The organism is Marinomonas pontica (assembly GCF_026191375.1).
Taxonomy (GTDB): Bacteria; Pseudomonadota; Gammaproteobacteria; order Pseudomonadales; family Marinomonadaceae; genus Marinomonas; species Marinomonas pontica.
In genome coordinates, this window is the sequence record NZ_JAODTL010000019.1 from 1 (window position 1) to 57671 (window position 57671).

54 protein-coding genes and 4 pseudogenes (1 of these 58 running past the window's edge) are annotated in these 57671 nt (G+C 46.9%); 29 read left to right on the forward strand and 29 right to left on the reverse strand.

Annotated features, from left to right (window positions below; genetic code table 11):
• Both N5P32_RS02680 and N5P32_RS02685 read left to right on the forward strand, forming a co-directional pair.
• The coding region (locus tag N5P32_RS02680) for a type II toxin-antitoxin system MqsA family antitoxin (protein ID WP_265727648.1) at window positions 1–307 on the forward strand (307 nt) is incomplete at its 5' end.
• Window positions 297–755 carry a hypothetical protein gene (locus tag N5P32_RS02685; protein WP_265727649.1) on the forward strand — a complete coding sequence of 153 codons (459 nt, stop codon included), beginning with the start codon at window positions 297–299 and terminating at the stop codon, window positions 753–755. The genes N5P32_RS02680 and N5P32_RS02685, both read left to right, overlap by 11 nt.
• 270 nt (window positions 756–1025) lie before the next feature.
• Here the strand turns inward: N5P32_RS02685 and N5P32_RS02690 are convergent, their stop codons facing one another.
• From N5P32_RS02690 to N5P32_RS02725, 8 genes and pseudogenes are all read right to left on the reverse strand, one after another.
• Complete coding sequence (locus N5P32_RS02690; RefSeq protein WP_265727650.1) at window positions 1026–1676, reverse strand: MFS transporter; 651 nt, start codon at window positions 1674–1676, stop codon at window positions 1026–1028.
• Window positions 1618–2166 (reverse strand): MFS transporter, encoded by a 549-nt coding sequence (locus N5P32_RS02695; protein WP_265727651.1) that lies wholly within the window; start codon window positions 2164–2166, stop codon window positions 1618–1620. Before N5P32_RS02695 ends, N5P32_RS02690 begins: the two co-directional genes overlap by 59 nt.
• 305 nt (window positions 2167–2471) lie before the next feature.
• Window positions 2472–3176 (reverse strand): glutamine amidotransferase-related protein, encoded by a 705-nt coding sequence (locus N5P32_RS02700; protein WP_265727652.1) that lies wholly within the window; start codon window positions 3174–3176, stop codon window positions 2472–2474.
• Between the two features lie 28 nt (window positions 3177–3204).
• On the reverse strand, window positions 3205–4014 hold the full coding sequence (locus N5P32_RS02705; RefSeq protein WP_265727653.1) for an ABC transporter permease subunit: 810 nt from the start codon (window positions 4012–4014) through the stop codon (window positions 3205–3207).
• Window positions 4014–4945 (reverse strand): annotated as a pseudogene (locus N5P32_RS02710) (ABC transporter permease subunit). Before N5P32_RS02710 ends, N5P32_RS02705 begins: the two are co-directional and overlap by 1 nt.
• Window positions 4945–6100, reverse strand: a pseudogene (locus N5P32_RS18145) (ABC transporter ATP-binding protein). The pseudogenes N5P32_RS02710 and N5P32_RS18145 overlap by 1 nt, the downstream one beginning before the upstream one ends.
• 75 nt (window positions 6101–6175) lie before the next feature.
• On the reverse strand, window positions 6176–7267 hold the full coding sequence (locus N5P32_RS02720; RefSeq protein WP_265727654.1) for a polyamine ABC transporter substrate-binding protein: 1092 nt from the start codon (window positions 7265–7267) through the stop codon (window positions 6176–6178).
• A gap of 213 nt (window positions 7268–7480) precedes the next feature.
• The gene (locus N5P32_RS02725) at window positions 7481–8815 is read right to left on the reverse strand and encodes a glutamine synthetase family protein (protein ID WP_265727655.1); all 1335 of its coding nucleotides are present in this window, start codon (window positions 8813–8815) and stop codon (window positions 7481–7483) included.
• A gap of 569 nt (window positions 8816–9384) precedes the next feature.
• Here N5P32_RS02725 and N5P32_RS02730 point away from each other — a divergent pair.
• Complete coding sequence (locus N5P32_RS02730; protein WP_265727656.1) at window positions 9385–10203, forward strand: helix-turn-helix transcriptional regulator; 819 nt, start codon at window positions 9385–9387, stop codon at window positions 10201–10203.
• 27 nt (window positions 10204–10230) lie between these two features.
• On the opposite strand, the gene N5P32_RS02735 is transcribed toward N5P32_RS02730, so the two are convergent.
• Window positions 10231–10884, reverse strand: coding sequence for a TetR/AcrR family transcriptional regulator (locus tag N5P32_RS02735; RefSeq protein WP_265727657.1), 654 nt, complete (start codon window positions 10882–10884; stop codon window positions 10231–10233).
• A gap of 104 nt (window positions 10885–10988) precedes the next feature.
• Window positions 10989–12266, reverse strand: coding sequence for an NAD(P)/FAD-dependent oxidoreductase (locus N5P32_RS02740; protein ID WP_265727658.1), 1278 nt, complete (start codon window positions 12264–12266; stop codon window positions 10989–10991).
• A gap of 238 nt (window positions 12267–12504) precedes the next feature.
• Between N5P32_RS02740 and N5P32_RS02745 the strand changes: the two are divergent.
• Together N5P32_RS02745 and N5P32_RS02750 are read left to right on the forward strand one after the other, a co-directional pair.
• Window positions 12505–13846 (forward strand): annotated as a pseudogene (locus N5P32_RS02745) (glutamine synthetase family protein).
• Between the two features lie 84 nt (window positions 13847–13930).
• Entirely contained in the window at window positions 13931–15052 is a 1122-nt protein-coding gene (locus N5P32_RS02750) for an extracellular solute-binding protein (RefSeq protein WP_322783814.1), read from the forward strand.
• An 83-nt stretch (window positions 15053–15135) separates the two neighbouring features.
• On the opposite strand, the gene aguA is transcribed toward N5P32_RS02750, so the two are convergent.
• Both aguA and aguB read right to left on the reverse strand, forming a co-directional pair.
• On the reverse strand, window positions 15136–16212 hold the full coding sequence (aguA, locus tag N5P32_RS02755) for an agmatine deiminase (protein ID WP_265727659.1): 1077 nt from the start codon (window positions 16210–16212) through the stop codon (window positions 15136–15138).
• Window positions 16213–16220: 8 nt separating this feature from the next.
• Window positions 16221–17099, reverse strand: coding sequence for an N-carbamoylputrescine amidase (gene aguB, locus N5P32_RS02760; protein ID WP_265727660.1), 879 nt, complete (start codon window positions 17097–17099; stop codon window positions 16221–16223).
• A 214-nt stretch (window positions 17100–17313) separates the two neighbouring features.
• Here aguB and N5P32_RS02765 point away from each other — a divergent pair, with 214 nt between their 5' ends.
• Window positions 17314–18804 (forward strand): aldehyde dehydrogenase, encoded by a 1491-nt coding sequence (locus tag N5P32_RS02765; RefSeq protein WP_265727661.1) that lies wholly within the window; start codon window positions 17314–17316, stop codon window positions 18802–18804.
• Window positions 18805–18922: 118 nt separating this feature from the next.
• Window positions 18923–20206 (forward strand): NAD(P)/FAD-dependent oxidoreductase, encoded by a 1284-nt coding sequence (locus N5P32_RS02770; RefSeq protein ID WP_265727662.1) that lies wholly within the window; start codon window positions 18923–18925, stop codon window positions 20204–20206.
• A gap of 177 nt (window positions 20207–20383) precedes the next feature.
• Here the strand turns inward: N5P32_RS02770 and N5P32_RS02775 are convergent, their stop codons facing one another.
• Window positions 20384–20797 (reverse strand): winged helix-turn-helix transcriptional regulator, encoded by a 414-nt coding sequence (locus N5P32_RS02775; protein ID WP_265727663.1) that lies wholly within the window; start codon window positions 20795–20797, stop codon window positions 20384–20386.
• Between the two features lie 83 nt (window positions 20798–20880).
• Between N5P32_RS02775 and N5P32_RS17925 the strand changes: the two genes are divergently transcribed.
• Both N5P32_RS17925 and N5P32_RS17930 read left to right on the forward strand, forming a co-directional pair.
• Complete coding sequence (locus tag N5P32_RS17925; protein WP_322783815.1) at window positions 20881–21324, forward strand: NAD(P)H-binding protein; 444 nt, start codon at window positions 20881–20883, stop codon at window positions 21322–21324.
• Window positions 21315–21725, forward strand: coding sequence for a Rossmann-fold NAD(P)-binding domain-containing protein (locus tag N5P32_RS17930; protein WP_322783816.1), 411 nt, complete (start codon window positions 21315–21317; stop codon window positions 21723–21725). The genes N5P32_RS17925 and N5P32_RS17930 overlap by 10 nt, the downstream gene beginning before the upstream one ends.
• A gap of 52 nt (window positions 21726–21777) precedes the next feature.
• Here N5P32_RS17930 and N5P32_RS02785 read toward each other — a convergent pair whose 3' ends face one another.
• From N5P32_RS02785 to N5P32_RS02800, 4 genes are all read right to left on the reverse strand, one after another.
• A complete protein-coding gene (locus tag N5P32_RS02785; protein ID WP_265727664.1) occupies window positions 21778–22662 on the reverse strand; it encodes a LysR substrate-binding domain-containing protein in 885 nt (294 codons plus the stop codon).
• A 36-nt stretch (window positions 22663–22698) separates the two neighbouring features.
• A complete protein-coding gene (locus N5P32_RS02790) occupies window positions 22699–23427 on the reverse strand; it encodes an amino acid ABC transporter ATP-binding protein (protein ID WP_265727696.1) in 729 nt (242 codons plus the stop codon).
• 25 nt (window positions 23428–23452) lie between these two features.
• The gene (locus N5P32_RS02795; RefSeq protein ID WP_265727665.1) at window positions 23453–24400 is read right to left on the reverse strand and encodes an amino acid ABC transporter permease; all 948 of its coding nucleotides are present in this window, start codon (window positions 24398–24400) and stop codon (window positions 23453–23455) included.
• Between the two features lie 69 nt (window positions 24401–24469).
• Window positions 24470–25276 carry a transporter substrate-binding domain-containing protein gene (locus N5P32_RS02800; RefSeq protein WP_265727666.1) on the reverse strand — a complete coding sequence of 269 codons (807 nt, stop codon included), beginning with the start codon at window positions 25274–25276 and terminating at the stop codon, window positions 24470–24472.
• 280 nt (window positions 25277–25556) lie between these two features.
• Between N5P32_RS02800 and N5P32_RS02805 the strand changes: the two genes are divergently transcribed.
• Window positions 25557–26459: a homocysteine S-methyltransferase family protein gene (locus N5P32_RS02805; RefSeq protein WP_265727667.1), complete on the forward strand. Its 903-nt coding sequence runs from the start codon at window positions 25557–25559 to the stop codon at window positions 26457–26459.
• Between the two features lie 87 nt (window positions 26460–26546).
• Here the strand turns inward: N5P32_RS02805 and gyrB are convergent, their stop codons facing one another.
• The 4 genes from gyrB to dnaA form a co-directional block, all read right to left on the reverse strand.
• Window positions 26547–28970 (reverse strand): DNA topoisomerase (ATP-hydrolyzing) subunit B, encoded by a 2424-nt coding sequence (gyrB, locus tag N5P32_RS02810; protein ID WP_265727668.1) that lies wholly within the window; start codon window positions 28968–28970, stop codon window positions 26547–26549.
• Entirely contained in the window at window positions 28971–30077 is a 1107-nt protein-coding gene (gene recF, locus N5P32_RS02815) for a DNA replication/repair protein RecF (protein ID WP_265727669.1), read from the reverse strand.
• A 94-nt stretch (window positions 30078–30171) separates the two neighbouring features.
• Window positions 30172–31269: a DNA polymerase III subunit beta gene (gene dnaN / locus N5P32_RS02820; RefSeq protein WP_265727670.1), complete on the reverse strand. Its 1098-nt coding sequence runs from the start codon at window positions 31267–31269 to the stop codon at window positions 30172–30174.
• A gap of 32 nt (window positions 31270–31301) precedes the next feature.
• Window positions 31302–32852, reverse strand: a complete 1551-nt coding sequence (gene dnaA, locus N5P32_RS02825) for a chromosomal replication initiator protein DnaA (protein ID WP_265727671.1) — start codon at window positions 32850–32852, stop codon at window positions 31302–31304.
• 512 nt (window positions 32853–33364) lie between these two features.
• Between dnaA and rpmH the strand changes: the two genes are divergently transcribed.
• The 4 genes from rpmH to mnmE all read left to right on the forward strand — a co-directional run bounded on the left by rpmH (window position 33365) and on the right by mnmE (window position 37170).
• Window positions 33365–33499, forward strand: a complete 135-nt coding sequence (gene rpmH, locus N5P32_RS02830) for a 50S ribosomal protein L34 (RefSeq protein WP_012072147.1) — start codon at window positions 33365–33367, stop codon at window positions 33497–33499.
• Between the two features lie 8 nt (window positions 33500–33507).
• Window positions 33508–33906 carry a ribonuclease P protein component gene (gene rnpA, locus N5P32_RS02835; RefSeq protein ID WP_265727672.1) on the forward strand — a complete coding sequence of 133 codons (399 nt, stop codon included), beginning with the start codon at window positions 33508–33510 and terminating at the stop codon, window positions 33904–33906.
• A 94-nt stretch (window positions 33907–34000) separates the two neighbouring features.
• A complete protein-coding gene (gene yidC, locus N5P32_RS02840; RefSeq protein WP_265727673.1) occupies window positions 34001–35656 on the forward strand; it encodes a membrane protein insertase YidC in 1656 nt (551 codons plus the stop codon).
• A 134-nt stretch (window positions 35657–35790) separates the two neighbouring features.
• Window positions 35791–37170 carry a tRNA uridine-5-carboxymethylaminomethyl(34) synthesis GTPase MnmE gene (gene mnmE, locus N5P32_RS02845; protein ID WP_265727674.1) on the forward strand — a complete coding sequence of 460 codons (1380 nt, stop codon included), beginning with the start codon at window positions 35791–35793 and terminating at the stop codon, window positions 37168–37170.
• A 21-nt stretch (window positions 37171–37191) separates the two neighbouring features.
• Here mnmE and N5P32_RS02850 read toward each other — a convergent pair whose 3' ends face one another.
• The 4 genes from N5P32_RS02850 to N5P32_RS02865 form a co-directional block, all read right to left on the reverse strand.
• The gene (locus N5P32_RS02850; protein WP_265727675.1) at window positions 37192–38349 is read right to left on the reverse strand and encodes a glycerate kinase; all 1158 of its coding nucleotides are present in this window, start codon (window positions 38347–38349) and stop codon (window positions 37192–37194) included.
• Between the two features lie 54 nt (window positions 38350–38403).
• Window positions 38404–39390 (reverse strand): acrylyl-CoA reductase (NADPH), encoded by a 987-nt coding sequence (acuI, locus tag N5P32_RS02855; RefSeq protein WP_265727676.1) that lies wholly within the window; start codon window positions 39388–39390, stop codon window positions 38404–38406.
• Window positions 39391–39460: 70 nt separating this feature from the next.
• Entirely contained in the window at window positions 39461–40129 is a 669-nt protein-coding gene (gene acuR / locus N5P32_RS02860) for an acrylate utilization transcriptional regulator AcuR (protein ID WP_265727677.1), read from the reverse strand.
• Window positions 40130–40213: 84 nt separating this feature from the next.
• Window positions 40214–41092 (reverse strand): AraC family transcriptional regulator, encoded by an 879-nt coding sequence (locus tag N5P32_RS02865; RefSeq protein WP_265727678.1) that lies wholly within the window; start codon window positions 41090–41092, stop codon window positions 40214–40216.
• A 185-nt stretch (window positions 41093–41277) separates the two neighbouring features.
• Here N5P32_RS02865 and N5P32_RS02870 point away from each other — a divergent pair, with 185 nt between their 5' ends.
• The 14 genes and pseudogenes from N5P32_RS02870 to N5P32_RS02935 all read left to right on the forward strand — a co-directional run bounded on the left by N5P32_RS02870 (window position 41278) and on the right by N5P32_RS02935 (window position 54617).
• Window positions 41278–42333, forward strand: coding sequence for an NAD(P)-dependent alcohol dehydrogenase (locus tag N5P32_RS02870; RefSeq protein ID WP_265727679.1), 1056 nt, complete (start codon window positions 41278–41280; stop codon window positions 42331–42333).
• 766 nt (window positions 42334–43099) lie between these two features.
• Window positions 43100–44989 carry a tRNA uridine-5-carboxymethylaminomethyl(34) synthesis enzyme MnmG gene (gene mnmG / locus N5P32_RS02875; protein ID WP_265727680.1) on the forward strand — a complete coding sequence of 630 codons (1890 nt, stop codon included), beginning with the start codon at window positions 43100–43102 and terminating at the stop codon, window positions 44987–44989.
• 51 nt (window positions 44990–45040) lie between these two features.
• Window positions 45041–45667 (forward strand): 16S rRNA (guanine(527)-N(7))-methyltransferase RsmG, encoded by a 627-nt coding sequence (gene rsmG, locus N5P32_RS02880; protein ID WP_265727681.1) that lies wholly within the window; start codon window positions 45041–45043, stop codon window positions 45665–45667.
• A 3-nt stretch (window positions 45668–45670) separates the two neighbouring features.
• Window positions 45671–46474, forward strand: a complete 804-nt coding sequence (locus N5P32_RS02885) for a ParA family protein (RefSeq protein ID WP_265727682.1) — start codon at window positions 45671–45673, stop codon at window positions 46472–46474.
• 10 nt (window positions 46475–46484) lie between these two features.
• A pseudogene (locus N5P32_RS02890) lies at window positions 46485–47368 on the forward strand (ParB/RepB/Spo0J family partition protein).
• Window positions 47369–47588: 220 nt separating this feature from the next.
• Window positions 47589–47936 carry an ATP synthase subunit I gene (locus N5P32_RS02895; protein WP_265727683.1) on the forward strand — a complete coding sequence of 116 codons (348 nt, stop codon included), beginning with the start codon at window positions 47589–47591 and terminating at the stop codon, window positions 47934–47936.
• A 51-nt stretch (window positions 47937–47987) separates the two neighbouring features.
• Window positions 47988–48809 carry a F0F1 ATP synthase subunit A gene (atpB, locus tag N5P32_RS02900; RefSeq protein ID WP_265727684.1) on the forward strand — a complete coding sequence of 274 codons (822 nt, stop codon included), beginning with the start codon at window positions 47988–47990 and terminating at the stop codon, window positions 48807–48809.
• A gap of 65 nt (window positions 48810–48874) precedes the next feature.
• Window positions 48875–49132, forward strand: coding sequence for a F0F1 ATP synthase subunit C (gene atpE / locus N5P32_RS02905; RefSeq protein ID WP_265219636.1), 258 nt, complete (start codon window positions 48875–48877; stop codon window positions 49130–49132).
• Window positions 49133–49187: 55 nt separating this feature from the next.
• Entirely contained in the window at window positions 49188–49658 is a 471-nt protein-coding gene (locus N5P32_RS02910) for a F0F1 ATP synthase subunit B (protein ID WP_265727685.1), read from the forward strand.
• An 11-nt stretch (window positions 49659–49669) separates the two neighbouring features.
• Window positions 49670–50206 carry a F0F1 ATP synthase subunit delta gene (locus N5P32_RS02915; RefSeq protein ID WP_265727686.1) on the forward strand — a complete coding sequence of 179 codons (537 nt, stop codon included), beginning with the start codon at window positions 49670–49672 and terminating at the stop codon, window positions 50204–50206.
• Window positions 50207–50244: 38 nt separating this feature from the next.
• Window positions 50245–51789 (forward strand): F0F1 ATP synthase subunit alpha, encoded by a 1545-nt coding sequence (gene atpA / locus N5P32_RS02920; protein ID WP_265727687.1) that lies wholly within the window; start codon window positions 50245–50247, stop codon window positions 51787–51789.
• Window positions 51790–51868: 79 nt separating this feature from the next.
• The gene (atpG, locus tag N5P32_RS02925) at window positions 51869–52729 is read left to right on the forward strand and encodes a F0F1 ATP synthase subunit gamma (protein WP_265727688.1); all 861 of its coding nucleotides are present in this window, start codon (window positions 51869–51871) and stop codon (window positions 52727–52729) included.
• 29 nt (window positions 52730–52758) lie between these two features.
• Window positions 52759–54147, forward strand: a complete 1389-nt coding sequence (atpD, locus tag N5P32_RS02930) for a F0F1 ATP synthase subunit beta (protein WP_265727689.1) — start codon at window positions 52759–52761, stop codon at window positions 54145–54147.
• Window positions 54148–54197: 50 nt separating this feature from the next.
• A complete protein-coding gene (locus N5P32_RS02935; protein WP_265727690.1) occupies window positions 54198–54617 on the forward strand; it encodes a F0F1 ATP synthase subunit epsilon in 420 nt (139 codons plus the stop codon).
• 80 nt (window positions 54618–54697) lie between these two features.
• Here the strand turns inward: N5P32_RS02935 and N5P32_RS02940 are convergent, their stop codons facing one another.
• Window positions 54698–55438, reverse strand: a complete 741-nt coding sequence (locus tag N5P32_RS02940; RefSeq protein WP_265727691.1) for a TrmB family transcriptional regulator — start codon at window positions 55436–55438, stop codon at window positions 54698–54700.
• 114 nt (window positions 55439–55552) lie between these two features.
• On the opposite strand from N5P32_RS02940, the gene tcdA reads away from it, so the two are divergent.
• Window positions 55553–56335: a tRNA cyclic N6-threonylcarbamoyladenosine(37) synthase TcdA gene (gene tcdA, locus N5P32_RS02945; protein ID WP_265727692.1), complete on the forward strand. Its 783-nt coding sequence runs from the start codon at window positions 55553–55555 to the stop codon at window positions 56333–56335.
• Between the two features lies 1 nt (window position 56336).
• Here the strand turns inward: tcdA and N5P32_RS02950 are convergent, their stop codons facing one another.
• The 3 genes in view from N5P32_RS02950 to N5P32_RS17940 are tightly spaced (at most 6 nt apart) and all read right to left on the reverse strand, a layout consistent with a single transcriptional unit that may run on beyond the window.
• Window positions 56337–56726 carry a SufE family protein gene (locus N5P32_RS02950; RefSeq protein WP_265727693.1) on the reverse strand — a complete coding sequence of 130 codons (390 nt, stop codon included), beginning with the start codon at window positions 56724–56726 and terminating at the stop codon, window positions 56337–56339.
• A gap of 6 nt (window positions 56727–56732) precedes the next feature.
• Complete coding sequence (locus N5P32_RS17935) at window positions 56733–57434, reverse strand: aminotransferase class V-fold PLP-dependent enzyme (protein WP_322783817.1); 702 nt, start codon at window positions 57432–57434, stop codon at window positions 56733–56735.
• Window positions 57325–57671, reverse strand: partial view of an aminotransferase class V-fold PLP-dependent enzyme gene (locus N5P32_RS17940; protein WP_322783818.1) — the 3' portion only. The gene runs 280 nt beyond the window's last position; only the last 347 of its 627 coding nucleotides appear in the window; its start codon lies beyond the right edge, outside the window — the gene reads right to left on this strand; its stop codon occupies window positions 57325–57327. Before N5P32_RS17940 ends, N5P32_RS17935 begins: the two co-directional genes overlap by 110 nt.

Genomic DNA, 57671 nt, shown 5'->3' on the forward strand with positions numbered 1-57671 from the left:
CGTTTTACGCAAAACATGGGGACTGAGCCAAGAGCAAGCCGCGAAAGTTTTTGGTGGTGGTCCAGTTGCTTTCTCAAAGTATGAAAAGGATGACGTAATGCAATCGGATTCTATGGATAGGTTGCTGCGTATGGCGGAAGCGTTTCCGATGATGCTAGAGAAGCTAATACAAGACGCAGGTGTTACCTCCAATAAAGAGCCTGTATGGGAATCTGTGCAGTTTGTTGATTTCTCCGTAACCACTAAACAAAGTCTGACAGTCGTGAGTTCTCATATCTTAAGTGAAGAGGTGGCCTATGGCTGCTAAAAATAGTGTGAGCTTGCAAAAAGCCATTGATAGTCTGTCTATTCAAGATGTCTATTTAAAGTCTTCTCAAGCAGAATGCTGCGAGGATTTTGACCCTAAACGTACGGAACATAACGAGTTGCTTGTTCAGCAAATGCACTCAGTGCGCAGAAGTGAAGTGCTTCAGGCAAGTGAAGATGAGCTGATTTTAAAAGTGTATGTCCGTTTGGGGACTCGCTGGGTTCTTCCTGTAGAGGGGCAGGACCCTGAAATAAAAGCCTTTGTAGAAGCGGACTTTATTGCAGAATATGCCATGGCTGAGTTGTTGAAAACCGAAGCGGTTGATGAATTTTCGTTAAAAAACGCTAGTTTCCATGTTTGGCCTTACTGGCGTGAGTTCTTAAGTTCACAGTGTGAGCGTTTACGTCTTCCTAGACTGATATTGCCAGCCGTTCAATTTAACCGTTGAATCAAGACTGCTAGATTTTATCTGCTCAGTGACTGGCCTCGCCCCCAGAAGGGGACGGTGCCGTAACTCCTTCTACACATGGTAGATGAGATGTATGAACAATAAGTACACAAAGCAAATATATCAATCTCCTAATTAACAACATACTTCTGTGTATTGAAAAACCACTCAATTAAACCTTATCGATGGCCTCGTGGTGAGGCTGATGTGGCATCTTAACCATGAGCAACTTACAGCAAGCCGCAAAAAATTTATTTGCGAGGAGGCTGATTACGAATCGACTCTCGCTCGCGTCATGGTGTCCAGTCGATACCAGCTGAATGCCATACACATCGCCAGCATCAACAACAAATACGGGAAGGCGTTCGCACTCATGGCTTCGATGATGGGCCCGGTTAACGAGGGGGCGACTAGAGCACCAAGCCCACAGCACACAAAAACGTATCCTGTGCGTTTGCCGTCCAGCGCCATGATGCTGTTTGCATAGGAAAACAGCATGGGGAAAAACGCCGAACATCCTAGCCCCAGCCACAGCGCGGCCAACACCAGCGAAGCGTCTGATACCACCATGAGCAGGCTGCCGGTCACGCTGATGGCCAGCAGGCCATAAATGCCTTGGCGAGGCGTTATCCAGCGCAGTAAAAACACCGAAAGTAAACGCCCAATCGATAAGCTAACAAAAAACCATGTGACTAAAATGGCGGCGGCATTGTGATTAATGCCCAATAAAATCGCGTAGGTACTGATCCAGCCTGCGATGGTGATTTCAAACCCGACGTACAAAAAGATGACCAACAAAAACGCCAAAAAGGTGGTCTTTTGTTTGGTCTCAGGCACCGTTTCAGTGCTTCTGGCTTCGAACCTAGGGCTGGGTTGTTTCCACAAAAACAGCGGCAATATAAGCGCGTACAGAGCGACCATCCAATATCCCCGCGCCGTAGCCGTGACCGGTCCATTCTGCAAAGATTAAAATCAGTGGCGCGAGCATGCAGCCTGAGCTGTAACACAGATGCAAGATCGTCACATACGAGCCCACTTTGTCTTTATGCAACCACAGCATCATCATATTGCCGCCAGCGTTGACCGACACTTCGGCCGCGCCGAGCAAGAAAAACAGCGCCACCAGCATGGTCAAGCTGGTTGAAAAAGGCACCAGAAACAATCCAACAATCACGCACAGCAGCATAACGATCAAATAATGATGACCTTGCCAACGATCAAACATGCGACCCGCCAACAACGCGCCCAGAATATTTCCTATGGCTCTGGCGCTGAATACAATCGATATTTCCGCCACAGAAGCGTCGATCAGGTCAGACAGGTAAATCAAACTCGGTCCCAACAGACCCGATACCGCGCCCGCGGCAATAAACATGGCGCAATAAAGCCCCGTACGCGTTAATTCCTGCATAGTGTTTTCCATTTTTTTATTATTTGCCACGCTCGAACCAGAGTTCGAATCCACACATTGACATTGGATTTAATCACGCAACTTGATTAATTAATAGAGAGCATAGAAAGACCGGAAAAAGAAAACACCCACAGTGTTGTTCACAGAAGCTGAAACAGCAAAACAAGAAAAAGAAAAAGAAAAACAAGAAAAAGAGGAGAAGTTAAGAGAGCAAGCACCAACTCATCTTTTTGTGCCGCCACATTGAGCGGCACAAAAAGACCATTAGGCAAAGGGAAAAGACAAGGCGCGTTAACCTTTCCAAATTAGCCTTTTAAAAATTGTCCAACCCAAACCATGAGCTGCTGATTGTCTATTGCGTCCTGTGCGACCGTCTGACGCGCTTTAGCAGCGACTTCTGGCGTTAGCGTGACACCATCGTACAAATCGATCAATTCGTTCTCATACGCCTTCGAGAATTCAGGATGGCCTTGGAACGTCAAAATACGATCTTGATAAATCAGCCCCGCGTACTGACAAAAATCACTGCTCAAAAAGCTCGACATTTTTTCCGGTTTTTCCAACACTTGGTCTTGGTGGAAAGCACAAAACGCGATGTCTTTCTGAGTCAACGGGGTTTCAACCTCGTTAGACACTTGGTAATGGTGAATCCCTACCCCCCAGCCGCCGTCAAATTTACCAACGCGACCACCCAATGCTCGCGCAATGACTTGGTGACCGAAGCAAATCCCCACCAGCACTTGTCCCTTGGCGTCTATCTCTCGGATAAACTCACACAAACGAATGATCCATGGATCATCGCCATAAGCGTCCGATTTAGAACCGGTAATCAGCCAAGCATCACAACAGTCGATGCTGTCTGGGAACTCATCCAAGCGCACATCAAAAATTTCGAACGACAATTCTGGCTCTAACACAGCAATCTGTTGAGCAAACATCTCCGCGTATGTTGGGTACTTAGAGCGCAATACGTCGGGCGTAATGCCCGCGGCGAGAATTCCTATCTTCATGAATTATTTACCTCAAAAAACACAGCGGTTAAGGATTTTGGAAACGATTTTGACGGCGCATAATGAAAATGGCCGCGATGACCGCAATCGAGACAACCAATATCATCAGCGTCGCTAACGCATTGATTTCTGGTGTAACACCAAGTCGAACTTTGGAGAAAATCACCATCGGCAAGGTCGAATTCCCCGGCCCTGACACAAAGCTCGCAATCACCAAATCATCCAATGACAAGGTGAAAGACAGCAACCAACCCGACAAGATGGCAGGAGCAATCAACGGCAAGGTAATTAAGAAAAACAACGACACAGGCTTAGCGCCCAAATCCATCGCCGCTTCTTCTAAGGTCTCGTCCATGGACGACAAACGCGATTGAACCACCACCGCCACGTACGCCAAACAAAACGTCGTATGCGCGATGACAATCGTGGTCGTGCCTCGACCTGCAGGCCAACCGAACATGCTTTCCATCGCTACAAACAACAGCAACAGTGACAAACCGGTGATGACTTCTGGCATCACCAATGGCGCCGTCACCCAGCCTGCCATCATGGTTTTACCACGAAACTTGCCCATTCGGCTCAACACAAAGCCCGCTAACGTGCCTAATATGGATGCCAACGTCGCGCTAATAAAGGCGATTTTTAAGCTCACCCACGCGGCGTCCATGATCTGATCATTTTGAAACAGCTCCACGTACCATTTCAGCGACCAACCACCCCAAACGGTCACCAATTTGGACTCGTTAAAGCCGTAGATGATCAAAGCCACAATGGGCGCGTACAAAAACAAAAAGCCGAAGCCAGCACTAAGCTTTAGCGCTAAAGAATGATTTTTCATTACATCGCCTCCTTGTTGCCATTACGCATGAACATAATTGGACCCACCAAAACAATCAGCATAATGATCGCAACCGCTGAGGCCAGAGGCCAATCTCGGTTCGAGGAAGAACTCATCCCACAACACACGACCAATCATCAGCGTATCTGAACCGCCTAACAAGGCAGGAATAACAAACTCGCCGACCGCCGGGATAAACACCAATAAACAGCCCGCAATGATGCCCGGCTTCGCCAGAGGCAACGTCACCAGACAAAACGCTCTGCCACGGTTTTGCACCGAGGTCTTTCGCGGCTTCAATTAGGCTCATGTCCATTTTTTCTAGCGTGGTGTACAGCGGCAGAATCATAAACGGCAAATAGGTATACACAATGCCAATGTACACAGCGACGTCCGTTTGTAGAATTTGCAATGGCTGATCAATTAACCCCAGTGACATCAAGGTATCGTTGACCAAACCGTTCTTTTTCAACAATGACATCCACGCGTAAACGCGCAATAAAAACGACGTCCAGAAAGGCAAAATAACCAATGACAACAATATCGTACGAGAGGTCGGACCACTGCGGGCGATAAGATAAGCAATCGGAAAACCAATCAATAACGTAAAGAACGTCGACACCGCGGCAATGCGTAAAGAACTCAAATAAGCGTCTAAGTAAAAGCGCGATTCAAACAAAAATAAATAGTTGCCAAAGGTCACTTTGAGGGTCGCGTACGCGTTGCTAGGGTCCCATTCCAACAAAGGCGAGTAGGGCGGCACCGCAATCATCGCCTCAGACAGGGATATTTTAAACACCACCAAAAATGGAATGAAGAAGAATGCCGCCAACCAAAGCATTGGCATCAGGATCACACACCAGCGACCCAGACGAATAGTTTGCAAACGCTGCAATAGGTTCGGTCGAGTTGTATTGCTGGAAGTGGTCATCATGATGTGAGTACCACGCTGCTATCGGCATCCCAAGACAGATACACATGATCGTCCCACGTTAGGCGCTCGCCCGTATCCCGTTGGGTATTGGGTTGGGTAATGCGCACTTCTTTACCTGACAACAAACGAACTTTGTAAATCGACTGACTGCCCATGTACGCGACTTCGGTAATCACCCCTTCAGCGGAATTATTTGGCGTATTGGAGGCGTTACGCGCAATGCGCATCTTTTCAGGGCGAATCGCCACGCTGACGACTTGGTTCGGCGCACAGCTGATGCCGTGATCCAAATAAATAAGGCCATTGGTGTCATCGCATTGGATCGCCGCGCTGTCGCGCTCATCCGACACCACGCTGCCGCTAAACAAATTCACGTTACCAATGAATTCCGCAACAAAACGGTTGTTTGGGTATTCGTATACTTCGTGAGGCTCGGCGGTTTGGACGATCACACCGTTGTTCATTACACCAATGCGCGTGGCTAATGTCATCGCTTCTTCTTGGTCATGAGTAACTACCACAAAAGTGATGCCTAGCTCGTCTTGTAATCGCATCAATTCGAACTGTGTTTCTTCACGCAATTTTTTGTCCAACGCGCCCAATGGCTCATCCAACAACAGCAGTTTAGGGCGTTTCACCCAAGGAGCGCGCCAACGCCACACGCTGACGCTGACCACCTGACAACATATGCGGTTTACGACGAGCAAGATGCCCCATTTGTACCATTTCCAAGATATCAGCGACGCGTTTTTTGACTTCGTGGCTTGGCAAACCTTCACGTTTTAAACCAAACGCGACGTTGGCTTCGACGGTCAAATGCGGGAACAAAGCATAAGACTGGAACATCATATTAACAGGGCGCTCCCATGGCGGAACATTCGACATGTCCACGCCATCGATGATGATGCGACCCGATGTAGGCGACTCAAAACCCGCCAACATACGCAATGGGGTACTTTTACCGGAACCCGACCCGCCCAACAGACAGAAGAGTTCATTCTTATAAATATCCAGAGAGACGTTATTCACCGCCGTGAAGTCGCCGAACGTTTTATTGATTTGTTCAATGCGAACGAAAGGCTCAGCGTCTTTTTGACGCCAAGTTGGCATCGTTTGAGAGGTAACGATGGGGGAAACAGAAGACACAGACATAAAACACACCTGTCAGCATGGTAAGTATTCAAGAAGGGCGACACCTAATGGTGTCACCCACGTACAGAAGGCTGCTTAGCGACCGGTTTTAATGTTCGTCCAAGCACGTGTCAATTGGCGATCAAAACGCGCCGTGTGAGCCACTTGCACAAACAGTTTTTCTTTTACTTCCTGAGTTGGGTACACACCTTTGTTAGTGGCCACTTCTTCGTCTAGAAGAGGAACCGCCGCGGTGTTTGGCACAGCGTAGAACACATAGTTCGAAATGGCCGCCGCGATGTCTTTTTTCAGGATGAAATCGATAAATTTGTGTGCGGCTTCTGGGTGAGGCGCGTCCGCAGGAATCGCCATCAAATCAAACCACACCAAGGTGCCTTCTTTTGGAATCACAAACTTGATATCAACGCCTTGACCGGCTTCTTCGGCGCGGCTTTGCGATTGCAAAATGTCACCGTTATAACCAATCGCCACACACACATCGCCATTGGCTAAGTCAGAGATGTATTTACTGGAGTGGAAATAACGCACATTGTCTTCGGCAACCGACATCAATTTGGCCGATTCCGCTAGGTCATCTTTGTCTTCTGAGTTTGGATCAACGCCACGATAATTATTCACAACCGACATCACTTCCGCAGGAGAATCCAACACCGCAATACCACAATCGTTCAGTTTAGCCGCAATGCTTGGGTTAAATAAAATATCCCAAGAATCGATATCCGCTGTACCCAAACGCTCTTCGATCATCTTGGTGTTGTAACCAATGCCGATCGTACCCCAGGCGTAAGGAATGTTGTGCACATTGCCCGCATCGTGTTTTTCGATTTGCTTCGCCAATGTTTGATCTAAGTTGCCATAATTGCTCAGCTTGCTCTTATCGATGGCTTGGTAAACACCCGCTTTTACTTGACGCTCAAAGAAGGAGTTAGATGGCATAACCACGTCGTAGCCAGAGCCACCCGCCATCAGTTTTGCTTCCAACACTTCGTTGCTGTCGTAAACGTCGTAGTTTACTTTGATGCCCGTTTCTTTAGAGAACTGCTCCAAAGCACCTGGCGCCATGTAATCCGACCAGTTGTATACGTTTAGAACGTCTTCGGCGTAACTGCTCACAGCAAAAGTCGATGCCGCACCCGCGATCAATACACTCAATACATTGCGTTTCATGTGAAATTCTCCAATTTACAGCCAAGGTTACATTGGCTGGTTCCAGTTGTGATGTCGTTTTGCTTTTCAGCAAAGCCTCTAACGGACTCTATTTTTTAAAGTAACTCTTTTTAAGCTGACTCTTTCTAAAGTGGTTTCGTATAAAGTGACTGTTTTTGCAGTCACTCTTCTAAAAGCCACCAAGTCTAAAAGCCACCAAGGTTCGCAACGCACTTACAAATACGCTTCGTATTCCACATTGGAAATACGGCCGTGTATTTTTTGCTGTTCTTGTTCTTTTGCCGCACCATACACTCGGACAAATTCTTCACCCAAGTATTCACTCAAGAAGGCACTGTCTGCAAACGATTCCGTCGCCAATTCCCAACGATTGGGTAGCGGTTCGAAACGTTCTGACATCGCGTACGCATCGCCTTCAATCGGCTGTGGTGGCGACATTTTTGTTTCAATACCATGCAAAGCAGCCCCTAACACGGCTGCCAATACTAAATAAGGATTCGCATCCGCGCCAGCCACACGATGTTCTATACGACGCGCGACATTATCACTTTCGGGAATGCGTACCGCGACAGTGCGGTTTTCATAGCCCCAGCTCGCAAACGTCGGCGCATGCGCTCCGGTTTGGAAACGGCGATAAGAATTCATATGCGGCGCAAACACAAGCATAGAATCAGACATATGGTTCAATAATCCCGCCACCGCTTGCTGCAATAAGCCTGAGCCTTCTTCGGTGCCGTTGTTAAACACGTTATTGCCTTGCTCGTCCAACAAACTAAAGTGAACGTGGAAGCCGTTACCGCTTTTATCTGCGTACGGTTTCGCCATGAAAGTCGCACCAAAATCATGCTGACGTGCAACCCCTTTGATCAGGCGCTTAAACATAATCGCATGGTCGGCGGCGAGAACAGCGTCGTTGCAATGCTTCATGTTGATTTCGAATTGACCGGGGCCTAGTTCAGAAATAATGGTGTCCGCAGGAATGCCTTGAATCTCACACGCGCGGCGAACTTCGGCGAAAAAGCCTTCTAAGCCGTCCATTTCTTCAATGGAATAGCAGTCGGTTTTGTTCAAACGCACACCGTTGCCTTCTACGATAATAGGAGGAGAAGGTCGACGCTGAGCTTCGGACTGGCCGTCTAACAGGTAAAACTCCAACTCCGTCGCCACCACAGGTGTGTAGCCTAAATCTTTGAAGCGCTTAACAATGCGCGTCAATATTTGGCGAGGGTCTGGGTAAAATGGAGTGCCATCGGCGTTGTACATCATCGCCAAAATTTGGTCGCGAGCCGATTCCGCCCACGGCACAGAAATAGGTTCAGGGTGAACGGCAAAACACACGCCGTCACTGTCTCCCGTTTCGAAAACCATACCATTGTCGAGAACATCGTCACCCCAGTGGTCAAAACCAATCACTGAGTGAGGAAGTTTTACCCCTTGCGTCATGACGCTTTTTAAACCGCTGGAGGGCATGCGTTTACCACGCAAGTTGCCGTTTAAATCTGTGATGAACAGATCAAATTCGTTGTTCCCTTCGTACATATCCGACATAAAATGTTCTCTTATGAAATTAGTCTTACTGCGGAAGACGTTGTGCTTACTCGTCTGATAATCGAACTTTACTTCGATTTTCATATTGCTTGCACAGGATTAAAGCCACATTCTTCCGATATAAATCACCTTAACCCGAGCAAATGATGTGAGTAACTATCCCCGAGTGGGTATATGCAAAGATGGAACCACTTGTATATAAATCACACTCTAAAAGATGACTGCTTTTCTTCACTTTCAGCTATTTTGCTGATATGTATTAATAAAGAATCGCCTTAATGTGTTTGAGGACAGCGCTTTCGAGCGATATAAGCCGAAAAATCATTCAGGTTATGCATTCATTTTTACTACAGAAAGAATAAAAAAGTCGATGGAAATTTTGCGCCAGCGGAGCAATTTTAGGGATGAAGACAAAACCGAGTAAAAAGTCGACTTGAACTCAACCCAATCGACACATTAAAAATAGCCAGCAGTGTGCGTTTTATCCGTTTCTCGTTTGAAGCCGTACACTCAGAGCAAGTTCATGACGCTGGATAACACGGCGATACATGACAAAGGATTTCAGAACAATGCAGAAAAACACCCTAAGAGGGCAATTGTCTTTACCCGACTTAATGAAAGACCTCGGCGCGCTTACCAATCACATTCGGGTACCCAGCTTTCCTATTGCGTTAGAAGGGGTGCTCAGCAACCTGTGCTATTTCGATACCATCATTATCGTGACCTACAAAAAAGCGCTAAAGCCACTGCTGATCCATCCGAGTGACCCAAGTGAGCAAAGTCACACCCTGCGTATGTATTTAAACAAGGCCTACTTGCTAGATCCCTTGTTTAACGCCATACAACACGGGATCGCACCGGGCGTTTATCGTTTGGTCGACATGTCACCCGATTCATTCGAAGAAACCGAATACTACCAAACCTGTTACCGCAACTTTGACTTAGTCGATGAAATCAACATCTTGGTGGAATTAGACGCGGCCACTACCTGCGCCGTGTCATTAGGCCGACAAAAAGCCGTCGGCTCGATTCGCCGAACAGAACTGAACAATTTGAAAAGCGTTTTCCCCATGTTAGAAGCCTTGATCCGCCAATTTTGGCTCACGCAAGCGGGGGAGTTCGTCGAGAGGGAATCCAGTACAGGGCCGTTAAAATACGCACTGAAAACCTTTGCGCATGGCGTATTGACCACCCGCGAGCAGGAAATTTTGGGCTTGTTATTGAAAGGACACTCGTCAAAATCCATTGCGAACGAATTAGGCATCAGTGCCGGAACCGTCAAAGTACACCGCAAAAACATTCACGCGCGATTAGACACATCCACGCAGTCAGAAATTTTTACTTTGTTCCTCAGTCACTTAGATGCCTTAGACAGAGAAAAAAGCTAATCAACCTAGAAGATGCCCAAAGAACGACTATTCTGGTTCATTCAGATGTCGTTCTAGCACGCACGTCAGCATCAATTTTAAATCGTCGAGGGTACGCGCAGCGCGGCGTTCATTTTGGTTCACAACAACCAGATAGGTACTGTGTGTTACTTCTAGGTACAGACGCGCAATACGTTCCCGCTCGCGAATGTGCTTTTTAAAGCCTAAGCGTTTGAACACCTTAGCCATTTGAGAAATCACCATGTCATCATGGCGTTCGTCTAATTCACGCAATTCCTGCACCGAAAACATGGCTTGCACCAAACGTAATACCGCGCGCTGTTGGCGATAAGTACGCAAATTAATGTCGACAACTTGATCAATAAAGTTGGGCAGCGTCATGTCTTCTAAACGCCACTCCTGAATGTCTTTTAAAACGTCTTCGATGCTGTCCAGCCAAGACTTGCCCATGGCATACAAAATGGCGTGTTTATTGGGAAAGTAATGGTACAAAGACCCCACGGAAATACCGACTTCTTTCGCGATAATCGCCGTATTCAGATCGTTCAAACCAACGGTTTCTAACAATTCGCTGGTCACGTCTAAAATTTGTTGCGCGCGTTTAATCGAACGAGACTGCACAGGCTCGCTACGAGGCGAAACAGATTGCATGGTTTTCATTGTCGTAGGGGGGTTGGCCATGATCGGGATTGGCTTCCTTATAAACAGAGAACATCAAATAAAGTGTTTAAATTATACACATACCCATGAACACTAAACACACCCATCGCACAGCGTTCGTCGCATTACGGCAACCGGTCTAACATCGAGTAATACAACATGCCAGCGACCAAACCTGGCCAGCGAAGTAGGGTACCACCGGGGAAGTCTCGCATCGGCAGCTTTTCGAAGGCATCCACTTCTTCTAACGAACCTTGCACCGCTTTAGCGAAGATCGCACCGGCGTAGGTTGCCATCGCCACGCCATGACCAGAATAACCTTGCGCCACAAAAATATTTTCCTGCTGTCGCGCAATGTGCGGCATTCTGTTTAACGTAATCGCCAAGGTGCCACCCCACGCATAGTCGATACGATAATCACCTAACTCTGGGTAAGTAGCTAGCATGTGTTTTTTAACAAACCCAGCAATGTCTTTCGGAAAACGCTGACTGTAATTTTCACCGCCACCCCAGAGCATTCTTCTGTCTTTGGACAGACGATAGTAATTCACCACAAATTTCGAATCCGCCACCGCGATACGGTCTGGGTTGATCCGATCCGCAACGCGTTCAGGAAGCGGCTCTGTGGCAATAATAAAGTTATTGATCGGCATGATTTTTCGCGCCGCCGGACCGTTCAAGTGACCAAGATAGCCATTGCACGCAAACAACAAATAACGACAACGCACGCGCCCTTTGGCGGTTATGACTTCAGGTTGCTGGCCATCCGTGTATTCCAATACCGCAGAATTATCGTACAACTTCGCCCCATGGGCTTCTGCCGCTTTCGCCAACCCAAGCGCAAAGTTAAGCGGATGAATGTGCGCGCCTTCTTTGTACCATTCACCGCCGTAGTAACGATCTGTACCTAATTTATCAGCGACGGTTTTTGCATCTAGGAACTCAACACCCTCGTATTTAAGCTGTTGACGCTTGTATTCAACGGCGTCTTTTATGTCCGTTGCGTGGCTTAGTTTAGACGCCACATGCAGCACGCCAGCCGTTAAATCACAATCGATTTGGTATTTTTCGACCAAGTCCTTGACCAATTCCACCGAGTCCAGCGAGGTTTGCCACAACACATCCGCCGTCTCTTTACCGACTTTATTGACCATCTCTGCGTGGCCCATGTTATGGCCTTGGCAAATTTGTCCGCCGTTGCGCCCAGAAGCGCCCCAGCCAATGTCATTGGCCTCCAATAACGTCACTTGAAACCCCGCTTCCGCAAGATGCAACGCCGCAGAGGTTCCCGTAAATCCGCCGCCTATAATGCAAATATCGGCACTGTGATCACCCACTAGCTGAGGACGACTTTTGTACTCTTTTGCGGTTGCCTCATAGTAAGACGGTTCGTGTTTGCTCAAGGGGCACTCCTGTCATAATCCAAAACTCAATAACCGAATGATTGATCGATTTTATAGGCAGTGTCAATTGTAATATGAACTTATTTTTTGACAAGGTGTTGATTTAATGATCAAAGTAAAATAATGTTTAAACCGAAGTATTATTCGGGTTGTGAAATCATAAACCCAACCAAAAGAGCCAGTAAAAAACACATTACGGCGTAGGAACATTCGTTAAGCAGCCAACTTAAGGTGAGTTATGACAGAGTTTGAAGCTTTTTTAAAAGAGCATGCAATTACTGAAGTCGAGTCAACACTAGCAGACATGACAGGGAACGCGCGGGGTAAGTTTTACCCGACGTTCAAGTTCCTTGCAGAAAAGACAGGGCGCATCCCTGAAACAGTTCTAGTGCAAAGTGTGACCGGAGACTGGGCCGACAATCATTACGATATTGTCGACGCCAGCGACCGTGACATGGTGTTGAAACCCGACCCAAATACTCTGCGCATGGTGCCATGGGCCGACGAACCTACGGCTCAAGTAATCAACGACTGCTACACCACCGATGGCAACCTGCATCCGTTGGCCAGCCGAACGATTTTGCGTCATATTTTATCGCTTTATGAAGCGGAAGGCTTAAAACCCGTCATCGCACCAGAAGTCGAATTTTATCTGATTCAACCCAATACCGACCCAGATTATGAGCTAAAACCGGCAGCAGGGCGCTCCGGCAAACGCGAAACCTCACGCCGCTCATACAGCATTGATGCGGTCAACGAGTTCAACACCATCATTGATACGCTTTACAGCTATTGCGAAGCTCAGGGATTGGACGTAGACACCTTGATCCACGAATCTGGTGCCGCGCAAATGGAGATCAACTTCATTCATGGCGACCCATTGGATTTGGCAGATCAAGTGTTTGTGTTCAAACGCACGCTTCGAGAAGCCGCACTCAAACACGGTGTGTACGCCACCTTCATGGCAAAACCGATGAAAGACGAACCCGGCAGCTCGATGCACATTCACCAAAGTTTGGTGGACGCCAAAACCGGTAAAAACGTCTTTGACGACAACGGTAAACCGAGCGAATTGTTCTACCATTATTTAGGGGTTGCAGACGTACACACCCAACGCGATCTCTTTCTTCGCGCCAAACGTCAACTCGTATCGCCGTTTTTCACCAGAAATGGCCGCGCCTATTAACATGAACTGGGGATTTGATAACCGTACAGCAGGGCTGCGTATTCCATTTGCACCGCCACAAGGCACGCGCATCGAAAACCGTTTCCCCGGTGCCGACTCCAACCCGTATCTCGCCATCGCGGCGACGTTGGCGTGTGGTTATTTAGGCATGAAGCAAAAGCTACAACCCACCGATCCGATTAAAACGAATCAGCCACCGTCCGATTACCCAGAAGTGGAAATCGCTCGAACGCTAGAAGAAGGCCTACGTTTGTTAGAAGAATGTGAGCCATTATGTGACATCTTAGGCAATGACTTTGTCACTGCTTATATGGGTGTAAAACGCAGTGAGTTCGAAACCTTTAACCGGGTAATCAGCTCATGGGAACGCGAGCATCTATTGTTGAATGTGTAATTATTTTTAATCCACAGAGCATCACGACAAGGATAAAAAAGCCTTGCGTGGTGCATGTAGCGTTATCACTAAAGGAAGCAAATCATGACACAGAAAAACCGTAAAATGCGTCAACTGTTACCCATTGCGGGTATGGTCTGTGCGTTAGGCACAACGGCAACGTCCGTTTCTGCCGAAACGCTAAAATTCTTCAACTGGTCGGATTACATTGCCGAAGACACCGTTGAACGATTTGAAGCCGAGACGGGCATTCAAGTCATCCAAGACGTTTTTGACAGCAACGAAGTGCTGGAAGCAAAACTGCTGGCGGGCAATTCGGGTTATGATTTGGTGGTGCCGACGGCGTCTTTCATGGGGCGTCAGATTCAAGCGGGCGTGTTTGGCAAATTGGACAAGGCCAAGTTACCGAATCTAAAACACCTCGACCCAGAACTATTGTCCTTCCTTGAAGCGGTCGATCCGGGCAACCAATACGGCGTACCGTATTTGTGGGGCACAACGGGCATTGGCTACAACGTCGACAAAGTCAAAGAAGTTCTAGGCGACGATGCTCCCGTAAACAGCTGGGATTTGGTGTTTAAACCAGAAAACATGGCCAAGCTGCAAGAATGCGGTGTTATGTTTTTGGACTCACCTGACGAACTGTACCCACTGACATTGAATTATTTGGGCAAAAACCCCAACAGCCGCAACCCACAAGATTATGCGTTGGACAGCGAAGCAGTCAAACTGCTGAAAGACGTGCGTCCTTATGTGACACAATTCCATTCTTCTCAATACATCAGCGCGCTTGCTAACGGCGACATCTGCGTGGCCATTGGTTGGTCTGGCGATGTGATTCAAGCCCAAGACCGCGCGATCGAAGCCGATAATGGCGTGAACATCGAATACAGCATTCCAAAAGAAGGCACGCAAATCTGGTTTGACATGCTTGCCGTGCCAAAAGAAGCCGAAAACAAAGACGCTGCGTATCAGTTCATCAATTTCTTATTGCGTCCAGACGTCATTGCCGATGTCTCAAACTACGTGGCGTACGCGAACCCTAACCTCGACGCGATGGCGCTGCAAGACCCTGATATTTCGAGCAATGAAGGCATTTACCCAAGCAGCGAGGTGAAAAAGAAACTTTTCGCACAAAAAGTTCGCGGCCTAAAAATCGAGCGTTTGATGGTGCGTCTATGGACGGACATTAAAACCGGACGCTAAGAAGCGGTAACCCTAGCGTAAAACAAAAATAGCCTAGCGATGCGTCGCTAGGCTATTTTTATGGGTGCAACACCCGCAAAACATTACGCAGGAATCTGTTGCGTAATGCAGTGCAAGTTGCCTCCACCCAACAAAATATCGCGCGCTGGGATGCCGATAAGCTCATGGTGTGGGAACGCTTTCTGCAGCACATCGTGAGCAACGCGGTCTTTCGCTTCGTCCAATAACGGGTAAAACACGGCACCATTACAGATTAAGCAGTTCGCGTAAGAGCCTGCCAAGCGATCTTCTGCCGCACGCGCCATGCGATCTGGTTGTACCAACCCGGCCGCTTCGTCTTCGCGAATATAAAGCGGCCCCGGCATAGGCAATCTATGGACTAGGATCTGACGTCCACGCGCATCTCGCGTTTCCGCCAATAAGTTCAATGCCTGCTGGCTGATGGCGTATTGCGGATCATTTTCGTCATCACACACCGTCAATAACACTTCACCGGGGCGAACCACATGCAAAATATTATCGATGTGGCCGTTGGTTTCATCGTTGAATAATCCCAACGGCAACCAGATGACCTTTTCAATCGATAAGTAGGCTTTCAGCTGCGCTTCGATGCCTTCTCGGCTTAGCTCGGGATTTCGGCTTGGGTGCAGCAAACACTCTTCCGTTGTGTAAAGTGTGCCTTCGCCATCGCAATGAATCGAGCCGCCTTCAAGCACAAAAGGCGCGTCATAACGTTCTACGCCTTCTTGCTGAGCAATCTGCGTGGCGACGTTTTCATCGTCAGACCAATCGTCATAAAGTCCATCCAATTCGCCCCCCCACGCATTAAATTGCCAATTCACCGCACGCTTAACACCGGCGTCATTGACGACCATCGTCGGGCCAATGTCTCGCATCCATGCGTCATTGTAAGTCATGGGAAAGAGCTGAGTAGAGCTGGGCAGCATGCTTCTGGCTTGCGCTTCGTACTCTGGCAACACCGCCAATTTTACCGTGACATAGCCACTTAAACGTTCAATAAAATGCGCGAAAGCCGCCTGCGCAGGCAAGCCATTATCACGCCAGTTATCGGGACGAGTCGGCCATGCCAGCCACACCGTGCTCTGAGGGCTGTGTTCACCCGGCATCCAAAAATCATCCGCTTTGGGAGTGGTTAACATGCAGCCTCCTATTTGACCTGACCATCGAGGGTTTTGATGACGTCGTAATGCTCTGGTCGACGATCACGGAAAAGCCCCCACGCCTTACGCTGAGTACGCACTTTTTCCAAATCAAACGTGTGCACCAGAATCGCTTCGCTCTCGCGGTCAGCTTGCTCGATTAATTCACCACGTTCATCGCAAATAAACGACGAACCATAGAAGGTCAGTGCCAAATCACGGTGTTCCGCTTGTTCCGTGCCAATTCGGTTGGACGCAATCACTGGCGTCTGGTTGGCGGCAGCATGACCGCGCATGGTGTTTGTCCAGTGAGGCATGCTGTCGAGATCGGATTGGCTCGGCTCGGAACCAATGGCCGTTGGGAAAAGCAACAAATCGGCTCCCATCAGCGCCATAGATCGCGCGGTTTCTGGGAACCACTGATCCCAACAAATACCCACACCAATGCAACCGAATTTTGTGTTCCACACTTTGAAGCCAGTATCGCCAGGGCTGAAGTAGTATTTTTCCAAATAACCATCGCTGTCAGGGATGTGCGTTTTACGATACACACCCAACAACTCGCCACCCGCATCGATCATTGCCAAGGAGTTAAAACGGACTTGTCCGGCTTTTTCAAACCAACTAAACGGCAAGACTACATTCAATTCGGCCGCCAACGCTTGGAAGCGCTTAAAGGCCGCATTTTCGGACAATGTGGTCGCCAAATCATGATAGGGTTCGTGGATCTCTATGCAAAAATACGGCGTTTCAAACAACTCCTGAATCAGGATAACTTGAGCGCCTTTGGCAGCCGCCGAACGTATTAGCTTTTCCGCACGATCAAGGTTATCTTGCTGGTTCCACGTGCAATGCATTTGCGTGGCGGCAACGGTTATCTTTGACATAAGCTGAGTACTCCAAATGACAGTTTGTTAGAAGTTTTTTCATTATTTTGTCTGACTAAACGATGTTCTAAAGCCAATTTCGCCATCTTAGAGAATTCGGAAAATTACGATATACCCCCACGGGGATATGGTGTGAAAGGACGCTGCTCAGTTAGTTTAGATTCATAGCAACCCATTTAGCGTTTTTGTTGGACGCCAAAGAAAGGAATTACGTATGAAAACTTACCAAGAATGGCAAGCCCTTCGAAACACGATTAGCCTGCATTCCGACGCCTACATTAATGGTGTTTTCACGCCAGCACAAAGCGGTGACACGTTTGATTGTATCAATCCTACGGACGAATCCTTGTTGGCAAAAGTCGCCAGCTGTGACGAAGCCGATGTGAATCTGGCGACCGCGGCGGCCAAAGCTGCGTTTAAAAGCGGCGTATGGTCGAACATGGCACCCAATAAACGCAAACGCATCTTACAAAAATGGGCGGATTTACTAGAAGAGCACCAAGACGAATTGGCCTTAATAGACACCTTGGACATGGGTAAGTCGATTTCGGAAATGGTTGGTATCGACGTACCTGATTCCATCGACAGTTTACGTTGGTCGGCCGAATGCATCGACAAATTGTATGGTGAAATCGCACCAACCAACCCAGACAATTTGGCACTGATCAGCCGCGAACCATTGGGTGTTGTCGCCATTATTACGCCTTGGAATTACCCATTAATGATGGTGATGTGGAAAATTGCACCGGCTTTGGCTGCGGGCAACAGCATCATTCTAAAACCGTCTGAGAAATCGCCATTGAGCGCTCTCAGAATTGCCGAGTTGGCAACGCAAGCGGGGATTCCAGACGGCGTATTCAACGTCCTCCCAGGTTTTGGTCACACCGCTGGAAAAGCCCTTGCGCTGCACCATGATATTGGCACCTTAGCATTCACTGGTTCTAGCCGCGTGGCAGGACTACTGATGCAATACGCGGGTCAATCCAACATGAAGCGGGTTTGGCTAGAAGCGGGCGGTAAATCGCCTTGCATCGTCTTTGAAGATTGCAAAGACATTGAAGCGGCTGCCAAAGGCGCAGCAACGGCCATTTTCACCAACCAAGGGGAAGTGTGCATTGCCTGTTCCCGTTTGTACGTTCACAGCAGCATCAAGGACGCCTTTATGGTCGCCTTGCTTGAGGCAGCAAAAACCTACGTACCCGGCGACCCATTAGACCCAGCAACAAAAATGGGGCCAATGGTCGACAAAGCTCAGCTGGATACCGTAACAGGATTTATTGAGAGTGCGATTGCTGAAGGCGCCACGTTGGCGTTAGGCGGCGTTCCCGATTATCAAGAAGGGCAGGGGTTCTACGCTAAACCAACCATTTTTACCGACGCAAGCCACGCAATGACCTTCGTGCAAGAAGAGATTTTTGGCCCTGTGTTGGCGGTGATGACGTTTGACACCGAAGCCGAAGCCATTGAATTGGCGAACGACTCGAAATACGGCTTAGGTGCATCAATTTGGACCAATGACTTGGGCCGTGCGCACCGTGTCAGCCGTCTACTAGAGTCTGGCATGGTGTGGGTAAACACCTGGGGCGATGGCGATACAACGGTGCCTTTTGGTGGCGTTAAAGCGTCTGGAAACGGACGAGATAAATCGTGGCATGCGCTGGAAAAATACACTGAAATTAAAAACACCTGGATCAGTCTGAAATAAACCAAATCTAAGACTCGCAAGCCATCGTTGGATTAATAGGGGCGTTAATAGCCCCGCTTTTTTACACTACTGTAGACGCACGGATTAACGCGTCTACACGCTATAGGAGAGGTTCTCTATGTCATCCCCTACTCATGCAAATTCATACTACGCGGCCTACGCAAATGATAAAGCCATTCGTCCACAGCTAACGGGTGAGCATCGTTGTGATGTCTGTGTCGTTGGTGCTGGGTTTACTGGCATATCGACCGCCCTTAGCTTAGCGGAAAAGGGCAAGCGAGTTATCGTTGTCGAAGGCTCGCGTATTGGCTTTGGCGCATCAGGCCGTAATGGCGGCCAAATCGTCAACAGCTTTAACCGCGACATCGACTACATCTACAAAAATTACGGCGATGACATTGGTCAGAAAATGGCCAAAATGGCGTTTGCTGGCTCTGAATTGATTCGTCATCGCATCGAAAAATACAACATCGATTGTGACCTCAAGCACGGTAACGTCTTTGCAGCGTGCAACAAAAAGCAATTTGAAGAATTAAAAGCCAAAAAAGCCTTGTGGGAGTCCCATGGCCACAATGAGCTGGAATTGCTGACGGCGTCGTCTATTCAAGATCACATCGGATCAGACCGATACGCAGGCGGTTTGTTGGACAAAAAGGGCGGTCACATTCAGCCACTGAATCTGGTTCTTGGCCAAGCCAACGCCTTTGAAGCACTCGGCGGGCAGATCTTTGAAGATTCCGAAGTCATTCGTTTAGAGCAGGGCAAACCGGGCAAAGTCGTTACCAAGCAAGGCACCGTGGTTGCAGACACCATTGTGGTCGCAGGCAATGCGTACATATTTGGCTTGCTGCCTGAAGTTGAAAAGAAAGCCATGCCTTGTGGCACTCAGGTGATTGCGACTGAGCCGCTGCCAGAAGACATTCAAAAACAACTGTTACCAACAGACCGTTGCGTGGAAGATTGTAACTATTTATTGGATTACTATCGTTTGTCCGGCGATGGACGACTCATTTACGGAGGCGGAACCACTTATGGCGCTCGTGATCCGGGGAAGATCGAATCCATTATCGTGCCCAAAATGCTGAAAACGTATCCGATCTTGAAAGACACTAAAATCGATTTTGCGTGGACAGGTAACTTCCTGTTGACCATGATGCGCATGCCGCAAGTCGGCAAAATTGGCGATAATCTTTATTACGCTCAAGGCTATTCTGGCCACGGCGTGACCAACTCCCATCTCATGGGCGAGATTTTATCGGACGCAATTGATGGCGAAATGGAGCGCTTTGACGTGTTTGCCAGCATGCCACAATATCAATTCCCTGGTGGACGCTTATTGCGCATACCTTATACGGCAGTGGGCGCAGCTTACTACAACATGCGAGATAAACTGGGGATTTAGCCCTTTCTCTGCCTATAATGATCACCCGCAAAAGCCGCCTAAAGCGGCTTTTTTTATAGTGCCTGATACGATTTTCTGTAAAAAAACGTGATCTCATGTAACTGCATGTAAGTGAGTATTCACATTGCCTGCAAGTAACGGGTAATGGTGCGATTTTATTGCTCTAACAGAATGATTTTAGCCGTTTAGGTTGTCTTCTTTTTGGGATTTAATCGCCAAAATATCCGCGATATTATCTTCGATCCAATCCGCCAGATTCGCCACTCGCGTGGCCACTTCAACGCCTAACTCCGTCAAACTGTACTCCACATGAGGCGGCACAACCGGATAAGAAATTCGCGACACAAACCCATCCAGCTCCAACGCCTGCAAGGTTTGCGCGAGCATTTTTTCACTCACGCCAACAATCTTGCGGCGCAGCTCACTGAAGCGCTGCGTCTCGCCGTCTTTCAGCGCAAACAGCACTAACACTCCCCAACGACTGGTCACATGTTTCAGAATATCTCGGGAAGGGCATTTATCTGAAAACACATCGCCTCTATCAAATAAACCTGACATGCCACTCTGATTGGTTTGCAAAATATTTTCCATACTTACCTTTTTGTACGTACTTACTAAAAGTTTGTTAGTGAAGTATTCTACTTTCATCCACTTAAAACTCAAAGGAGAAAATAATGATTTTAGTCACAGGCGCATCCGGTCAACTTGGCCGTCTTGTTATTGATTCACTATTGGAAAAAACAGCAGCGAGCAACATTGTTGCAGGCGTTCGTAGCCCAGAAAAAGTCGCCGATTTGGCAGAAAAGGGTGTTCAAGTTCGTCAGGCTGACTACACAGACCAAGACGCTCTTGTTGCTGCGATGCAGGGCGTTGAAAAAGTGCTGTTGGTGTCTTCCAGTGAAGTAGGCCAACGTGCCGCTCAGCACGCCAATGTCATCAATGCGGCAAAACACGCTGGCGTTTCCTTGATTGCTTACACCAGTATTTTGCGTGCAGACAGCTCGCCGTTGATTTTGGCGGAAGAACACGTCGCAACCGAAGCGCTGTTGGCAGAATCTGGTGTGCCGCATGTGTTGTTGCGCAATGGCTGGTATCAGAAAACTACACCATGGGTGTAGCGGGTGCACTTGAACACGGTGTGGTTGGTTGTGCTGAAGAGGGCAAATTGTCTACAGCAGCACGAGCCGACTACGCAGAAGCCGCTGCCGTGGTGTTACTGAAAGACCAACAAGCAGGCAAAGTATATGAATTGGCTGGCGACAGCGCCTTCACTCTAAGCGAATACGCTGCAGCCATCAGCAAGGCATCTGGTAAAGACGTGGCCTACCACAATGTGCCAGAAGCCGAATTCACCAAGATCTTGGTCGGTGTTGGCTTACCGGAAGGCTTTGCTGCCATTTTGGCGAATTCAGAAGTGGGCGCATCGAAAGGCGGCTTGTTTGACGACAGAAAAACACTGTCGACGCTCATTGGTCGTCCAACAACGTCTATTGAAGACAGCATCAAAGCCGCGTTGTAATTAGCCTGACGTAGAATTATTGGCTAAGACAGGGCACTCTGTCTTAGCCAATTTATAAACGGACTTGTCGCTCTAGCCAGTCAAAAAAGACCGTGGCCTCTGCCGACAGTTCGGTGCCGGATTTACGCACCAAATAAAAAGATTCACTGGCGGGAATACGCAAATCAAAAGGCTCCACCAGCCGACCATCTGCCAACATGTCTTCCACCATCGAAGACCTTGCCAGTGCGACCCCCACACCCAACTCAGCCAATCGCAACGACGCCAATAATGTGTCCAACTGCATTCCACGTGAAGGATCCACCTCAACGTCATTCACCATCGACAGCCAATACCCCCAGCCTTCTTCGTAACCTAACACGTGCAATAACGTATGCTCGCTAAGGTCTGAGGTAGTCGCCAGTGGTAAACGGTCGATGAGTTCTGGCGAACAAACAGGAAACAGGCTGTCCCAGCTTAAACGCTGCGAGACATAACCCGGCCATTGGCCATTGCCCCAGCGGATCTCGAAGTCGTCATCGGCTTCTGAATCTTTCACCCAAAGAGAGCTGATGTAGCGAATGTCAATATTAGGGTACAGACGATGAAACTCTGTCAATTTAGGTGCCAACCAATGCACAAAAAAGGACAAACTACCGCGGATTTTGACCGGAGTTCGTTGATCTTGATTGAACAGCTCATTGGTCGCTGCCGCCAATCTGGAGATAGAATCCTGCACCACAGGAAGATAAGACATGCCTTCATCAGTCAGCGCCAAGCCGCGAGGGAGACGAGTAAACAACGCCACGCCAAGATGGCCTTCAAGCAAGCGTATTTGCTGGCTAACGGCACCTTGAGTCAAATGAAGCTCGTGTGCGGCCTTGGTGAAATTCAGACTGCGCGCAGAGACTTCAAAAGTTCGTAGCCAGTTTAACGGAGGGAGGGATTTTTGGTTCATTCGGTACTCTAACCATCGCTCTAAAAAGACGAAGCGTTAGAGTACCTGACCTAAAAAGCGTTGCAAGCGCGGATGATCAGAATGAAAGAAACGTTCTGGAGTTTCTTCCAAAGCCAGCTCCCCGTCTTCCATAAACACCACACGGTCGGCCACTTCTTGAGCAAAGCCCATTTCGTGCGTGACCACAACCATGGTCATGCCTTCTTTCGCCAGTTCTTTCATTACATCCAACACCTCGCCGACCATTTCTGGATCAAGCGCACTGGTTGGTTCATCAAATAACAGCACTTTGGGCTTCATCGCGAGCGATCGTGCAATGGCCACTCGTTGCTGTTGTCCACCCGACAAGCGCGAAGGGTAATTGTCCATACGATCCGCAAGACCAACTCGCTCTAGCAAACTCTCAGCGGTTTTTTGTGCTTCTGCTTTACTCTGTTTGAGCACCTTCATGGGCGCTAGCATCACATTGCCAAGCGCCGTCTTATGGGGAAACAGATTAAACGCCTGAAACACCATGCCAACTTCCTCGCGTACCACATTGATGTCGGTGCGCTTATCGGTCAAATCCACTTGATCCACGAAAATCCCACCCGAGGTGATGGTTTCTAATTGATTAAGAGTGCGTAAGAAAGTCGATTTACCCGAACCACTTGGTCCGATAATCACCACCACTTCACCCCGTTGCACGTCCAATGAAACGTCTTTCAAGGCATGACAGCCGTTCGGGAAAACCTTATTGACGTTACGCGCTTGAATCAAAGGCATTGAAGTAGCAGACGCGGTCGTTGAATCAGTCACTGGCCGATAACCTCTTTTCTAAACGCTGAATAAGTAAAGACAAGCCACCCGTCACCACCAAATACAGCACGGCGACCGTAAACCAAACCTCAAATGGCGCAAAGCTGCCGCTGACCACCTCACGACCGGCTTTGGTTAAATCCGTGATGGAAATCACCGACACCAGAGAAGAATCTTTGATCAAATTAATAAATTGCCCAGCAAGCGGTGGCAAAGTGCGTTTAATCGCCTGCGGCATAATCACATACGCCATGGCCTCAACGTAATTCATTCCCAGCGAGCGCGCGGCTTCCATCTGTCCGACAGGCACAGACTGGATCCCTGCTCGCACGATCTCCGCCACATACGCCCCGGTGAAAATAGACAAAGCCGCCACACCAGCGGTAAAACGATCTAAATCAAACACCGTACCGATGAAGAAATACACAATGAAAATTTGCACCAGCAGCGGCGTACCACGAATGACTTCCACATACGTCACCGCCAAATTACGCCACACTTGACCGTGCGCCACTCGCATCAAGCCAAACATCACGCCCAATAACACAGCAAAGATCAACGAAATAAAGGAGATCTTAATGGTCACCCACAAACCTTCTGCGATTGGCCCAAAACGCCAACCATCGATACGCGCAATCGTGTCCCCTTGAAAAATCAAATCGCCATGTCGCGATACCAAGGTGTCGTAGACGTTCACGATTTGCGGGTCATCGCCAAAGTCTGGCTCAATAGACAGTCGTCCAGCGGCATCGACCACCGCCGTTCCATCGGTAATGGCGACAATATCTTGGGATTCGGTATTGATTATGTAAGGCCATAAGCGTTCCCAATGCCAGGAGTAATCGATTTTCTGACCCGCGAAATACACGCCAGAAATCAATACCGCCATGATCACCAGATATAACCCGTGTCCAAGCCAACGTGAAGATTGTGTTTGCATGAGCTCTCTTAACTATAAAAAGAGCCTACATAATGTAGGCTCTTTGAAACGCGATAATAAAATACAAGGTTATTGGATGCTGTCGACCCAGGCATCCGATTTAAACCACTTGTCGTAAATACGGTCGTAGGAGCCGTCTTTTTTGATTTGAACAAGGTAGTTATTCAAGAAATTTAGGAAATTAGGGTCGTTTTGACGAATCGCCCAACCTAAAGGCTCATACGTAAACGACTGGTCCAAATGCACCACGGTGTCTTTGTGCTGAGACGCATACAAGGCATTGTACGGCAGGTCATAGACAAAGGCATCCGCCTTGCCATTGGCCACTTGCAACACCGCATCAGCGGACGTTTCAAACAAATCTAGAGTCGCTTTTGGGAAATATTTTTTCGCCGCTTGCGCTCCCGTTGTGCCAATCTGCGATGCTAATCGGTATTTCGGATCGTTCAAATCTCGAAAAGACGTCACTTTGTCTTCTAACTCGGATTTGATCAGCACCGTTTGGCCTATTTCAATGTAAGTGTCGGCAAACATGACCTTTAGGTTGCGCTGAGGCGTGATGGCCATACCGCCAATAATAATGTCGCACTTGCCCGTTTGAAGTGCCGGAATGATGCCGTCCCAAGCCGTGTTGACTGGCACAAATTTCACGTCGATCGAACGCGCCATGTGTTTCGCAATGTCGATATCAAAACCGATAAAACGACCGTCTTTGGTCTTCATTTCGAAAGGAATGTAGCCCGCTTCAAAACACACTTTCAGTTCACCGCTCGACAAAATACTGTCGATAGCCGGTTCTGCGGCATAGCCAGTAGCAGAAAATAAGGCACCGACTAAGGCGACACTCGACAGCGCTTTTTTAAGACCAAATTTCATAACATTCCTCGTTTTGTTCACCCGTTGCGCTAAAAACGCAATGGATACAGACATTATAGGGGGTATTTGGCGGGACAATATAACGGAAAGCCGTCAGGAAGAATAACTATGGAATACGCCCCTAAGACCAAGGTTTTTTAATTGATAAGGCGATATTTTTAATATATAGGCACATTATACCCTTAAAAACCAAATATTGACCCTAATTTTATAATCAAAGCCATGTCTATCTGTCGCGCTCATGGTTAAAATGCCTCCTATTAACAATACGGGAGCGGTTATGCATTCAATCACTATTCTAGATGGCGGTATGGGTCGCGAATTAGAGCGTCGCGGCGCGCCTTTTAAACAACCAGAATGGTCGGCTTTGGCCATGATGGAAGCACCAGAAATCGTCAAAGACGTTCATAAAGCCTACATAGACGCTGGTTCACGGGTTATTACTACCAACAGTTACGCCTTGGTGCCTTTCCATATTGGGGAAGAAGTCTTTCAACAACGCGTGACGGAACTGGTCATTGAATCTGCTCGCGTCGCTCGTGAAGCCGCAGAGGAAGCGGATGAAGAAGTAAAAGTAGCCGGTTCTTTAGCGCCCTTATTTGGTTCATACCGTGCCGATTTATACGAAGCGGATCGCGCAGAACAGATTGCTCGACCTATTATCGAAGCGCTCGCCCCGCGGGTTGATCTTTGGCTAAACGAAACCCAAAGCTTGCTGGCGGAAACCCTGCAAATGAAAGCGCTGGTGGATGAAATAGACGGCCAAAGCAAACCTTATTGGGTTTCTTTTACATTGGAAGATTCAGAAGCCACCGATCAGCCCCGTTTACGCTCTGGCGAAACCGTCAAAGAAGCTGTCGCAGCGATGGCCAACGTTGGCGTGAATGGCATTCTGTTTAACTGTTGTCAGCCAGAAATCATTGCCGACGCCATCCAACTATCACAAGACGTCTTGTCCGCGTTACACCAAGACACCATACAGTTAGGCGCATACGCCAACGCATTTCCTCCTCAACCCAAAAATGCGACTGCAAATGATGGTTTGGACGAGTTGCGTAACGACCTTACGCCTGATTCTTATCTAGTGTGGGCACAACGCTGGAAAGAGCAGGGCGCCACCTTAATCGGCGGCTGCTGTGGTATTGGACCAGAACACATCAAAGCGTTGTCAGCGCATCTTTGATAACAGAGCTTACACAGCCCGCTAGGCAAACAAAAAAGCCCCCGATTTCTCGCGAAATCGGGGGCTTTTTATGGTCAATAATCCGTCTTAAACGTCTAGGTTCGCTACGTTCAAGGCGTTGTCTTGAATGAAGTTACGACGTGGTTCCACTTCGTCACCCATCAAGGTGGTGAACATTTGGTCAGCGGCAACGGCGTCATCAATGGTGACGCGAAGCATACGACGTGCATCTGGGTCCATGGTGGTTTCCCAAAGCTGCTCAGGGTTCATCTCACCCAATCCTTTGTAGCGCTGGATGGTCATACCACGAGACGCTTCTTTCATTAGCCACGCTTTCATGTCGCTGATGGTTTTTACCGGTTCGCGACGTTCGCCACGTTGAATAAAGGACTCTTCACCAAACAATTCAGCCACGGTGTCCGACATCGCGACAATACGTTTGTATTCTGGAGAGTTGAAGAAAGTACCTTCAAAACGGTAACGGTTCGACACACCATGAGACATAATGTCGACCACTGGCAGGAAGATGTTACGTTCGTCGTCTTTTTCAACAGAGAAGTCAAAACGGAAACCGGTGCGCGCGTCTTGCGGCATTTGGTTACGAATGGCTTCAACCCATTCTAAAACAATGCTTTCGTTGGTTAGACTTTCTTGCGTCAAGGCTTTGCAGTACAGAAGCTTGCCCATGACGTCTTTTGGATACACACGGGCCAAGCGGTCGATATCGCCTTCGATTTGAATGTAATCTCGTACCAGCTTCGCCAAAGGCTCGCCTTGAATGCCCGGAGCGTCTTCGTTGACGTGCATGTGAGCGCCGTCCAAAGCCACTTCGATCAAGTGTTGATCCAATGCCGCTTCGTCTTTGATGTACTGTTCTTGCTTACCACGTTTGATTTTAAACAACGGCGGTTGCGCAATAAAGATGTGACCACGTTCGATGATTTCTGGCATTTGACGGAAGAAGAAAGTCAAAAGCAGGGTACGGATGTGCGATCCATCGACGTCGGCATCGGTCATGATAACGATGCTGTGGTAACGCAATTTGTCGGCGTTGAACTCGTCACGACCGATACCACAACCCAATGCAGTGATCAGGGTGCCTACTTCAACCGACGCCAGCATTTTGTCAAAACGGGCTTTCTCGACGTTCAAGATTTTACCTTTAAGAGGCAAAATCGCTTGCGTACGACGATCACGACCTTGTTTTGCAGAACCACCCGCAGAGTCACCCTCCACTAGGTAGATTTCAGAAAGCGCTGGGTCTTTTTCCTGACAGTCGGCCAATTTACCCGGCAAGCCTGCGATGTCTAGCGCGCCTTTACGACGCGTCATATCACGGGCACGACGTGCGGCTTCACGAGCACGAGCAGCATCGATCATTTTGTTGACGATGATTTTCGCTTCGTTGGGTTTTTCGAGTAGGAATTCAGAGAAACGCTTCGCCATTTCTTGCTCTACGGCGGTTTTTACTTCCGACGATACGAGCTTGTCTTTGGTCTGAGAAGAGAATTTCGGATCTGGCACTTTCACCGATACGATGGCGGTCAAACCTTCACGGCAGTCATCGCCGGTTGTTGCCACTTTTTGTTTCTTCGCTAGGCCTTCTTTTTCGATGAAGGTGTTGAGCGTACGCGTCAACGCACCACGGAATCCCGCAAGGTGAGTACCACCATCGCGTTGTGGAATGTTGTTGGTGTAACAGTAGATGTTTTCTTGGAAGCCTTCGTTCCACTGCAAGGCAACTTCTACGGCGATACCGTCTTCTAGGTCGTCACGCTGGCAAATGAAGTGAAAAATGTCGTTGATTGGCGTTTTGTTGGTGTTCAAATGCTCAACAAATGAACGCAAGCCACCGTCGTAGTTGAAGAAGTCTTCTTTACCGGAGCGCTCGTCTTTCAATTTAATCGCAACGCCAGAGTTCAAGAATGACAATTCACGTAGACGCTTCGCCAAGATGTCATAAATGAACAGAATGTTGCTAAACGTGTCTGCAGAAGGTTTGAAATGTACAGTGGTACCGGCTCCGTCGGAATCCCCAATGATCGCCAATGGCGCTTGTGGAACACCGTGAACATAGTGCTGTTCGTACACTTTGCCGTTTTTACGGATAGTTAACGTGAGACTTTCGGACAGAGCGTTTACAACGGAAACACCCACGCCATGTAGGCCACCAGAAACCTTGTATGAGTTATCGTCAAACTTACCTCCAGCGTGAAGTACCGTCATGATAACTTCGGCAGCAGAAACACCTTCTTCTTCGTGAATATCAACCGGAATACCACGGCCGTTATCGGAAACCGAAATCGATTCATCTGGGTGAATCAATACCGTGATGGTGTCACAGTGACCAGCAAGGGCTTCATCAATGGAGTTATCCACGACTTCGAACACCATGTGATGCAAACCGGTGCCATCGTCTGTGTCGCCGATGTACATGCCAGGACGTTTACGTACGGCATCTAGCCCTTTGAGCACCTTGATACTGGACGAATCGTAATTATTTTCACTCATTTAACTCTCCTGCAAACCTTTGCTCAATAAAGACAGTTCGCCATGATTCATAACAAACTGACGAACGTCTGTTGTGTCAGCCCAAGTAAAATCCGTTGTATCGGGCTCGACACTGGTAATAAAAATTTGGCTGTTTAACGACTCCAATAATCGACAGAGCTTCTGTCTATGATTGGCGTCCAACTCGGCTGGTAAATCATCCACTAAAAATACCAGTGGGCGACCCATTTCGATCAAGAGTTGCCCTTGTGCAATTTTCAACGCAGACACAACAAGCTTTTGTTGGCCTCTGGAAAGCGTATCTAACGCGTCTCCCGTGGCGGTTTTTACTCGTAAATCCGCTCGTTGTGGTCCGGTATGGGTGTAACCGAGTTCAATATCGCGCTCGCGTCCCGCTTCCACGGCCATCGCTAAGTTTTTTTGTGCGTCCCAGCCTTGGAAAAACTGAAGATTCACAGAAAGTTCTGACGTTAATAGCGATAAAACACGTTCAAAATGCGGTGTGAGTTTTTCCACATACGCTTTGCGAGATTGATTGACTTGTTCACCCAGTCGGATCAATTCCTGATCAAATGCCGCCAATAAACTGAGAGATATTTTACCACGTCTAAGCAAGGTATTCCGCTGTTTTAATGCTTTTTGCCAGCCTCGCCACGCCGGAATGAAGTCTTTATCGAAATGAAAGGCTCCCCAGTCAATAAATTGGCGACGAATGCTGGGTGAACCCTCTAATAATCGAAAGGCATCGGGATTAATCAGCTGCACGGGGAGACGTTCTGCCAGCTCAATGACAGACTGCGCTCGTTGTCCTTGGATACGAACGTCAATTTGACCATCACGATGACGTTGCAAACCAACACGAATAGGGCTGGCTTGCGTTTGATGCAGCTGTGCAAAAACAAGACACGCGTCATTTTCGTGCTGAATATAGGTTTTGTGCTTATGACTGCGGAAGGAACGACCAAACGACAATAGGTGAATGGCTTCTAACACCGAGGTTTTACCACTGCCATTTTTGCCGACGATCACATTCACTTGAGGCGAAGGTTCGAAGCGCACACTAGAAAGGTTGCGAACATGAGAGATGTCCAAACGCACCAGTGGCATAACAGATAAACCTTACTTAGGGTGGGGAAGACCCACTTGGTGATTGAATAAATGAGTCACCAAGCGGGTCATAGGTCTTTGATCGGAAAGGCGATTACAGACGCATTGGCATCACAACGTATTGTGCTGCATGGCTTTGCGCTTCTTCGATCAAGGCACTGCTGTTCGAGTCGTTCAAGGACAAACGCACTTCCTGAGAGTCCACAACGCCCAACACGTCCAACAAGTAGCCAACGTTAAAGCCCACTTCCATGTTGTCGCCTTGGTATTGCACCAACACAGATTCTTCGGCTTCTTCTTGCTCTGGGTTATTGGCGAAGACTTGCAACATGCCGTTAGACAAGATCAAACGCACGCCACGGTATTTCTCGTTAGAAAGAATCGATGCACGTAGGAACACTTGACGAAGCTCCAAACGATCAGCAATGACGATTTTTTCGTTGTTACGTGGAATAACGCGATGGTAGTCCGGAAATTTGCCATCCACTAGCTTAGAAGTGAACACATAATCTGCCACTTTCGCGCGAATATGGTTGGTGCCGATCGTTAGCTCGACCACTTCATCGGTATCGTTTAGCAAACGGTTTAGTTCCAATACCCCTTTGCGAGGTACGATCACTTGCGTCAGATCGCCGCTCACTTGAGCGTCTTCCACGGCGGTCGCCAAACGGTGTCCGTCGGTTGCAACCACGCGCAACTGACCGTCTGCCACTTCTAGCAACATGCCGTTTAGGTAATAACGAACGTCTTGGTTTGCCATCGCAAAGCCTGTACGGTCGATCAAACGACGTACGCTGTTTTGTGCAATAGAAACCGTTAGGTCGCCTTGCATGTCTTGGATATTCGGGAATTCATCGGCTGGCAAAGTAGACAAGCTAAAACGTGAACGACCTGAACGGATCACCGCTTTTTGGTCATCCAAGGTGAATTCAATCACGGCGCTATCGGGTAAACTTTTGCAAATGTCCATTAGCTTGCGAGCAGGTACCGTAATTCGGCCTTCTTCACACTCGTCTAATGGCACATGGCCCACTAATTCCACTTCTAAATCGGAACCAGTAAGCGTTAATACTTGGTCTTTCACTTCCACCAATACATTGGCCAAGACAGGCATAGTTTGCTTGCGTTCTACAACGCCTGCCACTAGTTGAAGTGGCTTAAGGAGTGTCTCGCGGACGACTGAAAATTTCATTATTTTCCTCGTAAACTCAAAGTCTTAGACCATCAGGTGGTCAGAATTCGCATCAATTGTTTGTAGTCTTCACGGATATCCGAATCCGTATCTTGCAGTTCTTTAATCTTGCGAATCGCGTGCAAGGCTGTCGTATGGTCACGACCACCAAAAGCGTCACCAATTTCTGGCAGGCTGTGGTTGGTCAATTCTTTGGCTAACGACATCGCCACTTGGCGAGGACGAGCAACAGAACGACTACGACGTTTCGACAGCAAATCACTGATCTTAATTTTGTAGTATTCCGCCACAATTCGCTGGATATTATCAATGTTTACCAGCTTGTCTTGCAAGGCCAAAAGGTCTTTTAACGATTCGCGAACAAAATCCGGAGTAATCGCTCGTCCAGTAAAGTGCGAGTTGGCGATAACACGCTTTAAGGCGCCTTCTAATTCACGGACGTTAGAGCGAATTTTCTGGGCAATAAAGAAAGCAGAATCATAAGATAACTTAATGCCGCTTTCATCTGCTTTGCGCATCAAAATAGCCACACGAGTTTCCAATTCTGGCGGCTCAATGGCCACGGTTAACCCCCAGCCGAAACGCGACTTCAGACGGTCTTCCAACCCTTGAATTTCCTTAGGATAACGGTCACAGGTCAAAATCATCTGTTGGCCGCCTTCTAATAAGGCATTAAAGGTGTGGAAAAACTCTTCTTGGGTGCGGTCTTTGCCAGCAAAAAACTGAATATCATCAATAAGTAACGCGTCTACCGAACGATAGTAACGCTTGAAATCGTTGATTGCGTTTAACTGAAGGGCTTTTACCATGTCGGCAACAAAGCGTTCAGAGTGCAAATACACCACTTTGGCATTCGGATTATGACGCATCATCTCCGTACCAACGGCTTGCATTAAGTGAGTTTTACCCAGACCAACGCCACCATAGATAAAGAGAGGGTTGTAAGCACCGCCTGGATTTTCGGCCACTTGCAATGCAGCGGCATGAGCGAGCTGATTGGATTTACCCTCGATGAAGTTATCAAAGGTAAACGAATTATTCAGATTCGCGCCGTGGTTAATACCACCTTCCACTTGTACTTTACGTTTGGGCGCGGTTAATGGCAGCTGCCCCTGTTCATAAGGTTCAAGCTCTCCGCGTAATCCCGCTCCAGATAAGGTTAATGGTGCTTCAAATTCAAGGTCAGCATTTGGGCTGCCTTCTTCTTCATCCATTAAGCCAAAACCCGGACGATAACCGGACTCGCGCGCCACTTCATTATTTAAAGGGCTAATCGCTGGCTCATTTGAAATAGGTGGAGGAGGCGTTGATATCTGGTTTGCTTGAGCAAAATTTTGTGATTTCACCGCGAGCTTTAATGCAGGCGCAAGATCGTCACCTGCAAACTCAGACAAAAGCTCTTTTATGCGCGTTTGATATTTGTTACTCACCCAATCCAACACAAAACGGTTTGGTGCACTTAGGCACAATTCTCCATTAGGCATCATTTCCGCCTGCAATGGACGAATCCAAGTGTTGAACTGAGATGTGGAAAACTCACTCTGCAAACGCTGCAGACAAAGATTCCAATGCTCCAAAGACACTGTAGACGTACTCCCTGGTTGAGTGACAGACAAGGAGCGGATTTTACATCGGCCATGTAAAGTTATCCACACATAAATAGAAAAAAAGCCAATGCCCTGTAAAACTCACAAATGTTAATAACACGGCAGGTTATACACAGCGGTAGATAACCTTTTTCAGATGTGCATAAAAGAACAAGTTATGCACATATACAAATCCCATTATGATAATATTATTCACAACGTAAAAATTTTTTAACATTTTGATTTTTATACACATAATAAAACAATAAAAACCATCTGTGGATAAAGATCACTTTCTAAATTTTCTTTATCCACTAAGCCAGTAGAAGTCTGTGTGTAAGTATTTAATGGTTTGTATCACTATTTATTTACTAATTTGCCTGTGCTAAGCATTGAATTTACTGAGGAAAGGCTCTAAAATCCGCGCCCTGATTTGACCAATCAAATGTAGAGGCTTGGCGACCGCTAACCCTCAAAACTCAAACACTGCATTCAGTGAGAGAATTAAGATGAAAAGAACTTTCCAACCTAGCGTTCTAAAACGCAAACGTAACCACGGTTTCCGTGCTCGTATGGCTACTAAAGGCGGACGTCAAGTTATCGCTCGTCGTCGTGCTCGCGGCCGCAAGGTTCTAAGCGCATAATCCCGCTGATGACCGATTATTGTTTTCCTCGGCATGTCAGACTTCTGAATGCCGGGGATTATCAATCCGTCTTTAACGACACTTCCTCCAAAGTCTTCGCAGGCGAATTCCTTTTATTGGCACGAAAACGAGATGACGACCAAGCTCGGTTGGGTCTTATTGTGTCCAAGAAAACGGATAAACGCGCGGTAGGCAGGAATCGTATCAAACGCTTGGTGCGTGATTCCTTTCGTCACCACAAAACCCCCCTTTCTGGTCTCGACATTGTCTTTTTAGCAAGACAAGGCATCAAAGAGTTGGAAAACGACGATTTGCACTCCAGACTTGAAAAAGCATGGAGTCAACTGGCAAAAAAAGCCCAAAAACCCGCTCAAAATAAAAAACGCGATCAATCTAGACAGAAATAGGCTGAAAAAACTGCCAAAGGCTGGTTTAATAGCGCGTGATTTTTATAAGGGTTCTGTGAACCTATTGTCCAACCAAACAAATTAGTTGAATACCATGGATTTCAGACGTTACTTTTTATGGGGTGCGCTTTTTATCAGTGGCTACCTACTGTTCTTACAGTGGAGCCAAGATTATGGTCCTCAGTCCACTCAAAGCGTAGCTCAAAGCACTCAGTCTCAATCTGAGACAAACTCTCAAATGAGCGATGATTTGCCAATGGCAACTCAAAGCACAACCGATGCCAATGCCGAAATTCCACAAAATGCGAAGCAAATCGCACCTGGAAAACTGATTGAAGTAACAACCGATACCCTTCGTGTTGCCATCAATCCAGTCGGTGGTGACTTGGTTGAAGCGGCGCTTCTTCAATACAAAAAAGAATTAGGCAAGCCAGACCCATTCGTCATCTTAGAAGATGGCACCGAGCGCACTTATGTGACGCAAAGTGGTTTGGTCGGCCAAAATGGCCCAGACGCTTCCCCTGAAGGCCGTCCTGTTTATCAGTCTGAAAAAGCGGCTTATACGCTAGCAGAAGGTGAAGATTCTCTTGATGTGAATCTGTACTACACCGACGCAAATGGCGTGAAATACACCAAGACTTTCCGCTTCATGAAAGGCAAATACCGTATTCGCCAATTGATCACCGTAGACAATACGTCATCAAACACTTGGCGCGGTAATCTCTTTGCTCAGATCAAACGTGATAACACGCCAGATCCAAGTCAAGCCACCAGCATGGGCTTACAGCCTTACCTAGGTGGCGCCATTTCTGACGAGCAAACGAAATACAGCAAAGTGTCTTTCTCTGATATGAAAGAGGAGCCAGTTAAAACAACCACCACTCAAGGTTGGGTTGCGGTACTTCAGCACTATTTTGTGTCTGCTTGGGTTCCAGAGCAAGGTCAAAAAGTCACTTTGCAAGCACGTACCAACGGTGACTTTAACATCATCGGTTTCACTGGCACGCCAGTGGAGATTGCACCAGGTAAACAAGGCACTCTGAGTTCGACATTCTACGTAGGTCCGAAACTACAAGACCACCTAGAAAGCACGGCAGCAAACCTTGATCTAACAGTGGATTACGGCTGGTTGTGGTGGTTGGCTAAGCCACTGTTTTGGTTGCTGACCTTGATCCAGTCATTTGTGATCAACTGGGGCATCGCGATTATCTTGGTCGTAGTCTGTGTAAAAGCCGTTTTCTTCAAGTTGTCAGCGACAAGCTACCGTTCTATGGCGAAAATGCGTAAGTTCGGACCAGAAATTGCCAAACTGAAAGAAAAGTATGGTGATGACCGTCAGAAAATGTCGCAAGAAATGATGGCGCTTTACAAGAAAGAAAAAATTAACCCTCTGGGTGGTTGTTTGCCTATCTTGGTTCAGATGCCTGTTTTCCTTTCGTTGTACTGGGTATTGATGGAATCTGTCGAATTGCGCCACGCGCCTTTCTTCCTATGGATTCACGATCTATCTGTGATGGACCCATTCTTTATCCTGCCAATTTTGATGGGTATTAGTATGTTTGTTCAGCAATCGCTAAACCCAACACCACCAGATCCAATGCAAGCTCGAATCATGAAGATTATGCCAGTGGCATTCTCTGTCTTCTTCCTATGGTTCCCAGCGGGTCTTGTCCTATACTGGGTAACAAACAATACGTTGTCTATCTTGCAACAGTATGTAATTACCAAACGCATCGAAAAAGAAGCCTGATACTAAACGGCTAATGATTCGATTAAAAAGGCTTCCCAATGGGAGGCCTTTTTTACGTTTAGATTGCCATGTTTGCTTCGCTAACGGACAATAGCTTCATCGCTATTTAATTTTTTACCGCACAGAGTTTGACTATGACCAATTTCCAATACGCCACAGACCAAGACACGATTGCCGCACAAGCCACCGCTCCTGGCCGAGGTGGCGTAGGGATCATTCGTTTATCGGGTCCAAAAAGTCTTGCCATCGCCAAACAAATAGTCGGCTTTGAACCGAAACCTCGTTATGCCCATTACGTGCCGTTCAAAACCACGAATCAAGAACAACTGGATGAAGGCATCGCCTTGTATTTTCCGGGACCAAACTCCTTCACTGGCGAAGACGTCTTTGAATTACAAGGTCACGGTGGTCCCGTCATTATGGATATGCTGCTTAGCCATTGTGTGGCGCTTGGGGCACGTTTAGCCCGCCCAGGCGAGTTTTCCGAACGCGCTTTTATGAACGACAAAATGGACTTAACCCAAGCGGAAGCTATTGCCGATTTGATCGACAGCACCTCAGAGCAAGCCGCAAAATGCGCGTTACGTTCTTTGCAAGGCGCTTTCTCGAAGCGCGTTGACGAACTGGTCGAAGCCTTAATTCATCTGCGTATTTACGTGGAAGCGGCGATTGATTTTCCTGAAGAAGAAATCGACTTCATTGGTGACGGCAAAGTCGCGGCAGAACTGGCTGGCATTCAAACGAAACTGGCAGAAGTACTCAAAGAAGCCAACCAAGGCGCCTTGATCCGCGAAGGCATGAGCGTGGTAATTGCAGGGCGCCCCAATGCAGGTAAATCCAGCTTATTGAACGCCTTGTCTGGCAAAGAATCCGCCATTGTCACCAACATTGAAGGCACTACGCGTGACGTCTTGCGTGAACATATTCACCTAGATGGCATGCCTCTGCACATTATCGACACGGCTGGCTTACGAGATAGCCCAGACGAAGTAGAGCGCATCGGTATTCAACGCGCATGGGACGAAATCAGCAAAGCCGATCGCATTTTAATGATGGTCGACAGCCAATCGATAGATTCAAAAGACCCAAGCGAAATCTGGCCAGAATTCATGGAGAAACTCGGCGATACCAAACACTTAACCTTGGTGCGTAACAAAGTCGACTTAACCAAAGAAGGCACGGGGATTGAAACGGTCTCAGACGTTCCTGTTGTCTCTCTATCGGCAAAAACAGGCGAGGGCGTTACTGATTTAACTGAACACCTAAAAGCCGTCATGGGCTTCGATAGCACGACTGAAGGGGGGTTTATCGCTCGCCGTCGTCATATCGAAGCGCTTAACAAAGCCAACCGCTTCTTAGACGCAGGCAACGAACAGCTCCACGGCTACGGCGCAGGGGAATTGCTCGCTGAAGACCTTAAAGAGGCGCAGCAAGCGCTTAGCGAAATCACTGGCGCCTTCACCAGCGACGACTTGCTTGGTCGCATCTTTGGCTCGTTTTGTATCGGTAAGTAATCACTGAAATAAGGGCTGATTTCAGTGCAACCCTTGTCCCAACTTGATCGCCGCCGCCACGTTACGAGCGGTGGTGATGAGGTTTTGCTCGCCTTGTGTTAAGACGTTATCCAAGCTATCTAGCGCCGGAATAATAGGGAATATCGCCAACATACCGTGCGCTAAAATGGCTTCGGCGTCTTTCCCTAAACTGCCAGCAATGCCAATGGCTGGAACCCCATTTTTATTGGCTTGTTTTAGTACGCCCATGGGCGTTTTGCCAAAGACCGTTTGGCCATCGATCCGACCTTCACCGGTAATCACCAAATCTGCACCCTGTAGTGAGCTTGCTAAGCCAACTGTCTCTATAACAATCTCAATACCGGGTTTTAACATCGCACTAAGAAAGACTTTCGCCCCTAATCCCATACCACCCGCCGCACCAGCGCCAGCGTCCAGTCGGTGATCCGCAAAACCGCTTTGCACCAAGACATCCGCAAAATGCTCGAGCGTTTTATCTAACAAGGAAACCATTTCTGGCGTAGCGCCTTTTTGTGGACCAAAAATAGCCGAAGCACCACGTTCACCACATAACGGATTATCCACGTCACAAGCGACGTCGAAGCGGCATTCGGATAGAAGAGGGTGCGCTTGGCTTGCATCAACGTGACTCAATTGTGCGAGCGCCATGCCGCCAAAGGGCAGTTCTTGATGATTTTCGTCTAGGAATTGAATGCCCAATGCTTGTGCCAGACCAACGCCAGCGTCATTGGTTGCACTGCCACCTAAACCAAGAATAATGTGTTTAATGCCTCGGTTAAGAGCGTCTTTTATCAGCTCACCCGTTCCGAAGCTTGTGGTATAACGAGGATCTCGCTGCTCTCGCGGCACCAGATGAAGGCCTGAAGCAGACGCCATTTCGATCACCGCGGTGGTCGGCTCTTGGCCATCTACCGCCCCTAAAATGCCGTATTGCGCCATGACTCTATTGCCCAACGGCCCAGTTACTTCAAGGTCAATAAAATGACCTTGAGTCGCATCCACCATGGATTGCACTGTTCCTTCTCCCCCATCCGCCATCGGAACTTTGAGATAGTCCGCACGAGGAAATACCTGACGAAAGCCCGCCTCAATCGCATTCGCAACATCAAGCGCGGTCAAACTTTCTTTAAAGGAATCGGGAGCAATCACAATCTTCATAGTCAATCCTTGCTGCAGGAAAATAGGTTAGCGTCGATCAAGTAGTAAACTAGGTTATTGAGCTTTTACCTTTACCACCACTCGACCACGTATCTTTCCATCTAGCAATTTATAGGCCGTATCTACGACGTCTTCCAAGCCAATTTCGTCGCTCATGCTGTCCACGTCTTCAATTTGCAGCAGTTCGCTTAGACGTTGCCATGCTTCAATACGATCCGTTAATGGTCGCATAACGCTGTCAATGCCAATGAGTTTGACGCCACGCAAAATGAATGGGGCGACGGAAGCAGGGAAGTCCATGCCTTGCGCTAAGCCACAAGCGGTTACTACGCCGCCGTATTTTGTGCTTGCGCAAGCGTTGGCTAAAGTGTGGCTTCCGACGCAGTCGATAACGCCAGCCCAACGCTCTTTTTGTAAGGGTTTACCTGGCTCAGACAGTGTGTTTCGATCGATGATGTCGCTCGCACCCAGATTTTTCAAATAATCGCTTTCCGCCATTCGTCCAGTAGAAGCGACGACCTGATAACCAAGGCGATTTAATAAGCGAATAGCAAAGCTGCCGACACCACCGTTGGCTCCCGTTACAAGGATTTCGCCAGAATCAGGTGTAACGCCTTGTTTTTCAAGCGCTAAAACCGACAGCATGGCGGTGTAACCCGCTGTACCTATTGCCATAGACTGTTTAGCGTCTATACCTTTCGGAAGCGGAATAAGCCAGTCGCTTTTAAGCCGCGCTTTTTCAGCTAAGCCGCCCCAATGCATTTCGCCAACCCCAAAGCCGTTCAGTATGACAAAATCACCTTCAGAAAATCGTTCAGAGTCACTTTGTAAGACCTTACCCACTAAATCTATGCCCGGCACCATGGGAAAAGAACGCACAACAGGGGACTTGCCAGTGATGGCTAAGCCATCTTTGTAATTTAGCGTGCTGTAATGCACTTCAACCAATACATCCCCTTCGGGTAGCTGATCGTCATTAAGCTCAACCACTGATGCCACACTTTTTTTGTCTTCCTGAGTAATGAACACACCTTTAAACATACCTTCTCCAATTTTAGACCGATCGTCTATTTATAACGAATAAAAAACCAAGCACGGCTTGGCTTTTACCTTAATCTGCCTTTACTTGAATCGCTTGGATAAAAAACATCATGAACAGGCTTAATGGTTGCGTGCTTTTCATTAATCTTGAACGATGAACCGCGCCTTCCCATCCCATCCAAAAAGCGTAGGACAACTCTGAAATGCTTACTTTTATGTCAATTTCACCGTGTTTTTGACTGTCTAGCAAACACGTGGCTACGCGGGTTTGCCAGCTGTGGTAAGTCGCCTGAAGTTGCTCTCGAAATACTTCTGAAAGCAGGTTAGATTCTTGCTCTAGATTGCCTACTAAACAACCTCGTTTAAAATCATGTCGAACAATGCCATCTTGCGCATCTTGAGCAAAACGCTGTAAACGCTCTAACGGCGAAAAAGCATCGTCTAATAAAAAGCTGTCTAATTTTGCTTCGAAATAACGCCGATATCGCGCTAAAACCGCCAATCCAAAGGCTTCTTTGCTGGAAAAATAGTGATAAAAGGAGCCCTTCGGAACGCCAACAGATTTTAAAATGGGGTCAATACCACTGCGTACGAAACCCGTTTCGGTGAGTATCTTCATGCCTGCACGAAGCAGTGATTCTCGGGTATCGAGGGACTCCACAGAAGATTTTTTAGGCCGCCCACGACGTGGCTTACTGGATTGATCCATTAAAACGGGTTGTTCATCCACACACTTCATTACGAGTCACACTTTGGCTTTTTGACATACGAAAGAACAATTTAGACCAGTCGTCTAAAAAAATCAATTACCATCTATCAATACTTACACAACCGCGCCTTCGTGCCGCTTTTCTTGCGTCGGAGACACCCCAAAATAGCGCTTATAATCTCGGCTAAACTGATGCACGCTTTTATAACCCACTTCTAGCGCGATTTGACTGACGTTTTTAAGCCTCTGATTAAGCAGCATTTGCGCCTTTAGCAATCGCAATCGCTTTAAATACTGCACCGGTGAGGACCCTGTGATTTCTTTAAAATGGTGATGGAAACTGGACACGCTCATGTTGGCGTCGTCTGCCAGCTGCTCAACTCGTACTTCTTGATCCAGTTGCTGGTGCATTCCAGAAATGGCGTATGAAATACGAGAAAATCGACCTTGGTTCATCACTAGCGTTTTTAAGGCGGTGGCTTCTGGGCTTTGTAAAGCCGCAAAAATGACCTCTCTTACCCGTCCTTGTCCCATTAATTTGGCGGTTTTTGGGTCATACAACGCCTGAATGAGTCGAATTAACGCGCCTTCCATGTCATCGCTCATCGGCACTGCCGACATCGAGGAGTAAGTAGAATTGATAACGTCGCCGTCGTCTTGAAAGCCTGTCACTAATTCCATTAATACCGCAGGATCTAGGTCAATAGAAACACCGAGCAGTGGTCCGTCTTGGCTCGCGAAAGTTTCGCATTCAAAGGGTAAAGGTAGGGATTGCACCAGATAATGCCCGGAGTTGTAATGAATTTCGCGATCGCCTAAATAGCCAATTTTTTGACCTTGCGCGATGATGGTCAGTCCAGGGCGATACATCAGCGGCATTCTTGGAAGCGATTTGGAGCATTTCATTAATCGCACATTCGCAATAGAGGTTTCTGAGAAACCTTCTTCTATAGCCAGAGTTTTGATCAAATCCACTAGCTTTTTATTATTCATGTTTAAGCCCTTTCGCTTTAAAAATCATGACTTGTATTATCCATTCAATATTGTGTAGGAAAAGTTAAGTTTTTAGAAATTGGAGAAATAGGCAAAACAACAATAAGAATGCACAACACAATAAAAGAAAAATTCGTCTAGACTGCTCATCACTATTTCATTCTCTATTAATTGGAGCAAAGACGATGAGTCAAGCAAAAGCCTACGCGGCAAGATCAGCCACCACACCATTAGCCCCTTTTTCTTTTGAGCGTCGTGCTCTGCGTGACAACGATGTGAATATCGATATTTTGTATTGTGGAGTGTGTCACTCAGACATTCATGTGGCAGAAAGTGACTGGGGACCAAGTGAATACCCAGTGGTTCCAGGCCACGAAATTGTTGGTCGTGTTACTGAGGTTGGTAGCAAAGTAAGCAAATATAAAGTGGGTGATATTGTCGGTGTGGGTTGCATGGTCGATTCTTGTCAACATTGTGCCCATTGCGCCGAAAGCTTAGAGCAATATTGCGATAATGGCTTTGTTGGTACTTATGGATTTCATGATCTTATCGATGGCAGCCTAACGTATGGCGGTTACTCAGATCACATTGTGGTTCGTGAAGAATTTGTGCTGTCTATCCCTGAAGCATTAGACGTAAGTAAAGCCGCGCCTTTATTGTGTGCCGGTATCACCACATATTCTCCCTTGCGTCATAATGGCGTCAAAGCCGGTGATAAAGTCGGTGTCCTTGGCATGGGCGGACTTGGCCACATGGGCGTGAAGTTTGCGAAAGCATTAGGGGCCGAAGTCACCATCTTCACTCGTTCAGAAAGCAAAATTGCGGAAGCGAAAAAACAAGGTGCCGATCATGTGATCGTATCGACCGATGAAGCGCAAATGCAGGCCGCGGCCATGTCTTTTGACTACTTATTGGACACCATCCCAGTTCAACACGATTTGAACCCTTATTTAAATTGCTTAAAAGTAGACGGTACGCACATTCTTGTCGGTTTAGTAGAACCTATGGAACCTGCTCCGCATTCTGCTAATTTGGTTATGAAACGTCGCGTGCTGACGGGGTCATTGATTGGTGGAATCGCAGAAACACAAGAAGTGCTGGATTTCTGTGCAGAACACAATATTGAATGTGATGCTGAGATGATCAACATCCAAGACATTAATGAAGCGTATCAGCGCATGAAAAAAGGCGATGTGAAATATCGCTTTATCATTGATATGAAGAGTTTAAAGGCAGAGTAACATTGTCATGTTAACACACTGACTAAAAGCGCCCCAGTGAGGGCGCTTTTTTTTGCCTTCGTTTTTTTGCTTTCGGGCTGCTTTCAAGTTACGACTTGACCCTATGAAACCATGATCGAAACAGTCTATTTCAACGCTCATTTTCCTCACAAAGTTACTCACAATCAGCATTTTCTCGATTTATCCACTATCTTTAATGCCAAAATGAAAGCGTCAATTATTCACACACTGACCATAGAGAAAATAAAAAAAGCATTTTTTTATTTTTTTACTTGTGGATTGTTTATCCGAAAAAATGGGCGTTTTTGTTGTTGAAATCGAAATAAAATCTTTATAAAACAATTTCTTATGTTTATAAAAACAATACAAAAGCACTGTTGATAAGTATGGTGATAGGTGGATAAAAAGTTTTGCACAGTTTTTAACAACTCGACACTTAAAAAACCGCTCTGTATAACTCACCACCTTATACACAGGTATAGGTTATCCACATAACAGGATAATAAGGCGGTTTCTAACATGTTGTTATCAACATAAACTAATGATAAATAGCGTTTTTTTATGTTTATAAACAGATTTTTGCCTCCTATATAGACATAACAAACATAAAAAGACATACCTATATAATACTTTATTTAATATTGATGACCGGGGGGATCTACGTTTCGTCGCTTTCTTTTTCCAAATTAGCCGATATACTAGGCGCCCTTATCGAAAATTGTTCGTTTTTTATTCATTTCTATTGATTAGTAATACCGAGGTTCCAGTGGATTTCCCAAGTTGTTTTGATGTGATTGTGGTTGGTGGCGGACACGCTGGTACAGAAGCAGCGTTAGCTTCAGCACGCATGGGCGTTAAAACGTTATTGCTTTCCCACAACATTGAAACGTTAGGACAAATGTCCTGTAATCCTGCCATTGGTGGTATAGGGAAATCCCATTTGGTAAAAGAGATTGATGCTTTAGACGGCGCAATGGCGTTGGCTACCGATAAAGCAGGCATTCAATTTCGCACATTAAACTCCCGTAAAGGACCAGCAGTTCGTGCAACCAGAGCACAAGCTGACCGAATTCTTTATAAAGCCGCCATTCGTTATCAATTAGAGAACCAAGAAAACTTATGGTTGTTTCAACAGTCTGCGGAAGATTTGATTGTTGAAAACGGTGCTGCACGTGGTGTGGTTACTCAAACAGGCATTCGTTTCAACAGCAAAACAGTGGTGTTAACAGCGGGAACTTTTTTGGGCGGTGTTATTCACGTCGGCTTACAAAACCACGCTGGTGGTCGTGCTGGAGATCCGCCGTCTATTGGCTTGGCTCAAAAGTTGCGCGCGCTGCCGTTCCGAGTAGATCGTTTGAAAACCGGCACACCGCCTCGAATAGATGCTCGAACGGTCGATTTCTCTCAAATGCAAGCGCAACCGGGTGATGACATCGACCCTGTTATGTCTTACATGGGCAATCGTTCTATGCACCCTCGTCAAATTGAGTGTTTCATTACGCATACGAATGAACGCACCCATGACATTATTCGTTCTGGTATGGATCGATCTCCTATGTACACAGGGGTGATTGAAGGGGTTGGCCCACGTTATTGCCCGTCCATTGAAGACAAAATCGTGCGATTTGCCGATAAAAACTCCCATCAGATCTTTATCGAGCCAGAAGGGTTAACCACACACGAATTGTACCCAAATGGCATTTCCACTTCTTTGCCATTTGATGTGCAAATTGAGTTAGTTCGTTCGATGAAAGGCATGGAAAACGCGCACATTATTCGTCCGGGTTATGCGATTGAATACGACTATTTTAATCCGCAAGATTTGAAGTATTCACTGGAAACCAAACACATGCCTGGTTTGTTCTTTGCTGGACAAATTAACGGCACAACGGGCTACGAAGAAGCAGGCGCACAAGGCTTGTTGGCTGGTCTAAACGCGGCTTTGCTTGCACAAGACAAAGACGCTTGGACACCTCGTCGTGACGAAGCGTATCTGGGAGTGCTGGTTGATGATTTGATCAGTATGGGGACGAAAGAACCGTACCGTATGTTTACTAGTCGTGCCGAGTATCGTTTGATTTTGCGTGAAGACAACGCCGACATGCGTTTAACAGAAAAAGGCCGTGAACTTGGTTTGGTTTCTGATGAACGTTGGGCGGCTTTCTGCAAAAAACGCGAAGCCATTGAACTGGAAACTCAGCGACTTAAATCCAGTTGGATTGTGCCAAATACGCCAGAAGCGGAAAGCATCAATCCTAAATTAGAAACACCGATTACTCATGAGTACAGTTTGTTGGATTTGCTGAAACGTCCAAATATTGTGTATTCCGATGTGGCGAATTTGAAAAACGCGCTTGAAGAACCTGTTGATGAACAAGTTTCTGAACAGGTTCAAATCGCGGTAAAATACGCTGGGTACATTTCTCGTCAAGCGGAAGACATTGAGCGTCTACGTCGACAAGAAAACACAGAATTACCAGCGGATTTGGATTATTCCAAGATGGAAGGCTTATCAAATGAGATCAAACAAAAGTTAACTCAGTTGCGCCCAGCCACGCTTGCAGCGGCCTCTCGCATCCAAGGTGTGACACCGGCTGCCGTGTCCTTACTCTTAATTCATTTGAAAAAACGTGCGATTGCACGCAAAAGTGCCTAGAATCATCAGCCGATAATCCTTGATTACTATCTTTATAGAAATGGATCGACTGTGACACACTTTGACACTATTCAAAAAGGCGCCCAACAAATGGGCGCTTCTTTATCTGATGAAACCATTCAGACTCTTGTTAACTATTTAGCCATGCTAGAAAAGTGGAATAAGGCTTACAACCTAACCGCGATTCGAGATGTTGAGCAAATGATCTCATTGCATTTGTTGGACAGTTTGGCGACGTTACCTTTCATTAAGGGCGATAACATCATCGACGTAGGTACTGGACCTGGCCTACCTGGTATGGTGCTTGCTATATGTTACCCAGAAAAACAGTTTACTTTACTAGACAGTAATGGCAAAAAAACTCGCTTTCTGACTCAGGTTAAAATGGAGCTTGGTATTCAGAACGTAACCGTTGCAAATGAGCGTGTTGAAAAACATGCCTTTCAAGGGACTTACGACCATGTGATTTCTCGAGCTTTCGCTTCTTTGCAAGATATGATCAATTGGACGTTGCCTCTTCCTAAAGACACAGGTAACTTTTTGGCCATGAAAGGGGTTTATCCTAGTGAAGAAATTGCGGCGCTACCTAAAGAGGTCGAGTTGGTGTCAGTAGAACCTCTTAATGTGCCAAGTGTTCAGGCGGAGCGTCACATGGTAGTGATGACGCGTAAAGGATAAAGCATGGCAAAAATCATTGCAGTAACCAACCAAAAAGGTGGTGTTGGCAAAACAACCACCTGCGTCAACTTAGCCGCATCGCTGGCCGCGATGAAGCGTCGAGTGTTGTTGATTGACCTCGATCCGCAAGGAAATGCGACAACGGGAAGTGGCTTCACCAAAGAAGAATTAGACACCAGTGTTTATGACGTATTGATTGGTTCTCATGGCGTGAAAGACGTTATGAAGCAAAGTATGCCCGGAGAGTACTGGGTTTTGCCTGCAAATGGTGATTTGACCGGGGCGGAAGTGGTATTACTTGATCTGCCCAGTAAAGAAACACGTTTACGGGCGGGGTTGTACGAAGTCGACAATGACTTTGATTATATTTTATTGGATTGTCCGCCAGCCTTAAACATGTTGACTGTGAATGCGTTGGCCGCATCACAAGGCGTTCTAATTCCTGTTCAATGTGAATATTACGCATTAGAAGGCTTAACAGCGTTACTACAAACCATTGAACGAATTACGCAAGCGTTAAACCCAGCGTTAGAAGTCGAAGGGATTTTGCGTACCATGTACGATCCTCGCCCTAGTTTAACGCACGATGTGTCTAGTCAGCTTCACAAGCATTTTGGTGACAAAGTATACGACACGGTGATTCCTCGTAATATTCGTTTGGCAGAATCACCCAGCTACGGTTTACCTGTTTTACATTATGAAAAACAGTCTCGTGGTGCCATGGCCTACCTTGCTTTGGCCAGTGAATTTATTCGCAAAATCTGTGGCGTGATAACGTTTTTACATAAGCAATTTAATACCAATTAGGGTTAATGAAATGACGATGAAAAAAAGAGGTCTAGGTCGTGGCTTAGATGCATTGTTAGCACCACAAACAGCGGCCGCAAAACAGGCTGATGGCGGTATTAATAATGAACAGATTAAAGGCCTGACTTATTTGCCTGTGGAATGGCTTTCCAAAGGTAAATTCCAACCTCGTCGTGATATGAACCCTGCCCAGTTAGAAGAGTTGGCGGCCTCTATCCGAACACAAGGCATCATGCAGCCTATTGTGGTGAGGCCAAATGGCCATAATCAATATGAAATTATCGCCGGCGAGCGTCGCTGGAGAGCGGCTAAGTTAGCGGATTTAACACAAGTCCCTGTGATTATCCGACATGTTGAAGACGCGGATGCTGTGGTGTTAGCCCTGATTGAAAACATTCAGCGTGAAGATCTAAACCCTGTAGAGGAAGCACTGGCTTTACAACGTCTCGTTGAAGATTTTCATCTTACCCAACAAGAAGTGGCAGACACAGTGGGAAATCTCGTTCGACGGTCGCGAATTTATTGCGTTTGTTGGGTTTGACACCAGAAGTTCGTCGTCTGTTGGAGCATGGTGACATTGAAATGGGGCACGCGCGCGCGCTATTGCCTCTAGAGCATGATAAGCAAATTCAAGCAGCATCACAGGTTGTGACCAAATCGTTATCTGTTCGCGAAACGGAAAGATTGGCTAAAAATGTCCAGGCAGCGGAAAAAAACGAAGACAGTAAACCCGCTCTGCCTGATTTGAGTGCAGAGGCTGAACGCATCAGCCAAAAAATCAACGCCGCCGTCAAAATACAACCTTCTGCTAAAGGGAAAGGCAAGTTGGTTATTGAGTATCGTAACCCTGAACACCTAGAATTGCTGATCAGCGAGTTGCTTGCTGGGAATTAACAAAATTTCTAGTAAGTGCTTTTTCTAACGAGATAAGAGCTCTGGAAACTGTTTCTGCTATTCGGTTTAAGTTGAACACAGTCGTCATAACCCATATAATGCCTCGAATTTTGTAAATGATCACATTGATTGCACTTTTACAGTGCGCAAAGAGAGTGAGGAAATGGGGACAAACAAGCCACTAAGCGCGAGTGCCATCATTAGCGCGAAAAAGAAGGCTGTGTTTCGTTTTCTTTTTTTACAATTATTACTGACTCTTTTTATATCATTGGGAATTTTTTACGTTGCTGGTGGTCTGTATGGGTACTCTTTTATTTTCGGAGCGTTAACCAGCATACTGCCAAGCGTTTATATGGCTTGGCGAATCTTTGGTTATAGGGGAACTCGACCTGCCAAAGAGGTTGTTCGATCATTTTATCGAGGAGAAGCTGGTAAATTAGCAATGACAGCTGTATTACTGTCGCTGGTTTTTCTTCTGGTAAAGCCATTGGCTGCAGGGGCTTTTTTTGCAGGCTTTGGTTGTGCAATTTTGAGTCATTGGCTCAGTCCTATCGTACTAAAGCATTAAGTTGTACGAAGGAAATAAGGTTTTAATCATTGAAAGAGCGTGGATATAAATATGGCAAGTGAAAATCCAACAGCTTCTGAATATATACAGCATCACCTTCAGAATTTGACCTTTGGTCAACATCCTGATGGCAGTTGGGGCATTGCTCACGGTGCTAAAGAAGCAGCAGATATGGGGTTCTGGGCGATTCACCTTGATACGATGGGTTTTTCTATCGCATTGGGTATCCTGTTTTTATGGTTGTTCCGTAAAGCAGCGAAAAAAGTGTCGGCTGACACACCGTCTGGATTGCAAAACTTTGTTGAGTTGATGGTTGAGTTTGTTGACGGCAGCGTCAAAGAAACTTTCCATGGCAAAAATAAAGTCATTGCACCATTAGCACTCACTATTTTTGTCTGGGTATTCTTAATGAATACGATGGACTTAGTACCGGTTGATTTTCTTCCGACGCTAGCCGGACTACTGGGTATTCCTTACTTTAAAGTAGTTCCAACAACGGACTTGAATGCCACTTTAGGTATGTCTTTGTCTGTATTTATCTTGATTGTTTATTACAGCATCAAGGTAAAAGGCGTGAGCGGCTTTGTTGGTGAATTAACGTTACAGCCTTTTGGCAAATGGATGATCCCTTTCAACTTATTACTTGAAGGTGTTGGTCTGCTTGCGAAACCTGTTTCATTAGCATTACGACTATTTGGTAACTTGTATGCTGGTGAATTGATCTTTATTTTGATTGCTATTTTGCCGTGGGGTCTACAATGGGCTCTGTCTGTGCCATGGGCAATCTTCCATATTTTGGTCATCGTGCTTCAAGCTTTCATCTTTATGATGTTGACTATCGTCTACTTGAGTATGGCGCACGAAGATCACTAAAAGTGTGTTCTTTAAAGTAATATTATTTAAACCTTATCTAAAACTGTGAAAATGTAGGAGTTAAAATGGAAACTGTAGTTGGTCTTACTGCGATTGCTGTAGCCCTTCTAATCGGTCTAGGTGCCCTAGGTACTGCGATTGGTTTTGGTATTTTGGGTGGAAAATTCTTGGAAGGCGCTGCGCGTCAACCTGAAATGGTTCCAATGCTGCAAGTTAAAATGTTCATCGTAGCGGGTCTTCTTGACGCCGTAACAATGATCGGTGTAGGTATCGCATTGTTCTTCACTTTCGCGAATCCTTTTGTTGCTCAGGTCGCTGGTTAATTTTCTGTAATGTTACAGAAACGATTTTTAAACGACTTAGAGCGAGGGTATTAGCGTGAATTTGAATCTCACACTTATAGGCCAAGCTATCTCGTTTGCGATTTTTGTCTGGTTCTGCATGAAGTATGTGTGGCCACCAGTGATTGCTGCGCTCGAAGAGCGTAGCAAGAAAATTGCAGACGGTTTGGAAGCAGCGAATCGCGCTTCACGTGATCTTGAGTTGGCACAAGAACAAGCCTCTCAAATTCTACGCGAAAGCAAAGATAACGCGGCCGAGATTATTGAACAAGCCAACAAACGTGCGAACCAAATGATCGACGAGGCAAAAGAGCAGGTGATTGCCGATGGCAAGCGTCTGCGCGAAGCGGCTCAAGCAGAAATTGAACAAGATGTTATGCGTGCTAAAGAAGCATTGCGTGCTCAAGTTTCCGTTCTTGCATTTGCCGGCGCCGAGAAGATTTTGGGAGCCACCATTGACGAAAAAGCACATAGCGAGATCGTTGAACAGCTCGCCAAAGAGCTTTAAGCGAGGGTCTAATGGCTGAATTAAAAACAGTCGCGCGACCGTACGCGAAAGCGGTTTTCGAAGTTGCTAGAGAGCAAGGCCATATTACTGAGTGGGCCGATATGTTAAGCATATTGGCCGCTGTTACAGTAGAGCCTAAGCTTGAGAAAGCACTTGGAAATCCCGCTTTTAGTGCGGAAGAGAAGGCAAACGCTCTAGCGGACGTTTGTGCAGAAGTAGCTACAGAACAAGGCAAAGCATTTTTGCTTGCTCTTGCAGTGAATAAGCGTTTATCGCTTCTTCCTATGATTTCTGAGTTATTTTTACAGTTCAAACTGAATTTTGAAAAAGCCGTAAATGTTGAATTTACGTCTGCTTTCGAATTAACAGCAGAACAAACACAAGCATTAGCCGCTTCATTGGCGAAAAAGTTGGACCGTACTGTCAACTTAACCAGTGAAACAGACGCGAGCCTAATTGGTGGCGTGGTTATCCGTACCGGTGACTTAATCATCGACGGTTCAGTACGCGGTAAATTAGCGAAACTGGCCGAGGCGATAAACTCCTAGTGTTTCGTTAAATCGAAACCAGGGTTGAGGAATTTAGCATGCAGCAACTGAATCCATCTGAGATCAGCGAGATTATCAAGAAGCGCATCGAGAACCTCGATGTAACTTCTGATGCCCAAAATGAGGGCACAATTGTCAGCGTGGCAGACGGTATCGTTCTGATCCACGGCTTGGCAGATGTTATGTACGGGGAAATGATTGAATTCCCTGGTGGTGTTTACGGTATGGCTTTGAACCTAGAGCGTGACTCTGTAGGTGCAGTCGTATTGGGTCAATACCAAGACCTTGTAGAAGGTCAAAAAGTGAAATGTACAGGTCGCATTCTGGAAGTTCCAGTGGGTCCTGAATTGCTTGGTCGTGTTGTTGACGCATTGGGTAACCCAATCGACGGCAAAGGCGCTATCGATGCAAAACTAACGGATAAAGTTGAAAAAGTGGCGCCGGGTGTAATCGCTCGTCAGTCAGTAGATCAACCAATTCAAACTGGCTACAAGGCAATTGATGCCATGGTACCAGTAGGCCGTGGTCAGCGTGAGTTGATCATCGGTGACCGTCAGGTTGGTAAAACAGCCCTAGCGATCGACACGATTATTGCTCAGAAAAACTCTGGCATTAAGTGTGTGTACGTTGCGATCGGTCAAAAGCAATCAACAATTGCCAACGTAGTACGTAAGCTTGAAGAAGCGGGCGCAATGGAATACACCACTGTTGTTGCAGCAGGTGCATCTGATCCAGCGTCTATGCTATTCCTAGCGCCATACACTGGTTGTACTATGGGTGAATACTTCCGTGACCGCGGTGAAGATGCGTTGATCGTATATGATGATTTGACAAAACAAGCTTGGGCTTACCGTCAAATTTCATTGCTATTACGTCGTCCGCCAGGTCGTGAAGCTTACCCTGGTGACGTATTCTACCTTCACTCTCGTCTTCTTGAGCGTGCATCTCGTGTAAACGTAGATTACGTTGAGCAGTTCACCAATGGTGAAGTGAAAGGCCAGACTGGCTCTTTGACAGCATTGCCAATCATCGAAACACAAGGTGGTGACGTATCGGCTTTCGTACCGACTAACGTTATCTCTATCACCGATGGTCAGATCTTCCTTGAAACAAGCTTGTTTAACGCGGGCATTCGTCCTGCGATGAACGCAGGTATTTCGGTTTCTCGTGTAGGTGGTGCTGCGCAAACTAAGATTGTCAAAAAACTTGGCGGTGGTATTCGTCTTGCATTGGCTCAGTACCGTGAATTGGCGGCTTTCGCTCAGTTCGCATCTGACCTAGATGAAGCAACTCGTAAACAGCTAGAGCACGGTAAACAGGTTACTGAACTGATGAAACAAAAGCAGTTCTCTCCTATGTCTGTAGCTGATATGGGCGTAGTTCTTTACGCTGCTAATGATGGCTTCCTTGAAGATGTTGAAACAAGCAAAATTGGTAGTTTTGAAACGGCTTTGTTGAGCTACATGAACAGTGAACACACTGATCTTATGGCTGACATTAACAAAACTGGTAATTTTAACGGCGAGATTGAAGCGACATTTAAAGCGGCAATCGAGAAGTTTAAAGCGACGCAAACTTGGTAATGACTTTGGTGACAAGGATTAACTTGTCACCATTTTCTTGCAGTTTGTGAAATAACATTCTCACAAGGGCAGTTCTATTATGGCAGTCGGAAAAGAGATACGTACTCAGATTTCGAGCATTAACAATACGCGTAAAATTACTCGTGCTATGGAAAAAGTAGCTGCTAGTAAGACGCGTAAAGCTCAGGATCGTATGGCCGCTTCTCGTCCGTATGCGGAACGAATTCGCCAAGTAGTTGGTCATTTGGCCAACGCGAATCCTGAGTATAAACACCGTTACCTTACCGAGCGTGAGGCGAAGCGTGTTGGTTATATCGTAATCTCTTCTGACCGTGGTTTGTGTGGCGGTTTGAACGTTAATGTGTTCAAAGCAGCCATCAAAGACATGAAACAGTTCGCTGATTCTGGTGTTGAAATCGACATCTGTGCAATCGGCTCTAAAGCCGTTTCATTCTTTCGTAACTACGGCGGAAATGTAACAGCAGCCTTCACTGGTTTAGGTGATGCACCGAAAGCAGACGACTTAGTCGGCAGTGTTAAGGTGATGCTAGACGCATTTGACGAAGGTCGTATCGATCGTCTTTATGTGGTTTCAAACGAGTTTGTGAACACCATGACTCAGAAACCGACGGTTGAACAACTTTTGCCATTACAAGCGGAAGAGAATACAGAGTTACAGCACCACTGGGATTACATCTACGAGCCAGAAGCCGTTGAAATTTTGAACGAATTATTGGTTCGCTATATTGAATCTCAAGTATATCAGTCTGTGGTTGAGAACATTGCGTGTGAACAAGCAGCTCGTATGCTTGCGATGAAGAACGCAACGGACAACGCCGGCGATATCATTGATGAATTGCAGTTGGTGTACAACAAGGCTCGTCAAGCAGCGATTACTCAGGAAATTTCTGAGATAGTCAGCGGCGCGGCAGCGGTTTAAGGTATTTAGGTATTTAAGAGGATCCGAACATGAGTAGCGGACAAATCGTACAGATTATCGGTGCGGTTATCGACGTGGAATTCCCACGTGATAGCGTGCCAAAAGTATATGATGCCCTGACTATCGAGGGTAAAGAGTTGGTGTTGGAAGTTCAACAACAACTAGGCGATGGCGTTGTTCGTACTATCGCCATGGGTTCTACCGACGGTATGAAGCGTGGTTTGGCTGTTGAAAACACAAACAAGCCTGTTTCTGTTCCAGTAGGTACAAAAACACTAGGACGTATTATGGACGTTCTAGGTAACCCAATCGACGAAAAAGGCCCTATCGGCGAAGAAGAGCGTTGGTCTATTCACCGTTCTGCTCCTTCTTACGCAGAGCAGTCTTCTAGCAACGAATTGCTAGAGACGGGTATCAAGGTTATCGACCTTGTTTGTCCTTTCGCGAAAGGTGGTAAAGTTGGTCTGTTTGGTGGTGCCGGTGTAGGTAAAACCGTAAACATGATGGAACTTATCCGTAACATCGCAATCGAGCACAGCGGTTACTCTGTATTCGCAGGTGTTGGTGAGCGTACTCGTGAAGGTAACGACTTCTACCATGAGATGACGGACTCGAACGTAATCGACAAAGTATCTCTAGTATACGGCCAAATGAACGAGCCACCAGGTAACCGTCTTCGTGTTGCTTTGACGGGTTTGACTATGGCTGAGAAGTTCCGTGACGAAGGTCGTGACGTACTTTTCTTCGTAGATAACATCTACCGTTACACGCTTGCGGGTACAGAAGTGTCTGCATTGCTAGGTCGTATGCCATCTGCGGTAGGTTACCAGCCTACACTTGCTGAAGAGATGGGTGTTCTTCAAGAACGTATCACCTCTACTAAGACTGGCTCTATCACGTCTGTTCAAGCGGTATACGTACCTGCGGATGACTTGACAGATCCATCTCCAGCAACAACGTTCTCTCACTTGGACGCAACGGTTGTATTGTCTCGTGACATCGCATCTTTGGGTATCTACCCAGCGATCGATCCTCTTGACTCTACTTCACGTCAGCTTGACCCACTCGTTATCGGTCAAGAGCATTACGACGTAGCACGTGGCGTACAAATGGTATTGCAACGTTACAAAGAATTGAAAGACATCATCGCAATTTTGGGTATGGACGAGCTTTCTGAAGAAGATAAGCAAACGGTTAACCGTTCTCGTAAAATCCAGCGTTTCTTGTCTCAGCCTTTCTTCGTAGCAGAAGTATTCACTGGCTCTCCAGGTAAGTATGTTTCTTTGAAAGACACGATTCGTGGCTTTAAAGGCATTTTGGATGGTGAGTTTGATGATCTTCCAGAGCAAGCGTTCTACATGATTGGTAGCATCGACGAAGCTGTCGAGAAAGCTAAAAACTTTAACCATCACGCGTAGCAAAAGCGTTGTAAGGCGCTTTTGCTAAGTATGACTAAGAGAGGCAACTTATGGCTATCACAGTACACTGCGATATCGTAAGCGCTGAACAAGAGATCTTTTCCGGTACGGTACAATCTCTTGTGGCTGCAGGCAGTTATGGCGATCTAGGTATTATGCCTGGTCACGCGCCATTGTTGACGACTCTGCAACCAGGTCCTGTTCGTGTGGTTAAAGAAAATGGTGACGAAGAGTTTATCTTCGTGTCCGGTGGCTTCCTAGAAGTTCAACCGCACCGTGTCACCGTCTTGGCTAACACAGCCACTCGTGCAAGAGATCTGGACGAAGAGGCGGCACTAAAAGCTCAGGAACATGCTAAAGAGCTTTTAGCTAACCAAAAACCTGACGTCGACTACACTCGTGCGACAGTGGAACTAGCAGAAGCTATGGCCCGCTTGCGTACACTTCAACAGTTCCGCGAGCACAAATAAGCGGTAATGTTGAGTGTGAAGTCAAAAAAAGCAGCCCAAGGGCTGCTTTTTTATTGGCTGATAGTCTGAGTATTTGTCTACTAAAGCATCTTCCACAATGTATCAAAAATGATCTGTTGTGCTTTGGCGATGTCTTTTGATTCCAATACCACGGCAGAGGGGAAGTTGTTGCTTGCCAAAGAAATAATCGCACACTTAGGTGGATAGATAGCGATATAGCTGGCGTCAACCGATCCTTCCGTTTTAATCCACTTACGTTCTGATAATTCCGCTTCTTCGCCACCGTCACCCAAAGCAATGACTTTTACATTAATGCCCAATTTAACGCGTTGCTTGGTGTAGTTAGGAAACGGGCGATACAAAAAGGGACGTATCGGTTTAGACGAAAACACACAATATTCTTTGTGGTCTTGTTGAGATACCACGTTTAAAATGTCGCGCAATACCCACTCTATGCCGTCATCGCCTTCGTAATAACGCACATGAGTTTGATGATAATCCGGCTGTTGTTGGTGTAAATTTGGAATGATGGTGTTCTTTAAATTCTCGATGGTTTTATTAAGACGATTGCGTTTTTCTTCCGCCAAATTTAATAAAATATCCGGGTTTTCAGCGGTAAAGAAGCGTCGCTTTCCTTTTGGAAAATAGCTGACAATGCCTTTGCTTTGTAATTGTTTGAGGTCTTCGTAGGCGGTACCGCGATTGATGCCGCTGTGTTCGGCAATGTCTCGAATAGAAGAGGGGCCAAGCTTTAATAAGGTTTGGTAAAGCTGCGTTTCTCTTGGTGTTAAACCAAGCATTTCAAAAGCTTGCTGAATCATAGGGCTCACAGTACCGTTTTTTAATTTGTCGACAGGCGTAAGAATACTACCGCGTTTAAGAATACACTTATTGATAGAAAAGCGCAGGGTCGAACGATCTGCGAGGAGAGAAAATTGACAGACGATCAACGATTTGGTGGCATTCGCCGTTTGTATGGTGAAGCGGCATACGCTGCTTTTTCGCGTGCTCATGTGTGTGTCATCGGTATTGGTGGCGTTGGCTCTTGGGCGGCTGAGGCGTTAGCGCGTTCTGGGATTGGCCACATTACACTTATCGATATGGACGATGTTTGCGTCACCAATACCAATCGCCAGATTCACGCACTAAGCAGTACCATTGGCCAATCTAAGGTCGATGTGATGGCGGAACGGATTAAACAGATCAACCCCGACTGTCGTGTGACGTGTATTGAAGACTTCATCACCCCTGAAAACATCCCTGAGCTGCTGTCTGAGCCGTTTGATTACGTGGTTGATGCGATCGACAGTTTAAAGCCCAAAGCGGCTCTTATCGCATGGTGTAAGCGCAATAAGCGTAAAATTATTACAGTGGGTGGCGCAGGAGGTCAGGTCGACCCAACGAAGATTCAAATTGCCGATTTATCTCGAACTGAGCAAGATCCTCTGGCGGCCAAGCTGCGAAACTATCTGCGTCGCCATTACCATTTTTCTCGTAATACAAAGCGTCGTTTTGATATTGAATGCGTTTACTCATTAGAGCAGCTCAAATACCCGCAAGCCGATGGCAGCGTGTGTGAAAACCGCCAAAAAGGTGACACGGAAACTAAAATGAACTGCGACACTGGTTTCGGTGCCAGCACAGTGGTGACGGCAACTTTTGGTTTTGTTGCTGTGTCGAGAGTATTGGAAAAGTTGACACCGAAAGAGAAACAGTAAGTTAAGCGGTTTGAATGCTTTTCAAAATCGCCAACACACCATTGGTTCTGGAGCTGGTGAGGTAACTGGATAGGTTTAGTTTTCCCAGCTCTGCTGTTAAATCCATTTGTTGGATATCCTCGTGGGTCTTTCCTTCTACCAAACTCAAGATAGCGACCAGCACGCCGCGCATGAGTTTGGCGTCGCTGTCGGCTTGAATGTGGCGTAAGCCATCTTTTTCTTCAATGATTAACCAGACTGCGCTTTCGCAGCCTTTAACCTTGTTGTCTTCGGTTTTTTTTTCGGCTGACAGTCGCGGTAAGGTTTTGCTTAATGTCACCAAGGCTTTGAAGGTTTCTTCTTTACTTCGGCAAGCTTGTAGCTGGCTTTTTATATTAACAGAGTCAGTCATCACTGGTTACTCGTCGTTTAATAAGTCAATGGCTTCTAGCAGAACATCGCAAAAGCGATTGGCTTCTTCCATGGTGTTGTAACAGGCGAAGGAGGCGCGCAAGGTTCCCGCCACGCCAAGTTGTGCCATTAATGGATGGGCGCAGTGACTGCCTGCTCGAACCGCCACACCTTGGCTATCTAGGTAAGCATTCAAATCCAGAATATGGACATTGGGGACACTTAACGAAACCAAAGTAGTGCCTTTTTCGGGAGAATACATTTCGATGCCACCTTCTTTATGAAGGCGAGAATAGACATGTGCTGCGAGGGATTGTTCCCATGCCAACAACGCCAAGCGATCTTGAGTATTCAGAAAGTCACACGCTGCGGCTAGGCCAATAACACCTTCGATATGTGGTGTACCGGCTTCTAGTCGATACGGAAGCACATTGAATTCGGTCGCTTGATGAGAAACATGACGCACCATTTCTCCACCTGTTTGGTAGGGCATCAACACTTCTAATGCATGGTTTTTCCCATACAACACGCCAATACCCGTTGGCCCATACATTTTGTGGCCAGAGAAAACATAAAAATCACAGTCTAAAATTTGTACATCAACTGGATAATGCGCCACCGCTTGAGCGCCATCGACTAAGGTGAACGCGCCTTGTTGCTTGGCGTGATCCAGCATGACCTGCAAGTGGTGTGCTGGTGCCGATGGCATTGGAAATCTGTGTCGCGGCAAAAATACGTGTGCGGTCTGTGAAGTAATGACGAAATTCCGCTTCCCATTCGCCATTGGACGTTAATGGTAAAACCCGCAGTCTCGCTCCGGTACGAAAGGCTAATTGCTGCCAAGGTACGAGATTGGCGTGATGTTCTAAGCTGGTGATGAGGATTTCATCGCCTTTTTCGATTAAGTGTTCAAGGCCATAAGCAACGGTGTTGATGGCTTCTGTTG

Bases quoted from the DNA above. Each gene is read 5' to 3' on its own strand.
- atpA (WP_265727687.1), top strand. From the start codon at position 50,245: ATGCAGCAACTGAATCCATCTGAGATCAGCGAGATTATCAAGAAGCGC.
- N5P32_RS02850 (WP_265727675.1), bottom strand. From the start codon at position 38,349: ATGAAGATTGTGATTGCTCCCGATTCCTTTAAAGAAAGTTTGACCGCG.
- N5P32_RS02735 (WP_265727657.1), bottom strand. From the start codon at position 10,884: ATGGCCAACCCCCCTACGACAATGAAAACCATGCAATCTGTTTCGCCT.
- N5P32_RS02805 (WP_265727667.1), top strand. From the start codon at position 25,557: ATGCATTCAATCACTATTCTAGATGGCGGTATGGGTCGCGAATTAGAG.
- mnmE (WP_265727674.1), top strand. From the start codon at position 35,791: ATGACCAATTTCCAATACGCCACAGACCAAGACACGATTGCCGCACAA.
- N5P32_RS02775 (WP_265727663.1), bottom strand. From the start codon at position 20,797: ATGGAAAATATTTTGCAAACCAATCAGAGTGGCATGTCAGGTTTATTT.
- N5P32_RS02800 (WP_265727666.1), bottom strand. From the start codon at position 25,276: ATGAAATTTGGTCTTAAAAAAGCGCTGTCGAGTGTCGCCTTAGTCGGT.
- N5P32_RS02765 (WP_265727661.1), top strand. From the start codon at position 17,314: ATGAAAACTTACCAAGAATGGCAAGCCCTTCGAAACACGATTAGCCTG.
- N5P32_RS02885 (WP_265727682.1), top strand. From the start codon at position 45,671: ATGGCAAAAATCATTGCAGTAACCAACCAAAAAGGTGGTGTTGGCAAA.
- atpB (WP_265727684.1), top strand. From the start codon at position 47,988: ATGGCAAGTGAAAATCCAACAGCTTCTGAATATATACAGCATCACCTT.
- N5P32_RS02795 (WP_265727665.1), bottom strand. From the start codon at position 24,400: ATGCAAACACAATCTTCACGTTGGCTTGGACACGGGTTATATCTGGTG.
- N5P32_RS02720 (WP_265727654.1), bottom strand. From the start codon at position 7,267: ATGAAACGCAATGTATTGAGTGTATTGATCGCGGGTGCGGCATCGACT.
- N5P32_RS02690 (WP_265727650.1), bottom strand. From the start codon at position 1,676: ATGGTCGCTCTGTACGCGCTTATATTGCCGCTGTTTTTGTGGAAACAA.
- acuR (WP_265727677.1), bottom strand. From the start codon at position 40,129: ATGAAGTGTGTGGATGAACAACCCGTTTTAATGGATCAATCCAGTAAG.
- N5P32_RS02935 (WP_265727690.1), top strand. From the start codon at position 54,198: ATGGCTATCACAGTACACTGCGATATCGTAAGCGCTGAACAAGAGATC.
- N5P32_RS02915 (WP_265727686.1), top strand. From the start codon at position 49,670: ATGGCTGAATTAAAAACAGTCGCGCGACCGTACGCGAAAGCGGTTTTC.
- N5P32_RS02790 (WP_265727696.1), bottom strand. From the start codon at position 23,427: ATGCCTTTGATTCAAGCGCGTAACGTCAATAAGGTTTTCCCGAACGGC.
- N5P32_RS02750 (WP_322783814.1), top strand. From the start codon at position 13,931: ATGACACAGAAAAACCGTAAAATGCGTCAACTGTTACCCATTGCGGGT.
- yidC (WP_265727673.1), top strand. From the start codon at position 34,001: ATGGATTTCAGACGTTACTTTTTATGGGGTGCGCTTTTTATCAGTGGC.
- atpD (WP_265727689.1), top strand. From the start codon at position 52,759: ATGAGTAGCGGACAAATCGTACAGATTATCGGTGCGGTTATCGACGTG.
- N5P32_RS02785 (WP_265727664.1), bottom strand. From the start codon at position 22,662: ATGAACCAAAAATCCCTCCCTCCGTTAAACTGGCTACGAACTTTTGAA.
- N5P32_RS02695 (WP_265727651.1), bottom strand. From the start codon at position 2,166: ATGCAGGAATTAACGCGTACGGGGCTTTATTGCGCCATGTTTATTGCC.
- gyrB (WP_265727668.1), bottom strand. From the start codon at position 28,970: ATGAGTGAAAATAATTACGATTCGTCCAGTATCAAGGTGCTCAAAGGG.
- N5P32_RS17925 (WP_322783815.1), top strand. From the start codon at position 20,881: ATGATTTTAGTCACAGGCGCATCCGGTCAACTTGGCCGTCTTGTTATT.
- N5P32_RS02770 (WP_265727662.1), top strand. From the start codon at position 18,923: ATGTCATCCCCTACTCATGCAAATTCATACTACGCGGCCTACGCAAAT.
- N5P32_RS02700 (WP_265727652.1), bottom strand. From the start codon at position 3,176: ATGAAGATAGGAATTCTCGCCGCGGGCATTACGCCCGACGTATTGCGC.
- N5P32_RS02725 (WP_265727655.1), bottom strand. From the start codon at position 8,815: ATGTCGGATATGTACGAAGGGAACAACGAATTTGATCTGTTCATCACA.
- acuI (WP_265727676.1), bottom strand. From the start codon at position 39,390: ATGTTTAAAGGTGTGTTCATTACTCAGGAAGACAAAAAAAGTGTGGCA.
- N5P32_RS02950 (WP_265727693.1), bottom strand. From the start codon at position 56,726: ATGACTGACTCTGTTAATATAAAAAGCCAGCTACAAGCTTGCCGAAGT.
- dnaN (WP_265727670.1), bottom strand. From the start codon at position 31,269: ATGAAATTTTCAGTCGTCCGCGAGACACTCCTTAAGCCACTTCAACTA.
- N5P32_RS02865 (WP_265727678.1), bottom strand. From the start codon at position 41,092: ATGAATAATAAAAAGCTAGTGGATTTGATCAAAACTCTGGCTATAGAA.
- aguB (WP_265727660.1), bottom strand. From the start codon at position 17,099: ATGTCAAAGATAACCGTTGCCGCCACGCAAATGCATTGCACGTGGAAC.
- N5P32_RS17930 (WP_322783816.1), top strand. From the start codon at position 21,315: ATGGGTGTAGCGGGTGCACTTGAACACGGTGTGGTTGGTTGTGCTGAA.
- atpE (WP_265219636.1), top strand. From the start codon at position 48,875: ATGGAAACTGTAGTTGGTCTTACTGCGATTGCTGTAGCCCTTCTAATC.
- N5P32_RS02705 (WP_265727653.1), bottom strand. From the start codon at position 4,014: ATGAAAAATCATTCTTTAGCGCTAAAGCTTAGTGCTGGCTTCGGCTTT.
- atpG (WP_265727688.1), top strand. From the start codon at position 51,869: ATGGCAGTCGGAAAAGAGATACGTACTCAGATTTCGAGCATTAACAAT.
- rnpA (WP_265727672.1), top strand. From the start codon at position 33,508: ATGACCGATTATTGTTTTCCTCGGCATGTCAGACTTCTGAATGCCGGG.
- N5P32_RS02730 (WP_265727656.1), top strand. From the start codon at position 9,385: ATGCAGAAAAACACCCTAAGAGGGCAATTGTCTTTACCCGACTTAATG.
- aguA (WP_265727659.1), bottom strand. From the start codon at position 16,212: ATGTTAACCACTCCCAAAGCGGATGATTTTTGGATGCCGGGTGAACAC.
- N5P32_RS02870 (WP_265727679.1), top strand. From the start codon at position 41,278: ATGAGTCAAGCAAAAGCCTACGCGGCAAGATCAGCCACCACACCATTA.
- N5P32_RS02685 (WP_265727649.1), top strand. From the start codon at position 297: ATGGCTGCTAAAAATAGTGTGAGCTTGCAAAAAGCCATTGATAGTCTG.
- recF (WP_265727669.1), bottom strand. From the start codon at position 30,077: ATGCCACTGGTGCGTTTGGACATCTCTCATGTTCGCAACCTTTCTAGT.
- N5P32_RS02940 (WP_265727691.1), bottom strand. From the start codon at position 55,438: ATGATTCAGCAAGCTTTTGAAATGCTTGGTTTAACACCAAGAGAAACG.
- N5P32_RS17935 (WP_322783817.1), bottom strand. From the start codon at position 57,434: ATGCCATCGGCACCAGCACACCACTTGCAGGTCATGCTGGATCACGCC.
- rpmH (WP_012072147.1), top strand. From the start codon at position 33,365: ATGAAAAGAACTTTCCAACCTAGCGTTCTAAAACGCAAACGTAACCAC.